The organism is Ruegeria sp. BHSB058, from assembly GCF_059613285.1.
Window position 1 is genome coordinate 1 of the sequence record NZ_JBXWSF010000025.1, and the last position, 46867, is coordinate 46867.

The window sequence follows — 46867 nt, forward strand, 5'->3', positions numbered from 1 at the left end:
CTTGCGGCAGCCGGGCGGAGCCTCGCACCCGACCCACCAGATATGGAGCGACGCCCGGCCATCACAAGAGGCCAGACGGCGCGGATCAGAGAATATTTAAACGTGTCGCGACAGCGTGCTGGTTTGATTTGAGGCCTGAGCGGACCTTCAGACCATTTGGGGCTTCGCTCGTGCAGCTTTATGCGAACCGCACTAACTGGACGTTGGGCCAGCTGTTTTCCCTGCTGGCCTAGTCGATCGACTTGTTCTTCTTTCCTGTGCATTCTGAATAGTGGCTTGAGGCCTTGGGACCTTCGTCGACCTGTCTCTCAGACAAAATACCGCAATCTTGTTAGAGAAACGTAGGGTGACAATTGACGAGTAGTTTGCATAGCTCTTCGAACAACTATTACGAGATTCGAAGAATGCCCTCACTTATTCCTAATATTGAAAATAGAGTCCGAAAACTGCCCAAACCAGCTGATGCTGCTCATGCGCTTCAACCGCTTTTTGAAGCTGTCAGCAACGCACTTTACGCAATTGAAGATCGAGTCGAAGCAGGGTCAAAAGTCGACGGACTGGTCCGGATCGAAATCGAAAATTTATCGAAAGCAGACAAGTTTCGTGTCGAGATCACGGACAATGGCATAGGCCTAGATTTGAGAAGGTACGAAGCATTCCAGACCATTGACACTGACTTCAAACGGGCGAAAGGTGGTAAGGGTGTCGGTCGCTTGTTTTGGCTGGATGCTTTCAAAAACGTCCGCGTTGACAGTGTCTATTGGTCAGAAGGTGCCATCAATCGGCGGTGCTTTAAGTTCGTGCTCAACAATGACGAGCAGATCGTCGAAGAACACCTCGAAAACGGGTACACGGGGCGCTCCGAGATCGGTACCACTATAATCTGCGAAGGTTTGCGCACAGATAGTTACCGTAAGCACTTTCCAAAGCAGAAATCATCATTCCTCAGGTACTTCAGCGCCCACTTCATCGCTGATTTTCTTGTTGGACAAGGCACTGCCGTCCAAGTAACGCTTGATGGAGACGTCACGAATTACCCTTCTGCTATTACCGACTTAGTGATTGGACGCAAACTGGACACTGGGAATTTCGAAGTTGAAGACTTCGGCACATTCTCAGTAAGCGGCTATGCTTGCGAAAAAGAAGCAAGCACCGGCTTAGAAGGCAACCACCAACTTCACCTTCTGGCAAACAATAGGACTGTAGAGTCTCGCAAAATCGACGGACTGATAGGCCTTAGTAGCATCAGCATTGGAGATAGAGACGATTTGTACTTTCATGGGTGCGTCAGAAGCGAATACTTTGACGAACGCGTCAACGAGGGCCGAACAGCATTTAATATTCCGGAAGCCAAACTAAAAGAGATCTCTAGAGCCTGCGTAGAACAAGTGCGCAAAACGGTCTTATCCGACCAGGTCAAAGAATATGAAGCTTGTCGAAGACAAAGCTACGATGACTTCGTTGTAAGGCATCCAATTTATGGGTTTGACGAGCCAGAGGTGCAACTTAACCGCGTACCCATCAATGCTACAACTCCCGAAGAGTTTGCGACTGGGCTAGTGAAATATCAGATTAGGCGAGACGAAGAACGTCAGGTGGCAATGGAAAAAGCCATTCAATTGCTCAAGGAAGACGAAGACGTTCCTAAGAACTTTGAAGAAACATTAGAGCGTGCAGTCAAAGAACTTCAATCTTCAGAACAGCTTGCGTTGGCTCAACACGTCGTCCGTCGAAAACTCGTCCTCGATTTGTTTGACCGTTTGCTGACAAGGGTTCGCGAACGAGATGGGAAAAAAGATGATTTTCATCTGGAAAAAACTCTCCATTCCTTCATCGTGCCGATGCATGTTCGCGGAGATGATCCAACTGAGAAGCGATCACGTTCACATGACTTGTGGATACTGGATGAACGCCTTGCATTCACGCGAGCTTTTTCTTCCGACAAGCGTTTCGATAACCTTCTTGAGAACTCCGAGAACGCTGACCGAGCCGATCTTTTAGTATGGGACTATGCCAGCGGCCTCGGCGTTGGAGACCCACAAAGGGGTGGTGAAAAAGTCGATACGAGCCGTCCGTTAGATAAAGTAATGATTGTTGAATTCAAAAAACCCGGTCGTAAAATCTACGGTGCGGAAGATCAGATTCACTTTCAAATCACCAAGTACATCGATGAGTTGCGTGGTGAAGAGGTCGAAGGATTTGGGAGAGAGCGAATTAGAATAGCGGAAGACTGTGTTTTTTACTGTTACGTCGTAGCTGACATTGTCGGAGACCTTAAGAAGCAGCTGTCTACTTGGCCAAAAACTGCGAATGGACAGGGTAGAATTATGCCCCTACAGGGTGATGTGAACGGCTCAATCGAAGTCGTGCAATGGCAAGATTTGGTGAACAATGCTTGGGCGCGAAATGAGGCTACGCTGAATGCAGCTGGGCTGCGCAGGGGTTGAGGTACTTATTGCTGCAATGGTAGCGAACGGCTGATTTGTAGCCTTTTATCTTGCCCAATAGTTTGCAGGCGCGGCTAAAATCGGCAAGGTCCCGCACTGCAGACCAACATGACGTCAAGACATGACCAAATCTTTCTGGACGGGTTCGTCCGGCCGGAAAATCCACTCCCATTTGCTGCGTTCGGCAGGGCGGGAAGGCGGCGGTGGGGGCGCGATTTGACCGTTCCGGAACTGTACAAAATGGCACCTTGCCCTCTGGGACCGGTACAAATTGGACAATTCATCCGGATTCCGTGCCGTCGGCCTCCTTCATCAGCGCTTCCAGCCCGACCCTGTAGTTCGGATAGATCAGCTCGATCCCCAGCTCATCCTTGATCCGATCATTGTGTACCCGCTTGTTTTCCATATAAAAACTGCGGGCCATCGGGGTCATGTCAGCCTCGTCGAACGGCACGGCGGGCGGCAGCGGCAACCCCTGCAACTCAGCAGCATACCCAATCACATCCTGCGGCGGCACCGGCTCATCATCACACACATTGTAAATCGCACCCGGATTTGGGCGTGCCATCGATGCCGCCAGAACCTGTGCGATATCGTCAACGTGTATACGGCTAAATACTTGTTCAGGCTTGATAATTCGCCGCAACCCACCTTTTCGCAACTTGGAAAATGGTCCCCGCCCCGGCCCATAGATTCCCGCCAGCCGGAAGATGTGCAGAGGCAATCCCGGGATAGCGGACCACTGTTCCTCGGCCATCACCCGCCAGCGCCCGCGCTCGGCGGCCGGTTCCGGTGGCGTGGTTTCATCCACCCATCCACCATCATGATCGCCATAGACCGCCGTTGTCGACAAATAGCCGACCCACTCGAGTTGCCCCGCCCTCGCCACGATCTCATCGCCCAGCGCGGCAAGTACAGGATCACCCGCCGAGGTGGGAGAGGTCGAGATCAGCATGTGAGTCACACCATCAAACGACGGCAAGGAACCCGGCCAAATAGTCGGCTCTGCTCCGGATTTCTGAATTTTATCAACCTGTTCTGTGTTTCGCGTCGTGCCGATAACGCGCCATCCACGGGGGATCAGCAGACGCGACAGCGCCTGAGCAGAATATCCGTGTCCAAAAGAAAGAAGTGTGCCTGTCATGTTACCTTGATGGGCTGCAATGCTGGACGATGCAAGCGCCCGATGGACGCACTTGATTCGAATCTCCCCTTGGGCCTTTCATGGGGCATGAGCAAAAAGACACCCGACCTGCACGCCGCCTATGCGCTGGAAACACCGGAAGACCACAAACGGCTTTATGCCGAATGGGCCGGTGATTATGACGACAGTTTCGCAGCGCTCGAAGATTATCAACTTCACGTCCAAACCGCCCGCGCCTTTGTTGCCGCCGGGGGGCAAGGTCCGGTACTGGATGTGGGAGCGGGAACCGGACTGTGCGGCGCGGTGCTGGCCGGTTTGGGCGTCGGCCCGATCGATGCCACCGACATAAGCCCCGAGATGCTGGCCGAAGCGATGCGCAAGGACATCTATCGCGATGCCATCGAGGCCGATCTGAACCTGGGTATTCCAGTTCCACGGGAAAACTATTCCGGGATCGTTTCCTCGGGTACTTTCACGCACGGCCACCTTGGCCCCGAGGCGCTTCCTGCCCTGCTGCGGGTCGCCCGGCGTGGGGCGCAGTTTGCCTTGTCGATCAATGCAAAGCACTATGAAGCAAAAGGTTTTGCTGACATATTACGCGACTTGCAGAACGGACAGATTGAGAACCTGAAACTCAAAGAAGTCCGTATTTACGGAGATCTGGCAGCCGGACCGAACAAGGACGACACCGCCCTTGTCGCCCTGTTCGAAAAGACCTGAGCCGTCTTATTTCCCTTTCCAGACCGGATCGCGCTTTTCGGCGAATGCGCGGGCGCCTTCGAGATTATCCTCGGACGCATAAAGGATATCGACCGTCGCCAGCTGACGTTTGGTGATCCGATTCATGATATCCTGAAACTTGGAATCCTCCGCCTCGCGAACGATCTCTTTTATCGCGGAATAGACCAGCGGCGGGCCGCTTGCGAGAAGGCGCGCCAACTCCCAAGCGCGATCCATCAACTGATCGGGCGGGACAATCTCGTTCACCATCCCCCAACGTTGTGCCTCGGTCGCGTCAAACCAGCGGCCGGTCAAAAGCAACTCCATCGCGATATGATAAGGAATGCGTTTGGGCAATTTCACGCTGGCGGCGTCGGCCACGGTGCCCGACCTGATTTCGGGCAATGCAAAGGTCGCATGATCCGCTGCCACGATCATATCGGCGCTCAACGCCAGTTCCAGACCGCCACCGCAGGCTATTCCGTTCACTGCCGCGATAACGGGCTTGTTCATGTCGCGCAATTCCTGCAAACCGCCAAAGCCGCCGACGCCATAGTCACCATCGACGGCGTCGCCATCGGCTGCGGCCTTCAGATCCCAACCAGGGCAAAAAAACTTCTCGCCACCACCCGTCAGAATGGCCACGCGCAAATCCGGGTCGTCGCGAAAGTCGCGAAATACCTCACCCATAATCCGGCTTGTCTGCAGGTCGATCGCATTCGCCTTGGGGCGGTCCAGGGTGATTTCAAGGATCGCGCCATCACGCTTGGTTTTAACTGGATTCATGAGCTTGCCTTTCGAATGAGGGCATCCACAGCGACCGCGCTGGTCGCCGTACATATCAACGGATTTATTTCAACTTCACCAACGCTGTCCGCATTGGCAATGACATAGGCTTGCACCGCCTCGACCGCATCAAGCACCGCGTCGAGATCGACACCTGGTCTTCCACGATATCCTGCCAACAGCGGGGCGCAGGCCAAGAGATCAAGTGATTCACGAATGGCCGCGCGGGCGGAGGGGATCAGCATTGAGACGGTGTCGCGCAGGATTTCAGCCAGTATGCCACCTGCCCCAATAGTCAGTACATACCCATGCGCCGGGTCGCGGGTGACGCCCACCAACAACTCGGCAACGCCTCCGGTTGCCATTTCTTCGATCAGAACTTCCGGTGTTCCAACTTTGTCGACAGCATCTGCAATGTTTTTGATCTCCACGCCCAGCAAAACCGCCCCATGTTCGGACTTGTGTGCCAGACCAACGCCCTTGACCGCAAATGGCCCCTTCATGGATCGGATTGCGTTGACGGCTTGATCCGGCCGCACCGTCACGCTGCGAGGTATTTTCAGACCGAAGGCCGCCAACTCTGCCTTGGCTTCCGCCTCGGTCAGAACAACGTCAGCCTCGAGGTTTCTTGGCAACAACACGGCGTCCGCCAAGCTCGGCAAGGGCCGAGTCGCCGCCTCTGCTGCTGCCAAGGCTTCATGCAGGCCGGCAAAGGGAACAACCCCGCCAGCCATGAGGGTTTTTGCAACGGTTTCCGGCATAAGTTCTGGCAAGGTCGCGGCGACAGCGAATGGCTTCCCTTCTTGCGCACAGTTCAGCGCGGCTTGTGTCGCGCATTCCCAATCGGTGGCATCTGTGTGCGGATAGTCAACAATGGCTAATGTTAGAGCCACATCCGGACCGGTCATGCTCATCCACGCCCGGGTCATTGCTGGCGTATCGCGCCAGATATAGGTGTGATAGTCCAGAGGGTTCGCCAAGGCGACCATCGGCCCAAGTGCTGCGCGCAAATCAGCCTTTTGACAATCGGTCAGGGGCGGGAAATGCAAGTTACGCCCAACAGCCATGTCAGCGGTCAGACTGGCCTCGCCACCCGAGCAACTGATTGTGCTGATCCCGTTTCCTTCCAGCCGGCCTGAAACATGGAGCAGCTTCAACGTCTCCAGAAAACTTGGCACGTCGTCCAACCGCGCGATCCCAAGCCGGTCCAGAAAGGCTTGCGCACCGGCATCGCTGCCGGCAAGCGAGGCGGTATGCGACACGGTCGCGGTCTGTGCATGCGAAGACTTGCCCATTTTCAGCGCGACGATCGGTACATCCCGTTCACGCGCGCGGGCGGCCAGGGCTTCCCACTTTCTCAGATCACCAAAGCCTTCGATGTGAACGCCGATTGCGGTGATCCGGGGATCATCCAACAGGGCCATTGCGATCTCGGCCTGATGGGTCTGGGCCTGATTCCCACATGTCAGCATGAAAGCCAATGGCAAGGCGCGCCGCTGCATCGTCATGTTGATAGCGATGTTCGAACTTTGCGTCAGGATGGCAACGCCGCGGTCGACATGCCGCATGCCGTGCTGGTCCGGCCAGATCACGACGCGGTCCAGCGCGTTTATGAAACCATAGCAATTCGGCCCAAGGATCGGCATGTCTCCAGCCGCCGCCACCAACCGCGCCTGCAAGTCCGCTGATCCGGCATCCTCGGCCAGGGCCTCTGTAAAGCCGGAAGCAAAGCAGATCGCTCCGCCGGCGCCGCTTCGCGACAGAACTTCCACGGCCTCGATAGTGGCGTGGCGGTTGATGCCGATAAAAACGGCATCCGGCGCTTCGGGCAAGGCCTCGATGGTCGCGAACACGGGCTCACCGGCGATCTCGGTCGCCTTTGGGTGAACCGGCCAAACCGGGCCGGAGAACCCGAACTTTCGAACTTGCCGAATGATTTCGGCGCACCACACTCCGCCACCAATAACCGCAAGAGAACGATAATGCAGAACGCGTTTCAGAGACTCTAACTTGGTGGTTTCTCGCATTTCTGGAGTGAATTCTGACACGGAGGTCATGCCCCAAGCGCCCTCAACAAGTCACGGCTGATGATATGGCGCTGGATTTCCGATGTGCCGTCCCAGATCCGCTCGACCCGCGCGTCACGCCAAAACCGCTCCAGTGGATAATCGTCCATCAGACCCATACCGCCGTGAATCTGGATTGCGGCATCGGTTACCCGCGCCAGCATCTCGGACGCATAGAGCTTGGCCGAGGCAATCTCGCGGTTGGCAGGAAGTCCCTTGTCCAACCGGTCCGCTGCTGAAAGGGTCAGCAGATCGGCTGCGTCGATCTCGGTGATCATGTCCGCGATCTGGAAAGATACGCCCTGAAACTTGCCGATTTTCTGGCCGAATTGCTCGCGTGTTGCGGCGTAGTCCAAGGCATAGTCAAAGCACCTGCGCGCGCGACCGACCGACATGGTCGCCACCGTGATCCGGGTGGCATAAAGCCAGGTGTTCATCACCTCGAACCCGCCGTCGACATTGCCCAGAACCTGTGCGTCCGGCAGGCGGCAGTCGTCGAAATCAAGGATCATGTTCTTGTATCCCCGATGACTGACCGACTTGTACCCATCACGGATCGTGAATCCGGGCGTTCCGCGATCGACGAGAAAGGCCGTAATCCGCTTCTTGGGGCCTTTGGGTGTCTGGTCTTCTCCGGTCGCGATGAACACGATGAGGAAATCCGCGTGATCGGCACCCGAGATGAAATGCTTGGTGCCGTTGACCACCCAGTCGCCTCCGTCGCGGACGGCCGAGCATTTCATGCCCCGCACATCCGACCCCGCGCCCGGTTCGGTCATCGCCAGTGCATCCATTCGCTCACCGCGCACGGCGGGCATCAGGTAACGTTCAATCTGCTCGCCTTCGCAGGCCATCAGGATATTCTGCGGGCGCCCAAAAAAATGGTTCAGCGCCATTGACCCACGCCCCAACTCTCGTTCGACCAACGCGAACTCAAGATGGTTCAGCCCGGCGCAGCCGACGCTTTCGGGGAAGTTGCAGGCGTAAAATCCAAGTTCGAGCGTCTTGCGCTTTATCTCGTCCGCAATCTCCTTGGGCACTTCGCCGGTGCGCTCTACCAGGTCTTCGTGCGGATAAATCTCGTTCTCCACGAAACTGCGAACAGTTGCGGCAATCATTTCCTGTTCTTCGGACAAGCCGTATTGCATTCTGTGTCTCCGGACTGAGTTGGGTTTATCCTGAACAGGGTTGCAGCGATATTCATGCAGAAGTAGACATCAGTCATGCAAGATTGGATAAAATCAACCTCTGCAATGCAGCAATTCGGCGTGCTGCTGTTCGATGGCTTTTCCAATCATTGCCTTGCCAACACGGTTGAACCGCTGCGTGCCGCCAATACACTGTCGGGGAAGGCATTGTACCGTTGGCAATTCCTGTCGCTCGGCTCCGACCCTGTGACCTCATCCTCTGGCTTGCAGGTGTCACCGCATGACACGCTTGGCAATGCATCCGGCGACATGTTGGTCGTGATGCCGTCCTATGGGTATCTTGGGCACAGTGGGTGGCGCACGCAGGCAAGCCTGCGTTCGGCTTCGACCCGTTTTTCCATGATAGCAGGAATGGACACAGGAAGCTGGCTGCTGGCTGAGGCCGGGTTGCTGGATGGTCATCGCGCCACGATCCATTGGGAGGAGATGACCGGCTTTTCCGAACGCTTTCCCGAAGTCGATGTACATCGGGAAAGGTTCATCATCGATCGGCGCAGGATCACCTGTTCGGGTGCGATGGCCGCGTTCGATTTGGTAATGCACCTGATCGGACAAGACCACGGGCAGGCCCTTGCGCTGGAGGTAGCGCAGCTTTTTATGACGCGGGAGTCTGCGCGATCTCACAGTGGCGGCGCAGGGTCGTCCAGCGCTTTTGTAAACAAAGCTCTAGCGCTGATGCAGGAACACCTGGAAACGCCGCTGCCAATCCCGGTAATTGCCCGCCGCGTCGGACGGACACAAAAGGTGCTCGAAGCAAAGATGCGTGCCGATCTTGGTGCCGGCCCAGCGCAGGTTTATCGCCGCCTGCGCCTGAATTTGGCGCGCAAACTGGTGGTGGAAACCCAACTCTCAATTGGCGAAATTGCTCTGCGGGCAGGGTATGACGATCCTAGCGCCATGACGCGGGCATTCAGGACAGAGTTCGGCACCACTCCACGCGCGTTACGCGGCTAACCGCGCCCTCGATAGGTCGGCACGCCCTGATCCGGGATCCAGACACCTGACAGTTCCGGACCAGATTGGTAGAACACGTCGATCGGAATACCACCCCGCGGATACCAATAGGCACCCACGCGCAGCCATTTGGGTTTCAGCACCTCTTCCAGCCGCTTGCCGATGGTCACGCTGCAATCTTCGTGGAAGGCACCGTGATTGCGAAAGGCGCCGAGAAACAGCTTGAGCGACTTGCTCTCGACCAGCCAATCACCCGGAACATAGTCGATCACGATATGGGCAAAATCGGGTTGGGCCGTCAACGGGCAGAGTGAGGTAAACTCCGGCGCCGTGAACCGCACCGCATAGTCCGTTCCGGCCTGCGGGTTGGGTACTTTTTCCAGCACCGCTTCATCGGGAGATTTGGGCAACTCGGTCTTGCCGCCAAGCTGGGTCAGGTTCGCATAGATGTCTTGATTAGCCATGTTAGAGCCTCATACGCCGCGCCTGTTGCCCCAAATCAGGACATGCAGTTGCGGCAGGATGGTGGGGGCATACCAACGATCCCCCAGGGTTTTTTCGATCAGCCATTCATACCGGTTCATGATACCGCCCATGTCAATGACAGCATCATACGAGTCTGGCGGCGGTGGCGTGTGGTTGCCCGGTTGCAGATAAAGCGGCAGTTGCGGGTAGCGCGCGGCAACCTCGCGCGCCCAGTTGTAGTCAGCGTTATCAAAGACCACGATCTTGAGTACCTTATGCGTTTTCATTGCGGCACAAGCACCGAACACGTCCCAATCCATCACTTCACCGGAGGACGGCGGTTTGGGGCTGAGGATCAATGTTTGCAACTCGTCGAACCAATTCCGCGCGACCGAGCCCTGGGTTTCCATCACAAAGGAATAACCTTTGGACTTGCCCAATGAGATCACGGGCGAAAAGTCTTGTATGGCGGGATTTCCGCCGGAAATAGACACTGTTATTGGCATTTCTCCGGATAACTGTTCGACTTTGGCCATGATTTCTGCCGGTGTCATGGGCAACCATTCAAGGCGGAACCGACTGTCAACAGCATGCAGGCTGTCACACCACGAACAGCGATAATCACAGCCGCCGGCACGCACGAAAACGGTCGGCACACCGATCACGGCCCCCTCACCCTGAATGGTCGGACCGAAAATCTCGGCAATGCGCAGGCGCGTCATGGCCGGTATTCCGCCCATGTCTTTGGCGTCTCGCTGACGCGCACCGCACTGGTTTGTGCCCAGCGTGTCTTGCAGAATTCATAAACCTCTTTCGCCAACCGTTCTGAAGTTACCATGTCATGACCAAACACGTCGTTGAGGTGTCGATGATCCAACTCGTCATCGATCCAGGTTTTGAGCGGCTTCAACTCGCGATAGTCCACCACAAACCCGTTCAAATCCAGTTCGCTGGCGCTCAGTTCCACTTCGACCACGTAATTGTGCCCGTGCAATCGGGCACAGGGATGATCGTCGGGCAAGTCGCACAGCTGGTGCGAGGCCGAGAAATGGAACTCCTTGGTGATACGAAACATCAGGCCACCCCCACAGCCGCTTTCCAGAACTCCGGATCGGCATAAATGGTGGGGTCTTCGACACCTGCAATGTGAAACGCTTCTCGTCGTTCCACACAGGTACCGCAGCGCCCACAATGGGTTTCACCGCCCTTGTAACACGACCATGTGTCAGCGAAGGGAGTGCCATGCTTTGCGCCTTCGGTCACAATAGCCGACTTTGGCACCCGGACAAAGGGTGTATAGAGTCTAACACTGGCATATCCGTCCAGCGCCTTTGCCTGCATTGCCTCGAATGCTTCGGTGAACTCCGGCCGACAGTCGGGATAGATGAAATGATCACCGCCATGAACTGCTGTCGCCACAGCATCCGCCTGTTTGGCGGCGGCAACACCAAAGGCGATGGCCAGCATGATCGCGTTGCGGTTGGGAACTACGGTAACTTTCATTGTCTCTTCGGCATAGTGCCCGTCTGGCACATCCACATCGTCGGTCAGGGCCGAACCGCTGAGATGCCTTCCGATATGGCCCATGTCGATCAGGTCGTGCGGTACACCCAACCGGTGGGCACAACGGGCTGCGAATTCGACCTCTTTCCGGTGGCGCTGGCCATAGTCGAACGAGATCAGTCCGACCAAATCATGCTCGGCGGCCACCTTGTGTGCCAACGAAACCGAATCCAGTCCGCCAGAGCAGATGACAATTGTCTTCACTTTTCAGATCCTTGTTTTGTAGGCCGGGTAGGCTGCGACCGGCGTCCGGACCATCCGGACCGGGTGCGTTTAACAGATGGGCAGTGGGCAGGTAAAGTCCCTGACCCCAATTCAAGGACGATGCGGACGAAGACGACCAAGAAGCCTCCCCGCCCGATAGTGATGTGTAATTCAGGTGTACATCTGCTTTTTGAAAGCCCGGGTTCGGTCGGTCGCGGCTGCGGTTCCGTCGTGATAGGTGCCGAACCATTTGTCGAACGGAATTTCCGAAGTGCCATAGTTGCACTCGAAATACCGGTGATGCAGTTGGTGAAAGAAATCCCCGGCACGCGCGGCTTCTGTATCGTTTGCCTTGATTTTTTCAAAGCCGGAGTGTGACAGGATCGGGCTCACCTGCTGGAAATACACATGATACAACAAATGCAGCGGGTGCGAGGCCACGAGCAGATGGATGAAATAGGTCGTGAAGTAGAGCATGTTTTCGTACCAATGGTTCGAGATACCCGACCACGGCCCAACATTGACATTACGATGATGTACCGCATGCACATGCTTGTACAGTTTCGGATGGTGTTCCAACCGGTGGACCCAATAGAAATGAAGCCCTGACCACATCGGGATAAAGAACATCCACACCACGAACCAGACCGGCGCCTGTTCCCAGGTGATAACAGGTGCCCAGCCATTTGCCATCGCCCAATAGATGATCCACTGATAGACGGTTGCCACGGTCATCGCGCTGCCCAATGTCCACCAGATATTGTCCCATACCTGATTACGAAAGGTGAAAATACCGTTGTTGCGGGTCAGATCACGGCGGTCGAATTTCTTGTGCATTCCCTGGCCCTTGCGCATGTAGAGCCACCAGTGCAATCCACCGGCAACCAGCGTCTGAGGCACCATGTTCAACAGCCAGACACGGAACATCCAGCCAGGCGAAAAGCTCTGCATCGACTCAAGCGATGGCAAGAAAAAGACATAGGCAATGAACGCCACCGTCATGCACAAGGTGAGCGACGTGATCTGCAGCCACGCGCCACTGTACCATTTCAGAACCGCCGCGGGGCGTGGTGGCCAATTGAAAAGGGGGTTGAGGGGAACAGCCGTTTCGGGGCGATAATTCCAGCGGTTGGATTCGGGATCTTGTAACACTTCAGCCATGGTGTGAGCACTCTGCAAAGGGTGAGTCAGTTTGCGTAATCGGAGCCTTCAGCATCCAGAACGGCCTTGATTTCGCGCATATGCGCCTCGGCCTGACCGGGATAATCCTCAAGTTCCTGAGCGGTCTTTTCTGCGATTTCATCGGGCAGAACCCGCAGTTTTTGTCCGGTTTGCAACGCGCGGATATATGTTTCAGCCGCGCGTTCAAAATAATAGAGTCGATTGAAGGTATCAGCCGGGTCCTTGCCGATGACCAGTACGCCGTGATTACCCATGATCATCACGTTCTTTTTTGGGTCCGACAGCATCGAGGCACAACGCGCGCCTTCGCTTTCGAAAGCCAAACCGCCAAATTCTTCGTCAATCACATAGCGATTGTAAAACGTCGCGGTGTTCTGATCGATGGGCGGCAAAGTGCTGTCTGCGAGCGAGGCCAGAACCGTTACAAAAGTGGAATGGACATGCATGACACAGCGCGCGTGCGGACAAAGCCGGTGGATCGAGCCATGCAATCCCCACGCGGTAGGGTCCGGGGCGCCGGGTTTCTTCATTGTGTCCGGATCGTTGGCGTCGAGCAGCAGAAGGTTCGACGCCGTGATGCGCTTGAAATGCATCTGGTTCGGATTCATCAGGAATTGCGTGCCATCCTCGTTCACGGCGAGGCTGAAGTGGTTGGCAACTCCTTCGTGCATATTCAGTCGTTCGGTCCAGCGAAAGGCAGCAGCCAAATCCACGCGATCCTGCCAATGGTCGATGTTGGGACGCAGGTTGGTGACACTCATGGCGATTCTCCTGAGGAATAAGGCAGCGACTTCGGTCATCTGAAAACCTGCATGCGCAGTGTGATTTTGACCAACGAAAAAAAAGCGGCTACTTCATTAGCAAAACTTATGCCAAGGTTATGCAAATGCAGACACGCCTTCCTCCGCTCGGTTGGCTTCGCACGTTCGAGGCAGCGGCGCGCCACTTGTCTTTCACCGGCGCGGCGCGGGACCTGAACATGACGCAAAGCGCTGTCAGCCAGCAGATCAAATCTCTGGAGGGCCATCTAGGCCGACCCTTGTTTCATCGCCGCCCGCGTGCACTGGAACTGACCGAAGCGGGAATCACCTATTTGCCGGTCGTGCGCGACGCGTTTCGGACCTTGCTGAGGGGAACGCAGGCCGTGACCGGAGACCGGAAAAACACCGTTCAGGTTCAATGCAACATCACGTTTGCTGTGAACTGGCTTGGCCCGCGCCTGCCGAAGTTCCGAGCAATGCATCCCGAAGTGCACCTGAGCATCTATACCGAGCTGTGGGAGCCCCGGGAAATGGCCGAAGGCGCGGCGGTTGAGATTCGGTATTCGCTGCGCCCAGCGGATACGGTTCGGACGGAATTGCTGACAACCGATTACTATTTTCCTGTCTGCGCCCCGAGTTTCCCGGTCACGCTGGAAAACCTGCACGACCAGCCGCTTTATGACTGTTCAAACTTATTGGCAAATTGGGCCGCCTGGGCCGAAGATATGGGTCTAAATTGGCAGAATCCTCCGATTACCTATTCCACCACATATATGGTCGGTCTTTCTGTAGCCATGGCTGGGGGAGGGCTGTGCATGGGTCACAAAGTGATCGTTTCGCGCCTTTTGGCCGAGGGTCGGCTGGTGGCGCCATTCAAACACAGCGTACTGATGCCCGAGGCCTATTATCTGCTGTTGTCACCTCAAGCCGAAGAGATGCCTGGAGCAATCTCGTTTGCAAACTGGATACGGTCCGAAATCGCGGCCGAAGAATACAAATGAAGTTCACACGATGTCATGCCTCGTTCGTAGGCATCAGATCTTTTGGACGACTAGGCACCCAAGCATATCCATTTTCGCACAGAATGTACGCCTCGCGCAGACCATGCGGTTTGTCCGTCGCTTCTTGCAATACAGTAACACCGTATTTCATTGCCTTTGCGACCGAAACGTCGGGGTTTGTGTCATATAGGCGGATCTCGATACCAACACCCCTAGGCGGATTTTCTGGAAGGAGGCCTTGGAGGGGATTGGAATGATACGTTGCGTCGGAATGCAGCTGAAACACCTGGTTTCCATACGTAACGATTGCGAAGTCTGCCGTAACTTGATGACATTTCGCCGCAAAAACAGTCTCTAAAAAATGGCATTCAGCCTTCACATCCCGAACGAGAAGGTTCAATCCGATGCCCTTCAGGGACCGGCCGAACGTATCGGCCTCTATCGTTTCATAATCCATGGCGAGAGCTTCCTTGTTCCCGATCAGCCGGTCAAGCAGTGTTTCGTGATCCTTTGGTGACAAACGCATCACAGGGGTTGCGCACGTCCTGACATTCGGGAAAGTTGAGCCATGGAACACACACCTTTCCCAACCTGGCCCGACGTTGCACCTCGGCTCATTGCCGTTGCCGCAGGACGCGAGGCAGCGGATACCGTTGTCCGCGGTGGTATCTGGGTCAACGTGCACAGTCGCGAAGTGCTGTCCGACCATTCGATAGCGATTGCCGAAGGTCGGATTGCCTTTGTCGGACCTGATGCGTCACACTGCATTGGTCCCGATACGCATATTATCGAAGCACAAGGCCGCTACATGATCCCCGGACTTTGCGATGCCCATATGCACATCGAGTCGGGTATGCTGACGCCGGCCGAATTTGCCCGCGCCGTGATCCCGCATGGCACCACGTCGATGTTCACCGACCCGCATGAAATCGCCAATGTGCTGGGGTTGGCCGGTGTACGCATGATGCATGACGAAGCGTTGATGCAGCCGGTCAACATCTTCACTCAGATGCCGTCCTGTGCACCCTCCGCTCCGGGGTTGGAAACCACCGGGTATGAAATCTCGCCAGAAGACGTGACCGAAGCTATGGCCTGGCCCGGTATCATCGGGTTGGGCGAGATGATGAATTTTCCTGGCGTATCGAATGCCGATCCCAAGATGCTGGCCGAGATTGCAGCGACGCAACGGGCAGGAAAAACGGTTGGCGGACACTACGCTTCACCTGATTTAGGGCCTGATTTTGCTGCCTATGTCGCCGGAGGCCCTGCTGACGATCACGAAGGAACCTGCGAAGACGATGCCATTGCCCGCGTACGTCAGGGCATGCGGTCGATGATGCGGCTAGGCTCGGCCTGGTACGATGTGGAAAGCCAGATTACCGCCGTTACGGAAAAGGGTCTTGATCCGCGCAACTTCATCCTGTGCACCGACGATTGCCATTCAGGCACGTTGGTCAATGAAGGCCACATGAACCGCGTCGTCCGCCATGCCATTGCGTGCGGATGCGATCCGTTGGTCGCGCTTCAGATGGCGACGATCAACACAGCAACACATTTCGGGTTGGAGCGCGAGATCGGCTCCATCACCCCAGGACGTCGCGCAGACATTATCCTCAGTTCAGATCTGCGGGATTTACCCATCGATGTGGTCATCGCGCGGGGGCAGGTGGTGGCCGATAATGGTGAGATCAAGGTTGATTGCCCACATTTCGACTGGCCGGACACGGCCCGAAATACGGTGCATCTAGGGCATTTGCTGACCTCTGCCGACTTCGAAATCCATGCTCCCGGCGGCGCAAACCAGGTGCGTGCCAATGTGATCGGCGTGGTGGAAAACCAAGCCCCGACCAAAGCATTGAAAGTTGAACTTCCGGTTGTCGACGGTTTGGTAGGAGGTGATGGCGAGACTTGCCAGATCGCATTGGTCGAACGGCACCGAGCAACCGGAGGAGTCACCAACGCTTTTGTGTCCGGGTTTGGGTACAAAGGCAGGATGGCAATGGCCTCGACCGTGGCGCATGACAGCCATCACATGATTGTCGTCGGCACCGATCGGGAACAGATGGCCCTTGCCGCCAATCGCCTGGCCGAAGTTGGCGGCGGCATCACCATTTTTCGCGATGGCGAAGAACTGGCATTGGTGGAGCTTCCAATTGCCGGCCTGATGTCTGACAGCCCAGCCACCTTGGTTGCGGCCAAGGCTCAGGCCATGGTCGATGCAATGCAGGACTGCGGTTGCAAATTGAATAACGCCTATATGCAGCACTCTTTGCTGGCGCTGGTGGTCATTCCCGAACTTCGAATATCCGACCTTGGGCTGGTCGATGTGCGCACATTTGAAAAGATTGACCTGTTGGAACCGCTTGAATGACAAGAATAGGAATACCCGAATCTCCGGCAACGGAATCCTTTTCCGACCCAAACGCCGCTGTAAGAAGGCTGGAAGAGTTGTACCAGCAAGCTACGCAATATCTGTGCGACCGGTTCTCGGAAACTCTTAAAAACGGGCCACCGTCAGGGCGCTTTCGTGCATTTTACCCCGAAATTCGGATCAAGACTTCATCTTATGCACATATCGACAGCCGTCTGAGTTTTGGTCATGTCGCTGAACCTGGACATCATGCCACGACAGTGACGCGGCCCGACCTGTTCCGATCTTACCTGACGCAGCAGATTGCATTGCTGATCAAGAACCATGACCAGCCCGTGTTCATCGGACCGTCCGACACGCCTATCCCGGTCCATTTCGCGGTGGCCAACAATTCCGATCTAGTCGTTCCGCATCAGGGCGCGGCAGGTTTCACGTTGCGCGATGTCTTTGACGTGCCGGACCTGACGACTACGAATGACGATATCGTCAACGGGACCCATGTTCCCGAAAACGGAACCGGTCCACTGGCGCTGTTTACCGCGCAGCGGATTGATTATTCGTTGGCGCGACTGGAACACTATACCGCCACGAAAGCCGAACACTTTCAAAACCACATTTTGTTCACCAACTACCAGTTCTATGTATCCGAGTTCGAGGCTTATGCGCGCGCGCAGCTGGCCAATCCGCAGAGCGGTTACACGAGTTTTGTTTCCACTGGGAACGTCGAGATACTTGAACCCGAAGCACCGATCGACACCCCGCTGAAGCTGCCGCAAATGCCGACCTATCACCTCAAGCGCGCGGATGGATCGGGCATCACGCTGGTCAATATCGGCGTCGGTCCATCAAATGCAAAGACCGCGACGGATCATATCGCGGTTCTGCGTCCGCATGCGTGGTTGATGGTAGGTCACTGCGCGGGGTTGCGGAACACTCAGGCGCTGGGCGACTTCGTTCTTGCGCATGCCTATCTGCGGGAAGACAAGGTGTTGGACGACGACCTGCCGGTATGGGTTCCGATCCCGCCCCTTGCCGAGATTCAGATTGCGCTGGAAAAAGCTGTGGCCGAAGTCACGGAGCTGGAAGGATATGAGCTTAAGCGTATCATGCGCACCGGAACGGTTGCTTCGGTCGACAACCGGAACTGGGAATTGCGCGACCAGTCCGGACCGGTTCAGCGGCTCAGCCAGTCGCGGGCCATCGCACTGGACATGGAAAGCGCCACCATCGCGGCAAACGGATACAGGTTCCGGGTTCCATACGGCACGTTGCTGTGTGTTTCGGACAAGCCGCTGCACGGCGAACTAAAGCTTCCAGGCATGGCCTCATCCTTCTATAACACTCAGGTAAACCGCCATCTGGCGATCGGAATCCGAGCAATGGAGGCCCTCAGAGGGATGCCATTGGAACGATTGCACAGCCGGAAATTGCGTTCTTTCGACGAAACGGCCTTTTTGTGAAGCAAAAAAGCAACGAAATCCTCATATTTTTGGGGATTCCGACGCTACTATTCGTTGTGTTCCCCCACAATATGCCGTTACAGTTGCGCGGTGAGGCCCTATGGATCGGGCACTGTAAGGAGACCAAGAAATGGCAAAGCCTATGACCAAGACTCAGCTGGTTGCTGCTCTCGCTGAGGAAATGGGAACTGACAAGAAATCCGCAAACTCCGCACTGGAGGCCATCACCGGCCTGATCACGCGCGAAGTTTCCGCCGGCGGTGCGGTCACCCTGCCGGGCGTTGGCAAGATCTATTGCCGTGAGCGCCCTGAGCGTCAGGTTCGCAATCCCGCCACCGGAGAGACCTTTACCAAGGAAGCCGACAAGGTTGTGAAAATGACCATCGCCAAAGCGCTGAAAGACAGCGTGAATGGCTAATTCGTAATACCCACGAATTTGGAAAGGGGTCGCTGATGCGGCCCTTTTTCTTTTGTAACGTCGAAACTGGCGACACTTGGCTGCGACTTGGCGACAGATCTCTTGCGACCCACCAAAAAATGCGAAACAGTCCGACCAGTCACGTTGGGGGGTTTTGTTGGATCTTCGTGCCATTGCCATGGGGCTGGCCTTTGCCTTTATGTGGTCATCGGCCTTTACGTCGGCGCGCATTATCGTCGCGGATGCATCGCCGTTGTTTTCGTTGGCTTTGCGCTTTCTGATTTCTGGGGTGATCGGTATCCTGATTGCAAGAGCGATAGGACAAAACTGGCGCCTCACCCGCTCACAATGGTACGCGACGATTCTGTTTGGAATCTGCCAGAATGCCCTTTATTTGGGTCTGAACTTCTATGCCATGCAGACTGTCGAAGCGTCGTTGGCGGCCATTATTGCTTCAACGATGCCGTTGATCGTCGCTTTGGCCAGTTGGGTCTTGTTCGGTGAAAAACTGCGCCCGCTCGGTGTCTTGGGGCTTTTGGCAGGTTTCGTCGGCGTTGCCCTGATAATGAGCGAAAGGATCAGTGCGGGGATCGACCCGTTTGGTGTAATCCTGTGTGGAATTGGCGCATTGGCATTGGCCTTTGCAACACTGGCGGTGCGAGGGGCCACGTCGGGCGGAAATTTCATGATGGTTGTCGGGTTGCAAATGCTCGTTGGATCGGCAATCCTTTTTGTTGCCGCACCGGTCTTTGAAAGTATTCGGATCAACCCGACTTGGCCTCTGGCGCTGGCCTTTGCCTACACGACGTTCATTCCCGGACTGACAGCCACATTTGTCTGGTTTCTATTGCTCAACCGCATTGGCGCGACCCGTGCGGCCACCTTTCATTTTTTGAATCCGGTTTTCGGTGTCGCCATCGCCTATGCCCTGCTGGGAGAGCGCCTTGGAATACTGGATGCCATCGGCGTTGCCATAACCACAGTTGGCATCCTTGCGGTGCAACTCTCACGGCAACCTTCTTCAAAAAACGCATAGATTGCCAAGGCATCACTTGGCCGACTGTTTCCACTGTCGTGCCACTTGCACGTCTGCGCGAGCAGGTTGAAATATGTCTTTGCTTTCCGCAATCGGCACACCATTTACTGCGAAAGTATAGCCAAAACAGGAGAGGCCATGACCCGGTACAAAAAGGACCACGAGGCCATCGCCGCACTTTCCCGTGAGGAGTTTCACGTCACGCAACGCAGTGGAACAGAACGCCCGGGAACAGGCAAACATCTGTACAACAAAGAACCCGGCATCTACGTCGATATCGTTTCGGGCGAACCTTTGTTTGCGTCGACACACAAATACGAATCCGGTTGCGGCTGGCCGAGTTTCACAAAACCCATCGAACACACCCATGTCGAAGAGTTTGAAGACCGCAGCCTGGGCATGATCCGTATCGAGGTACGTTCAAAACACGGCGAAAGTCATCTCGGGCATGTTTTTCCGGATGGCCCGCGCCAACATGGCGGACTAAGATATTGTATCAATTCGGCCGCACTTCGATTTGTGCATCGTGATGACATGGAAGCCGAAGGTTATGGCGAATATCTGGATCAGGTGGAGGATATCTGATGAGCGAACAACGGGCCGTTCTAGCCGGAGGGTGTTTTTGGGGTATGCAGGATTTGGTCCGGAAACTGCCCGGGGTCAATCGAACCCGGGTCGGCTATACCGGTGGCAACGTACCTAACGCGACCTACCGCAACCACGGAACCCATGCGGAAGGGATCGAGATCTGGTTCGATCCGGCAAAAATCTCATTCCGCCAATTGTTGGAGTTCTTCTTTCAAATTCACGATCCGACAACCGTGAACCGTCAGGGCAACGATATCGGGATGAGCTATCGCTCTGCCATCTATCATGTGGACGAGGATCAAAGGCAAGTCGCGCTGGAAACAATCGCAGATGTGAACGCCAGTGGATTATGGCCAGGCAAGGTCGTGACCGAAGTGGAACCAGTTGGCGATTTTTGGGAAGCCGAACCGGAGCATCAGGACTATCTCGTTCGCCTACCCAACGGTTATACTTGCCACTTTCCACGACCAGATTGGGTGCTGCCAAAGCGGGCTGATGCAGCTGAATAGGCTCTGACAACGGAAAGGCGCGGGTTTTTGCCGTGCCTTTTTCAGCTTGTTGCGACGCGCGGGCGGCCGCTGGCTTCGACCGTCAGCATGCCTTCGACAAAAACCTGTCGCCCTTCGACCTGCACAGATTTGATATCGCGTTCGACAATGACACGGATATCCTCGGCACCGGCAGCCTTGGCCGCACTTTCCGTCTCAGCGCGCAAAACTGCTTCGAGCAACGCCAGAGCTTCGTCCGAGTTTCCGTAATCTTCAGGCCCCTCCTCCAAATGCACCCGGAACCGACCTTCGGACGGGCTAGTCACGGTACCGGCTCGCCGGATCGTTACGCGCCCAACCACAGCACCGATCGCGTTTGCCACGCCCGCATGTTCCGGTAGAATCATATTCGACCGCAGTCTTTTCCCGACCGCAGGATAATAGCTTGGCGCCGATGCACCCAGCCCCACCACATCCACGTTGAGCGCAGCATCCAAAGCCAGCAAACCGCGATGCGCGGAAAGCCCTCGATGCGTCAGAATATGCCTGGCCAGTTGCTCTGGCGGAAGGCCGAAATCCTCTGCTTCTTCGGAGAATGCAGTCTCTAACAGGGTTAAACTTGTCTGCTCGGTCAGTTGATCGATGATTGCCTGTGCAAGTTCCTCGGCGTTCTTTGCCAGCCTTTCACCGGATCCGACTCGCTTTCTGGAATAGAGTTCCAGCGCTTTTTGGGCTGCGTCTGTGTCCCAGGCATCCAGCCGTCCGAGAACGTGACTAGCGTCCGAAGGCGTCACGCCCGAGATCTGAACAATGCCTCGGTCCACCAACCGCGCCAGAGCGCTGTTTTCCATGCGCGTGTGCAGCAACTTTCCCAGCGGCAGAACCTGATCACCCAGCCTTTCCAACAATATCCCTTCTCGCGGGCCAACTCCTTCGGTCGGAACGCCGGGAACAATACGGGCGAAACGGGCATCGTGTTCGCTGACCGATGTTGAACGCAACTGTTCGTCAAGGATGTCGTGTATGGCGTCGCCTTCTTCTGCAGCAATCAGGGACACAGGCAAAACGCGTCGAGGACCAAGGAAAACGCCCCCTGCCAACCCGTCGGTAACAACGTGAACCTGACTGTCTCCGCCCAGACCGTGCGTGCGCATAGCGACGGCCTCAACCATTGTCCGAAATCCGCCAACCCGCGCACCTGCCGGATCGATGGCTGGTTTTCCGTCACGGATCAAGGCCACGTCCGTCGTCGTTCCTCCGATATCCGAGACAATCGCGTTTTCTACTCCGGTCAGCCAACGCGCGCCCACGATCGAGGCTGCGGGGCCGCTCAGAATCGTTTCGATTGGTCGCTCACGGGCTTGTTCGGCACTCATCAAAGCACCGTCCCCCCTAACGACCATCATCGGCGCGGTTACCCCCATTTCGCGCAGCGTATCCTGCGCCCGCCCGATCAGTCGATCAATCATACCGATCAGGCGAGCATTCAAAACGGCCGTTATTGCGCGTTTCGGCCCGTTCAACTTGGCCGAAAGCTGATGAGAACAGGTGACAGGCGCGCCGGTCATCTCGGCAATGATCCGCGCCGCTTCCAGCTCATGGGCCGGATTGCGTGTCGCAAATTGTGCCGCAACCGCGAATCCAGAAATCCCCGTGTTGGTCTCGAGAAAGTCCCGCAAGGCCGCGACATCAAGTGGCTGAATCTGATTGCCCGCGTGACTGTGCCCGCCGGAAATCTCCAGTGCGGGATCGCCTTTCAGCGCATCGCGCAAGCCGTGCTTTTCAAGATCACCGTCGCGGAACCCAACATAGATCAACGCCACCCGCCCGCCTTGGCCTTCGACAAGCGCATTTGTGGCGAGAGTCGTAGAAAGAGACGCTAACGATACCTCGCTTGCGGATATGCCAGCCTGTCCCAGGACCGCCGAAATCGCCTTGCCCACACCAATCGCCAGGTCGACCCGCGTAGTCAACGACTTGGCCGAGGCGACGACCTCTTTCTCGTCCTTGACCAACACGGCATCAGTATATGTTCCGCCGGTATCCACACCCAAAGCTAACGCCATCGGGTCTCTCCTTCTATTCGCTGTTGCGGGGTTTAGCGACTTGGCGTGATGCGTCCAGCCTGTTTGCGTCATTTATGACAACTGTTTCACCGCCCAGCGCGCCGCGTCCGCGACTGCATGGTCGGGATCGGCCGTCAGCGCACGCGCGGTTGGCAACAGTACCGCTGAACCGGAGTTTCCGATGGCGTAAAGCACATTTCGCACAAACCGGTCCCGGCCAATTCGTTTGATTGGAGAACCAGAGAACATCTGTCGAAAGGCCGCGTCGTCCAGAACCGCAAGTGCTTTCAGCCTTGGTGCCTTTAGTTCATCGCGCGCAGAATAGCGTATGTCGCTGGCAGCTACGGCGAACTTGTTCCAAGGGCAGGCGGCAAGGCAGTCGTCACAACCATAGATGCGATTCCCCAGCTTTCCGCGCAATTCTTCATCCACCGGGCCCTTGTGCTCGATCGTGAGATAGGAAATGCAGCGGCGAGCATCCAACTGATAAGGGCTTGGAAAAGCGTTCGTGGGGCAACTGTCCAGACAAGCTCGGCACGACCCGCAGCGATCCTTTTCTGCACCATCTGCAGGCAGATCGAGGGTTGTGAAAATCGACCCTAAAAAGGCCCAATTTCCCCAATCCCGGCTTACCAGATTCGTGTGCTTTCCCTGCCAACCAAGGCCAGCCGCCTGCCCCAGCGCCTTTTCAGGAACCGGTGCGGTATCCACAAAAACTTTCACCTCGCCGCCCGCTTCGGCAATCAACCAGCGCGCCAGCCGTTTCAAGCGCTTCTTGACCAGATCGTGGTAGTCCTTGTTCTGAGCATAGACCGAAATTGCTCCGGATTCCCGCTCCGCAAGTATGGCTGTAGGATCATGTTCGGGTGTGTAGCTTTCCGCCAACATGATCACTGACCGAGCTTCCGGCCACAACGCCGCTGGATTGCCGCGCCACGCCATCCGCTCCGCCATCCAACCCATTTGACCGTGAAAACCAGATGCAACAAATGCGGCCAGTCGCTCAGGTGCCTTCGGCACATCCCAAGGCCGGCAGACGCGACAGGACACAAACCCTTCCTGCAGCGCCATCGCGATCAGCTTTTCCTTCAACTCCTGGCTCATGCTTCTTTCTGGTCCCAAATACCCCGGGGGAGACGCCCGCAGGGCGGCGGGGCAGCGCCCCCGAAACTGCTCAGAAATCAAGATCGGCGTAATGCGAAGGTGGCCTGAATCCGGGCACCTGATCCGCCAGTATCGACCGAAAGGCCGGGCGCGACTTGATCTTGGCATACCAGTCTTTGACCACCTGGCTGCGATTCCAGTCTACGTCGGATATATAGTCCAAAGACGACAGATGGGCAGCCGCGGCAAAATCCGCCAGCGTCATCTGATCCCCCGCCAGCCAGCGTCGGTGATCCAGAAGCCAGGCCATATAGTCGAGGTGGTATTTGATGGCGCGGGCACCATCCTTGACGTTCTTGCTGTCCGGATACCCTTGCCCCGTCACTTTCTTGTTGACCCGCTCGTAAAGCAGCTTCGAGGTTACTTCGTGGTGAAACTTGTCATCAAACCAGCCCACCAGTCGTCGCACCTCGAACCGGGCCTCGGGCGGCTTGGGCATCAATGACGGTTCAGGCCGGGTTTCCTCGATATACTCGCAAATCGCAGCGCTTTCAGCCATGACATGACCATCCAACCGAAGAACCGGAACCTTGCCCGCAGGGTTTCGGCGAAGAAAATCGGGATCTCCTTCCCAATAGCGCTCCTCGACAAGTTCGACTTCGATTTTCTTTTCCGCAAGTGACAATCGAACCTTGCGGCAATACGGAGACAGGGGAACGTGAAACAGGCGCGCCATGTAAATCCAATCGAACGAGTGACGGTGTCCCAGCAATAGCCTTGCTGGCCTTCTGGTTTCAATCCTCGAAGCAATCCGAGCGACCATCTGCGCGGATGGTGGCCGCACCGTCACGGATGGCTGCGGCCCGCCGTCGGACGCGCACAGATGGATCAGTCACCGACCTGCGCCGCGGGGACGGCAGGATTGCAGCAATCCGCGCTGCCTGCGTTTCTGACAACTCGGCTGCCGGAATACCAAAGTACTTCCGCGAGGCGGCCTCTACACCAAAAACGCCCTCTCCCATCTCTGCGACGTTCAAATAAACCTCTAATATACGGCGCTTGCTCCATAACAATTCGACGACAGGCGTGATCGAGGTTTCCATCGCCTTTCGAACCCAACTGCGCCCCTGCCAAAGAAACACGTTCTTGACCACCTGTTGTGAGATGGTTGACGCGCCGCGCTCGCTGCCTTGTTCGATCGCAGCCCTGATCGCGGTTACGTCGAACCCCCAATGCAGGCAGAAATTCGCATCCTCTGCCGCGACTGCCGAGCGGGCCATGACCGGCGCTATTTCATCCATCGCCACCCAATCGCGTTCGATTCTCCCTAAGCGCCGCCATTCTGCCCAGATCGTGTGGGTGACCGGTGGATTGACAATGGAGTAAAGTGCGACAAGCGCCACAATCAAACCAGCCACACCAGCAGCGACCAGGGCTGCAATACGCGTGACCCGACGCAACAGCCCCGTGCGCCCTCCCTGTCGTGAACCAACTTTCTTTTTGCCGCCTGTTTTGCGCGCTGCTTTCTTTGCCATGCCCCAGCTATAAAAGGGCTTGGCCGTCAGAAGAAAGCCCTAAATTGCGACCAATGCAGCCTCATACGCCTTCAGAACAGGGCGGGTGGCCAGAAACGCCTGGGAACTGACGTGATCTAGCTTGGGGAACAGAGCCAGAATCTCTGCCTGCGTTTTTCGGTCCGAGGCCGCCAGGGCATTTCCCGGGAAATAGCTCTCACTGGCCGCGCCATTGGCGAAGATCACTTCGTGTTGGGCGAAAAGCAGATGGATATAGTCCACATTCCCGCCTTCGACCCGAGTAACGGTTGTTCCGTTAACCATTGTATGCGCTGGTACAAGCACTTCCTTGTGACCAAAAAAATATGCGCTACGCCAATCTTTGATCACCATACGATGTTGGGGCGAAACCATCAGAGGACGAGTCAGACCAAGAATACCCGCTTCGAACCGGATCGGTGCAAGGGTTCCCTCGGCCATGACTTGCGTGCGTCCTATCCACAGTATTGGCTGATGGCCGTTGTCCGCCGTGACAACCAAATCGCCGGGCTGAAGGGCTTCGATGGCCTGTTCGCCGGTCGGTGTCATGATCATCGTCCCTGGCGTAAAGCACGCAGGCCCGAGGTCATCCGGGACAATGAGAGGACCTTGCGTTGTTACGAATGTCGAACTTACGAATGTCCCTTCTTGCAAAAGCTGCCCATCGGTGGGTGTGAAAACCCTAAGACCACCTGCAAGATAAAAGGTTGTGCCAGTATAGGTCACTTCGCCCACACCAGGGACATCGATTGTAACTGTATCACCCGGCCAGGATTGGATGACGTCAAAGCCATTGACGGAATCTTCGTTAAAGCGATCCACATCACCATCATCGTTTTGGTCGACAAGATCGTAAAATTGAACCTGCAAAGTCGATCCGACGTTCACAGGATTTGCCGGGTCCAGGATAAAAAACTGGTCTGAATATGTTGTGGCCATCCGCCGTTCCTAACTCGTAATTCTAACAATGCTACCTGAATACACGTCAAGCAGCCCAAATTGGGGTAACAACTGGTCGTTTTTTGGGAATTTCGCAAGATTTTGGCCGCTCTGCAACCGGCATCAATAAAATACCCTTACGCGCTTTTCCAACGCGTAAGGGAACATCATTTTAGTCGGCGGCTACTCGGCTGGAACGGCAGTCCGTTCGACACTCAACGGATAGGCCAGTTTGTCGAGCATCTCTTTTGGACAAACCTGTAGGAAGTTCGATTTTTCAACTTCCCAATGCTGCAGGATGTCCAAGGCCTTCCGGCTGCCGGTCTCCTGTGCATGCCGTTCGACTAGGCCCTTCAGTTGATTTTCCCAATGCTCTGCTTCCACCGGACATGTCACCAAAGTTTCTTTGTTCATCAATACTTTGGACTTACCCTCAGGGTCGTAGAGATACGCCATACCTCCGGTCATCCCGGCTCCGAAATTGGCCCCGATATCACCCAGAATGACTGCGACACCGCCCGTCATGTACTCACATCCGTTGGAACCGCAACCCTCAACAACAACGGTTGCGCCCGAGTTGCGAACTGCAAATCGCTCACCAGCGCGCCCGGCGGCGAAAAGGAAACCATCGGTTGCGCCATACAAAACAGTGTTTCCGATAATGGTGTTTTCATCGGCGTGCAGGGAGCTGATTTGTGGCGGGCGTACAACAATTATCCCACCCGACAGACCCTTTCCAACATAATCATTGGCGTCACCAGAGACTTCCAGCTTGAGACCCGGGGCCGCAAACGCGCCGAGCGACTGCCCAGCCGACCCTTGCAACTTGACGTGCAGGTGGTCCGGTTGGAAGGTGTTCCTCATGCCAAAATTCTGCACGATATGGCTGGATACACGTGTGCCTACAGTTCGATGCGTGTTTTGCACGGCGTAGGACAGTTGCATCTTTTCACCGTCCTTCAGGAATCGCGCCGCATCGCGCACAATTTCGGCGTCCAGCGTATCGGGAACCGAATTGCGCTCCTTGTCGCGGTTATAGACAATGTCATGAGCGCCATCGACTGTGATCAACAGTGGATTGAGATCCAGATCGTCGAGGTGCGCGGAACCCCGGCTGACCTGCGCCAACAGGTCGGCTCGCCCGATGATTTCGTCTACCGAGCGCGCACCAATTGAGGCAAGAATCTCCCTCACTTCCTGCGCATAGAAAGTGATAAGGTTTACCACCTTCTCCGCGCTTCCGTTGAACTTTGCCCGCAGGCTTTCGTCTTGCGTACACACACCAACAGGGCAGGTGTTCGACTGGCACTGTCGCACCATGATACAGCCCATCGCAATCAGCGCGGCGGTACCGATGCCGTATTCCTCGGCCCCCATCATCGCCGCCATAACGATGTCACGCCCAGTGCGCAGGCCACCGTCGGTCCGCAGGGTCACGCGGCCCCGCAGGTTGTTCATCGCCAGAACCTGATGCGCCTCGGTCAGGCCCATCTCCCACGGCAGACCAGCGTATTTGATCGAGGTCGCAGGCGATGCGCCCGTACCGCCATTGTGACCTGAAATAAGGATAATATCCGCTTTGGCCTTGGCCACACCAGCAGCAATCGTACCAACGCCCGAGGACGCCACCAGCTTGACCGTCACCTTGCAACGCGGGTTGATCTGTTTCAGGTCGTAGATCAGCTGCGCCAGATCCTCGATCGAATAGATATCGTGGTGCGGCGGCGGTGAGATCAGCGTCACGCCCTTGGTCGAATGGCGCAGGCGCGCAATCAGGTCGGTGACCTTCATACCCGGCAACTGACCACCTTCGCCGGGTTTTGCACCCTGAGCGACCTTGATCTCAAGCTCTTCACACTGGTTGAGGTATTCCGCGGTCACGCCAAACCGGCCCGAAGCCACCTGTTTGATCTTGGCCGAAGGGTTGTCGCCATTGGGTTCAGGCACGAAATGCGCCGGATCTTCGCCACCTTCGCCACTGTCGGATTTCGCACCGATACGGTTCATCGCCACGTTCAGTGTTTTATGCGCTTCTGGCGACAATGCACCCAGCGACATACCTGGCGTAACAAATCGTTTGCGGATCGAAGTGATCGATTCCACCTCTTCGATTGGCACCGGCTTGCCCAGCGGTTTGAAATCCATCAGATCGCGCAGATGAATTGGCGGATTCGACTGCATCTTGGCCGAATACTGCTTCCAAAGCTCATACGAAGCCTTGTTGCAGGCCATCTGCATCATATGCATCGAGGTCGCTTCCCACGCGTGGGTCTCACCCGATTTCCGCGCCTTGTAGAATCCACCGATGGGCAACACGTCCAGACCGCTGTCCCAACCCTTGGCGTTGATTTCTTCGGCCTTGGCCTGAATCCCCTTGATGCCGATACCCGAGATACGGCTGGTCATGCCTGGGAAGTACTCGGCGCACATTGCACGGCTCAGTCCCACTGCCTCAAAATTCAATCCGCCACGATAGGAAGACACAACCGAAATCCCCATCTTGGCCATGATCTTGAGCAGCCCCTGATCAATAGCCTCGCGATAGCGCGCAATGTTCTCGGTCAGGCTGCCTTCAAGCAGGCCACGCTCGATGCGATCGGAAATCGAATCCTCCGCCAGATAAGCGTTAACAACGGTCGCGCCGCAACCGATGAGCACCGCAAAATAGTGAGGATCGATGCATTCCGCCGAACGTACGTTCAGCGAGCAAAATGTACGCAAGCCCTTGCGAGTCAAATGCGAATGCACGGCACTGGTCGCCAGGATCATCGGCATCGCCACCTTGTCAGTGCCCGAGTGTTGGTCGGTCAACGCCAAATGTCCGGCGCCAGATCGCACCGCTTCTTCGGCCTCGGCCCTGATGCGGGTCAGCGCTGAACTTAATGCACCCGCTCCGGGTTCGAAGGTGCAGTCGATTTCGACTAGCGGGGCATTGAAATGGTCCGCCAACTTGTCCCATTGAGCGTTCCCGACAAAGGGGCTTTCCAGAACGATGATCTCGGTCTGGCTGCTGTCTTCGTCCAAAACGTTCTTCAGGTTGCCGAACCGGGTCTTAAGACTCATCACGCGGTATTCGCGCAGCGAGTCAATCGGCGGGTTGGTGACCTGGCTGAAGTTCTGACGGAAGAAGTGACTAAGCGGGCGGTACAATTTGGACAGAACCGCCGACGGGGTGTCGTCACCCATCGAGGCCAACGCCTCCTTGCCGTCTTCGGCCATCGGCGCAAGGATCTGTTCCAGCTCCTCGACGGTGTAGCCAGCCGCGATCTGGCGCTGGCGCAACTCCTGGCCTTTGAACAGCGCTTGTTCCACGACGCCCTTCAGTTCGTCTTCGAGGTTGTTGATCTTTCCGACCCAATCACCAAATGGCCGTGACGCCGCCAGCAGATCTTTCAACGCCTTGTCGTGATACAGCCGACCCTCGGCCATATCGACTGCGATCATCTGGCCTGGACCCAACGCGCCTTTCTGCACCACCGAAGCTTCGTCAATCGGCACCATCCCCGCTTCGGAACCTGCGATCAGCAAGCCATCGCCGGTGACCACATAGCGCATCGGGCGCAGGCCGTTTCGGTCCAGCCCACCGCAAACCCAGCGGCCATCGGTCATTGCCAGCGCGGCGGGGCCATCCCACGGCTCCATGACCGAGTTGCAATATGAATACATGTCGACCCAGGCCTGTGGCAGTTCAACCGCCTGCTTTGACCAGCTTTCCGGAACCAGCATGGTTTTGGCCATCGGCGCATTGCGGCCCGCCCGCACCATCACCTCGAACACGCAATCCAGCGCCGCCGAATCGGATGCCCCACCCGGGACGATCGGTTTGATATCCTCGGCCAGATCACCAAAGAAAGTACTCGCCATGCGGATCTCATGGCTCTTCATCCAGTTCAGGTTGCCCTTGAGTGTGTTGATCTCACCATTATGGGCCAACATGCGGAACGGCTGTGCCAGCCACCATTGGGGAAAAGTGTTGGTGGAATAGCGCTGGTGATAAATCGCAAAAGCGGATTCGAACCGTTCATCCAACAGATCGGGATAGAACACGGCCACTTGTTCGGCCAGCATCATGCCCTTGTAGATGATCGAGCGACAGCTCAACGATGCGATGTACAGACCCGATATTCCGGCGGCATTTGCAGCCTTCTCGATCCGGCGACGGATCACATAGAGCTCGCGCTCAAAGGTCTCTTCGTCCACCCCTTTTGAGTTCGACAGCAAAATCTGCTCGATCTCGGGTCGGGTCGCGTTGGCTTTTTCCCCAAGACACGACACATCGACGGGCACATGCCGCCAGCCATAGATCGAGTAACCCATCCGCAATACTTCGGTTTCCACGATGGTCCGGCAGCGTTCCTGGGCACCAAAGTCGGTGCGCGGCAGAAACACCTGACCTACAGCGACCAACTCATCCATGCGCGGCTTGTGGCCGGTGCGTTCGATCTGATCATAAAAGAACGGAACAGGGATTTGCACATGGATACCTGCGCCATCGCCAGTCTTGCCATCTGCGTCAACCGCACCTCGGTGCCACACGGCCTTGAGCGCTTTGATCCCGGCCTCTACAACTTTCCTGCTTTTCTTGCCGTCGATGGAAACCACAAGGCCCACACCGCAGGAAGAATGCTCTTCTTCCTCGGAATAGAGACCGTTATCGGCCATCCACTTGCGCTTTGCTTCTTCGGCCCGCACCCAATCGGCATCGTATTTGGTCATTGGCTGTCTCCTTGTTCCGACGGGGCGTACATGGCCATGACCTCTGCTTCTGTCATTTGCCGGCGTTCGCCTTCGAACGCATAACCCTCGGGCTTTTTGTCGATGAAAAGTTCGAGTTTCAGTGTATTGCCGCCAGCGTTATCGAAAAGCCCGGCAGCCATCTGTGTTTGTCCGTGCATTTCTCCGGGTGCTGTTAGGCGATACCACAGGGAAGAGCCGCACTCGTCGCAAAAAGCGCGTTCCGCCCAGTCTGACGACTTGTAGGTCTTTACCGGTCCCAGGGCGGCATACCCTGGCTCGGCTGGAAAGCTCATGTAGGCGCCGCTGCTCCACCGGCGGCACATATCGCAGTGGCAAGCGCCCAGTGTCTCTCGCGCGGGGGTCGCTGTAACCGTCACCGCGCCACACATGCATTGGCCTTGTAACTCGCTCATTCGGTTGATCCCGTTCTAGCTGGCCGTAGTTCAGCTCTATTCCGCAGCAACCGCGGCCTTAATGTTAAAACCCTCGATAATCGCGTTGGCACAGTCGCGACCATCTCGAATGGCCCAGACTACAAGCGAAGCGCCGCGAACGATGTCACCGACGGCGTAGACGCCGTCCATCTCGGTTGCGCCGGTCTGGAACGCAGCCTTGATCGTGCCCCAACGGGTCACGGGCAATTCGGGCTGGCCAAACAGCGTGGGCAGGTCTTCGGGCTCAAACCCCAATGCCTTGATCACCAGATCGGCATCTTCAACATAATCGGCGCCTTCGATCACTTCGGGTGCTTGCCGGCCCGAAGCGTCCGGTTGACCCAACCGCATCTTCTGAACCATTACGCCTGAAACCACATCGTCGCCGGTGAATCCCTTGGGCGCGCTCAGCCACTCAAACACCACGCCTTCTTCTTCAGCGTTTTGAACTTCGCGTTGCGACCCGGGCATGTTGGCGCGGTCGCGGCGATACAGGCATTTGACAGAGGTCGCACCCTGACGGATCGACGTGCGCACGCAATCCATTGCGGTATCACCACCCCCGATGACAACCACCCGCTTGCCATCGGCATTCAGGCGGCCGCTGTCGAAATCTTCGACCGAATCGCCAAAGCTTTTCCGGTTCGACGCCATCAGGAAATCAATCGCCTTTTCAATGCCCTGCAATCCGCTGCCCGGCATGGACAGATCGCGTGATTTATAGACGCCGGTCGCAATGATGATCGCGTCATGCGTTTCTTGGATTTCGGCGAACTTGGCTGCATCAACATCACAGTTCAGCACGAACTGTACCCCACTATCCTCAAGTAGTTTGTTGCGGCGCATCACCACGTTTTTTTCCAGCTTGAAGCCCGGAATGCCATAAGTCAGCAATCCGCCCGCGCGGTCATATCGGTCATAAACAGTCACCTGAATACCTGCCTTGCGCAGCATGTCAGCGGCGGCCATTCCGCCGGGACCCGCGCCGATGATACCGACGCTCTCAGTGCGCTCGACGCCCGGTTTTACCGGCTTGACCCAACCTTTTTCCCAGGCTGTGTCCGTGATGTATTTCTCGACCGAACCGATTGTAACCGTGCCGTGCCCGGATTGTTCGATCACGCAGTTGCCCTCGCACAGCCGATCTTGCGGGCAGATCCGGCCGCAGATTTCTGGGAACGTATTGGTGGCCTGACTGGTTTGATAAGCCTCTTCCAGTCTCCCCATTGCGGTCAAACGCAACCAATCGGGGATGTTGTTGTGAAGCGGGCAGTGGCTTTGGCAATACGGTACGCCGCACTGACTGCAGCGACTGGCCTGCTCCGCTGCTTTCTCGGCGGCATATTCCGCATAAATCTCGTTGAAGTCTTCCTTGCGAAGATCTGCAGCACGCTTTTGAGGCATGTCGCGTTCAATCTGCACAAATTTCAGCATCGGTTGCGTGGCCACGGGTAGACTCCATGATTTGGCTTGGTCGCGCCTGCATACGAAACCCCAATTGAAATTAAAAGTCAATTGTGCTGACCTAATATAGAATTTATTTTTATGCCAGTCAGCTTTTCACAATAGCGTACCCCATTATTAGGTCCGTTTCGGATATAATTGAGTTCTTTCCTTTTGATACAAGACACTTATACCAGTTGGGTCAATGCAGACGAAACAACAGCTGAGCAGCACAAATGAGTCTATTTCACTTGGTTCTGGTGGCGGTCATTCAGGGGATCACCGAGTTTCTGCCGGTTTCTTCGTCAGGGCACCTGATTTTGCTACCGAATCTGACCGGGCTTCAGGATCAGGGGCAGACCATAGATGTCGCCGTGCATGTCGGAACGTTGGGCGCAGTGGTCCTTTATTTTTGGTCTGACGTTAAGGTCGGCCTGGCTGGTCTGCCGCGCGCGCTTACTGGCAACACGGACACGGCAGGCTCAAGGCTTGCAATGGGATTAATCGTAGCGACTATTCCGACCGTTGTTGCCGGCGCGGTCCTGCATTTCACGGGTCTCAGCGGTGCGCTCCGGTCGACGGCGGTTATCGGCTGGACAATGTTGCTTTTTGGTCTGTTGCTTTACTTTGTTGACCAGAAAGGCCCGCAGGAAAAGAATGCCGCTGATTGGGGGCTGCGCGACGCTTTGATCATGGGCCTGTGGCAAACGCTGGCTTTGGTCCCAGGCACGTCCCGATCCGGCATCACCATCACCGGTGCCCGGCAATTGGGCTATGTACGCGCGGAAGGTGCCCGCATTGCAATGCTCATGTCCATTCCAACAATCATTGCTTCGGGGGTTTTGCTGGGGGCAGAGGTCGCAGCCGACGCCAATACTCAATTGGCCAGAGACGGCGCAATTGCTGCTGCGTTTGCCTTCCTTTCGGCGCTGTTGGCGTTGTCCCTGATGATGCGGTTTTTGCGCAGCACTACATTTACCCCATATGTGATTTATCGGGTCCTTTTGGGCACGGTGCTGTTGGCGATTGCCTATGTCTGATCAGACTTCCAGGTTCTTGGCCGAGTTCTGAATGTCGTCGTATTGCCCAGATGGGCGGAACTTCCACAGGTACTCCGGCAACACGGATTCCATCGGAGTCGGCTTTATGTCCAATTCCGCAAACCCGCGCGCGCCCTCGGAAACCACATTGTCGCGCCCCAGGTTCTTGAGCTGCTCGCGCGTCAGAATGTTGTTCGGAAACAGCTGAAAACTCACGAACTTGACGACATCCAGCAATCCGGCCATGATCCGTGCTGCCCAGAAAGGCAGTCCGATAACAATACGACGGCGATGAATTATCTCAAGCATTTGCACCATTAATTCGCGGAAACTTGCGGCTTCTGGACCACCCAACTCATAAACACCCGCTCCAGCCTGACCCAGCACGCCTTTAACCGCAGCATGCGCGACATCGTCGACATAGACCGGCTGAAACCGCGTATCCGCGCCGACCAATGGCAAGAACGGTCCCATCCTGGTCATAGCAGCAAACCGATTGAAGAACTGGTCTTCGGTTCCGAAAACAACCGAAGGACGCAAAACAACGGCATTTGGCATGTGGCGCAGAACGGCCTCTTCGCCTCTGGCCTTAGTTCTGGCGTATTCACTGTCCGAGTCCGCGTCCGCTCCGATGGCCGAAATATGAACCATTCGGGCCACACCCTGTTCGGCAGCGATACGGGCTACTCGTTCTGCGCCATCGATTTGAACCGCCTCGAAGCCGTTCTTTCCCATCTCGTTCAGAACACCAACGCAATTGACCACGGCATCCGCTCCGCTCATCGCCAAGGCAACCGACGCATCGTCCCGGATATTGCACAAAACCGGCTCGACCTGACCGACGGCGCCATAGGGTTTCACAAACATCGCCTCATTCGGGCGGCGGACCGCGACACGCACGCGCCACCCTTCGATTGCCATGCGCCGCGTGATGTAGCGGCCAACAAATCCCGATCCGCCGTAAATCGTGACCAGTTTTGACATAGAAGGGCTCCTGTTGTCTGGATCTTGATCCGATCTACCTTTCCTTCCCACATCAAACAAGGCGCAAAAACGCCGCGCGGCCACCATGACCAGGGTGGTTTCCAGTGTCTCGGAACTGCTTCGACCGATGGTGTCGAAAAAACTTTCAAAATTCGTTTCGAATCCCATTGACGCTGTTCGTCAGTCGGCTTAAACGCCCCCTCACGACACCTGCCCAGGTGGCGGAATTGGTAGACGCGCTAGCTTCAGGTGCTAGTGTCCGTATGGACGTGGAGGTTCGAGTCCTCTCCTGGGCACCATTTCTCTCCCCAATATTACTTATTACGATTTGTTTTCCAACGAAAACACTTACGGCAAATGACTTCCACCACCGAGGTTTGGGTTCTGTCGCAATCTTTGGTTCCACCTGTCAGACCGAGTGTCATTTTGGTACGCATGCTCCACATAACAGGAGCAGACCGAGACAATCTCATTCAAGGGTGCACACTTTCGGAAAGAAGTGATCGTGTACGCTGTTTTATTCGATCTCCGATACGGTGTGTCATATCGGGATCTGGAAGAAATCATGGCCGAACGTGGCGTTGAATGATGGCACACAAAGGGAGAGCAAACTCGATCTACGAGTGGCCCTGAAAATTGGGGCAGGTCACATCGACCAAATAGTCCCATAGGAATGCATGGCTGTTCTAGAGCGGCACACGTCGATCAGTTCAGTGTATTTGAGCAGCCTCATCTGACTGGTCGTATCCGTCCGATAAAGTCGCGTATCAATTTGGCGCGCGGTCTTGATGTTCTCTAAGCAGCCTTCTGAGTTGAATGGCGAACGAGCGGGCATTTTCAGCGCTCAGTCTTAGCGACGATTGTCGGGAGCTTGGCACATCGACTGAGCCGTCGAGGCTACGAGTAATGTAGCTCCAGTTGGGCGCGATGTTATCAAAACACAAAGCATCCCATGTTGCGGAGCCCGGTTCTATGATTTCGCCAAGATCGTCGCAAGCCTGTTCAATCAGATTGCTCCATACGGCTAGCTCTTGGAACAAGCAGCGCTCCCGGGCGAGGTTTGGGTTTGCAGCAATGCCAAGTTGTTCGCCCATGCAGGTGTAGTAAGGCACATCAAAACACTGGTGCTCCGCATGTTGATAATCAAACAAACAAGCGCTTAGCGCTTGCGTTTCTCGCTGACCTGCACTGTCAGCCCATGCAGGGTCCGCCAAGGTTACGCCCATGGTGAGCAAGCAAAGCAGTCTTACTATGCGCGCATACGGCATCGCTTCACATGCCTTGCTTGTACGACCAAGGCATCAATGCATCTGCCCCGTAGGAAAAGATCTGCCCAAATCCTTCGATTCTGTCCTCGATTCCCACGCGGCGCAGGCAACTCCAGAAATGAGCCTGATTGCTTGTCAATACAGGTTTTCCGGTTGCTTGTTCAATCTCTTCGATGACCTCCAGAGAGCGAATACCGCTGCATGACAGAAAAATTACGTCGGCGTCGGGTTGGTCAATCTCACAAGCGAACTTTTTCCAATAGGCCGGTGTCACCCTGCCGAAATCCAGTCCTTTCGCCAAGTTCAACCCCTGAATGTCCAACAGATCAAACCCTTTTCGGACAAGAAAGTCGGCCTCAACTGTGTTGATCTCGTCAAGATAGGGGGTGCCGACTACGATCCGTTTTGCCCCCAATGCTCTGAGGGCATCAACCACACCGGTTACCAAACACATGGGTTGCGCCCATGGCGCGCCTTTGCGGATTTCTGCAAACACCCGTTCCTCGCCATTCACGATAGAACCACTGGTGCAACAATAGCTAACAACGCTTGGCCGGACATCGGGTTGTAGCCGCGCCGCCGCTTCGGCCATGTGGTCAATGTGACGTGCAAGTGTTTCGTTGGTCGTATGATCCTCTGTCTTCAGGCGCGTGATATGAACGCCGACACCTGCCGGGGCCATCGCGAACAGATCGGCTTCGCAGGCCAGATCTGTGGACATGAGGATGAAACCCAGACTGGCGCGATGATGCCTGCCCAAATCCATTTCCGGCGTACGGGCCGCAGATTGGAAAAACGTGCCGGGAGTGTACATGGCTTGTTGTCTCGCTCAGATGATCGGCAGTTTCGATGGTGCGCGGGTTGTCAGCAATTCTGCCCCTGATGCACGGATTACGATGTTTTCTTCGTGCACCATGATTTGCCCATTGCCATAACCAAGCGAAGGTTCCAGCGTCAGCACCATGTTCTCTTCCAAAACGGTTTCGTCAAAGGCCGCGTGCGATGGCCACTCGGTCAGTTGCATCCCCAGACCGTGTCCCAAGCGCCCGACGTCCCCGCCCTGATCGTCCATCTCGCGAATGACCGACTGCATTGCATTGAACAAATCCCGGCAGGTCGCCCCGGGACGCGCAGCATCCATGCCGGCCTCGGTTGCGCGCCACAAGACATCATAGGCCTGGCGCGAGAGTTCGTCTGCCCGTCCAATGGCAAAATTCCTGTCGAAATCGCAGAAGTATCCATCCCAGGTTGAGCCGGTATCCAGCATCAGGATATCGCCTGTCTGCAAAGGCCGTGTTGAAGGCGGCGAAATAACGTCAGCGTACCCGTCCTGATCGGCGCCCCCGACAAGATAGGGAACATCATCGACACCCTGCAACAGCGCCTCGCGCCGGAAGGCGCGAAAGACGTCGTCCAGCGGCATATTTTCCTGTACGATCTCGGGCACCCGAGCGAATGTAGCCGAGGCTAGTTCACAAATATAGCTGAGCTTTTCAATCTCGGCCTCGCTTTTGACTATTCTCAGCTTGCGTATGAGGCTTGTTGCATCGCCGATTTTCAGGCCTGGCAGGCCACCCATCAACCGTTCAAAATCACCGAGAGGCATACGAAGATGTGTTTCGTGACCTTTCATGATGCCAATGGCCGCTTCTGACTTGGCCAACGGGGTCAAAAGGTCGGTCAACAAACTTATACCGTCGTCCCCCGGTGCAGGGGCGCTCCATGTACGGATGTCGTCGATCCACGTCGTTCGCATAAGGGCCGCCCCAATCTCGGGGATGACAGCGATTGGCTTGCCAGTGGCAGGAACGAAAAGGAACCACGGGCGGGTTGGGCTTTGCCAGAACAGGGTATGAAAACCACTGAAATACCGGACCTCAGGCTCGGTCGTGAGCAAAAGACCCTCTAGGCCTTGCCGCCCCATCAAGGCCTGCGCCTTGTTTGTCCGGATGGCAAACTCGTCGGAATCAAATCCACGCTTGGGTTGGTCACGCATCTTCGGTTTCCGCCATGATGGCTTGGAAGATCGCTGGGTCCGTTACTCCTTCGGACCCGATCAAAAGGACAGTCGAGCTGGCATCCAGACCAAGTTCACTCGACAGTGCAGAACTTTGGCGCGCGGCGATCAACGCGGCCAGCCCCGCCACGGCGCTTTCCCCCGCTTCGATTGCCGGGTCTTCACAAGGCGGGCGCGCCAAAAGACGAACTGTCGGCGCCACAATGCTGTCCGGGATCGTAATGAAATCCGACGCTTCTTCGGCAAGGATTTCCCATGCCATTTCAGAAGGCTCACCGCAAGACAAACCAGCCATAATGGTTTCTTCCGCGATTTGCACTGCTTTCGGCACCCCCGCGCGTGCACTTTCGAAAAGGCAAGCGGCCAGTTCTGGTTCGACAATGACGACGCGAGGCGAATGCTCGCCCCAGTACTGCCTCAGGCTGGCGGCGACCGAGGCCGCCAGGCCACCAACCCCACCTTGCAGAAATACATGTGTTGGCGGTGCCTCCAGAGCTTCGCAAAGCTCGCGCATCATGACGCCGTACCCAGCCATGACATCACGTGGAGGTTCGGAATATCCAGGCCAGGACGTGTCCGAGACCACGAACCAGCCGTTTTCCTCTGCTTCTTTTCGGGCCAGATCGACCGACGCGTCATAGTCACCGTCGATCCGGATCACCTGAGCACCGAAATCGCGCATCGCCTGCGCTCTGCCCTCGCTTACCTCGGCGTGGATATAGATACGACAAGGTGCGCCGAACCGCTGGCAGCCCCAGGCAAGAGAGCGGCCATGATTGCCGTCGGTAGCCGAAACCAAAGTGATAGCGGCGCAGTCATCTTTGAACTGCCCATTTCTTATGTCACCCAGAGTAACGTTGGTTCCTTTCAGCCGGGCCAGTTCCCGCTGAAGGACACGCATCGCGGCATAAGACCCGCCGAGAGCCTTGAAACTGCCCAATCCAAACCTCGGTCCTTCGTCTTTATAGTGAATGGAACCAACACCAATCTTTGCCGCCAGCCCCTTGAGCGAAATCAATGGTGTTGCCCGATACCCATCCCACTGCGTGATTTCGTCGACCGCGCGCGCAAAATCCTGCTTGGAAATGACACGCAATCCGGCATCACCCTGTCTACGCGCCGTAGAATGGTAGCCCAGTTCAGCTGTCAGAAACTCTCTCATCATCGTTCAGTCTTTCTGTCTTGCAGGCAACCGGTGTCGTACCAATTCCGCCCAAAAGCGCGCTCCGATTGGTAGCAACGCATCGTTGAAGTCATAGTCATCAGAATGAAGCGGTTGACCATTGGGGCCACTCTCACCATTTCCCAACAGCATGAAGCAACCGGGCACAGCAGAGGCGAAGTGCGCAAAGTCCTCGGAAAAGCTCATTGGTGTTCTATCTGGAATCGTTTCCATCCCAAGTTTTTGCGCCACTTGCACCACAGCGTTTGTAGGTTCGGGCGCGTTGAAAGTTTCAACGAAATCGGTGTCAAAGGACATTTCGACGGAAACACTATGCGCTGCTGCGATCCCTTCGACAATTTGGCGCATGAAACCCGCGATTGCTTTGCGATCCTCTGGAGCTCGGGTTCGCACATCGCCCTTCAGAACTGCGTTGCCGGGCAGGACATTGCGCTGACCATCGGTTATGAACTCGGTCACGGAAACGACCGCGCCCGCCCCGGGCGCCATTTTACGTGAGACGATGGTCTGCATCGCCTGCACTATCTCGACGCCGACCACAATTGCATCCACACCCACCTGCGGCATCGACGCGTGGCCGCCCTGACCTCGGATCTTGATTTCAAACAGGCTTTCGCTGCTGCAGATTAAACCGGAACGGGTAGACAATTGGCCAACAGGAGCACCCGGTAGATTGTGGATTGCATAGATCTCTTCGATGGGGAAGCGTTCTAAAACCCCTTCTGCGATCATTTTTTTTGCGCCAAGGCCATGTTCTTCGTTCGGTTGGAACAGAAAGACCACAGTGCCGTCAAATTCGGCGTCGCCTGCCAGTAGCTCGGCCGCCCCAAGAAGCATCGCCATATGACCATCATGACCGCATGCGTGCATCACGCCTTCTGTCAGGGAAGGGTAACTATGGGTCGACCGTTCGGTGATCGGCAGGGCATCCATATCGGCGCGCAAACCTATGGCGCGATTGCCGGTTCCACTTTTTAGAACGCCTACTACGCCGGAGCCGGGATGCACCTCGATCCCCAGTTTCTTCAAATGATCCGCGACAAATGCTTTGGTTTTGGTTTCGTGAAAACCAAGCTCAGGGTGCCGATGCAAATGACGCCGGACTACCTTAGACCGCTGATGAAAATCCGACATATAGCCCTCCTTGCGAGCTACAAATTAGTCGCATTACTAGGGTTTTGGGCGTTGAAAATCCTCAGGACCGTACGAAATTTATTGCCTTTTTATTGTTATTGTACTTTTTTAGTAAGAATGGATGACAAGGACCTCAGCATCTTAAAGTTGGTTCAGGCCGACGCTAGGTTGACCGCCGAAGCAATCAGTCAAGACGTCGGTCTTTCGCCCCCGGCAGTGCAGAAACGCCTGAAACGATTGAGAGATTCCGGCGTTATCGAACGTGATATCGCCGTACTTTCACCTGCAAAGGTCGGCCGCGAATTGACTGTTATCGTCGACGTGATACTGGAGAGAGAAAGTCGCGCGCATCTGGATGCGTTCAAGCGAAAGATGCGGAATACGCCGTTGGTACAACAATGTTATTACACAACTGGGGAAGCCGACTTCATACTCATCCTGGCCGTCAAGGACATCAAGGAATACGAAGTGTTCACTCAGGAGCACTTCTTTGATGAATCTAATATCAGCCGCTTCAAGACGTCTGTCGTCATGGACAGGGTCAAGGTCTCGCTTGACGTTCTTTGAGTTGGGAAAAAGCCAGAAACGAAAGAAGCTGGCATCCCAAAATGCCAGCTTCTTCAGAGTGAGTGGTTCGGCGCTTTGCCGGACCGGGGAAATTCTATTGATAACATTAGGCTAAAGCCCACCTTTCTGATATTAGGGGTTTCCCGTAGGATCGGGATTTTTTGCATTTCCTAAACGCGAAAATGCGTGCAAAAAAGGCCGGTCCAAAGACCGGCCCATGAAATATTCGATTTGAGAGTGGTTAGTTCGATGCTGCGTTCAGCTTTTCGTTTTGCTCACGCAGGCTGTCCGAAATGATCGCGTACCACTCTCCGGACTCGCGCATTTCGTTCAGACCCTTGTTCATCATGGCAATATACTCACGCGCGAACGGGTTAGTGCGATGAGCAAGGAAGCTCATCGACGACAAAGTGGATACATACGGGTTCTCAACGATGTCAGCCGAGGTCAAACCCATGTCGCTCATCGTCGATGCGAACAGATCAACTTCAAAGGCTGCTACATCTGCTGTACCAGTCAATACGGCATCAAGGCAGTCGCGAGCCGAATTGGGCTGAATCACGGTCGTGTTTTCGCGGTTCAGTCCCTGTTCTTCCAACACCACCATACTCCAACCAGCCATACGGCATATGGTTGCTCCTTTTAAGTCTGCAAAGTCTGTTGCACTTGCGTACTGGCTTTCTGGTAAAGTATAGAAGCCGCCGACGATGTCATATACTGGAACAGAAGCGACAAATTGCGTACAACGTGCTTCCGTTTCCGCAGACCACTCATATGAGCGGTTGGTGCAATCCGGTACGGTCCACGCGATTGAAATATCAAATGCACCGAGCGGTAAGAGGGTGTCCAGATGCGCGCTCCAGTCATCCACGAAGCTGACTGAATAGTCGCGGCTATTGCCAGCACGCTGAAGGCTGGTCGTTGCCAGACGGGTCATGATGCCACCTCCGCTCAAGGCTTCAGTCGTGAATGGTTCCCATCCGTTGCCCGCCACCATCTTGATCGGCGGCGCGTAGACATTCGAGCGCTTGACGCTTGCTGCACGCTTTTCTTCTGCCGCGATCAACTCCTGTGCGCTCTGGCCATTGGGCAGACTGCCGTCCTCACAAGGCAAGGCCAGCACCAGACCTGATTTCAGGTCGCCAGGGTTGTCGATCGCGTTCCGGTTAGCGTTAAAGATCGGCTGATAGTTAGAAGTTCCATATGCCGCGATCGAGATCGTAGCCAGAGTGTCGCCATCCGCAACCGTGTAGTTGCTACACGCTTCTTGAGCACTGGCCGCCCCAGCAGCAAGTGTGATTGTGGCAACCGCTGTAAGCGCAACGTGTTTGAGATTTACTGCGAACATTTTCTTCCTCCGAGTTGTTCCAAAATCAGGCCTCAGCCGTTTTCCATTTGATAACGCAGGGCAGTCGACACGATATCGCGCCACTCACCCGATTGCTGCATAATCGCCAACCCTTCATTCAGGGTATCAAGAATTGCCCCGCCGTCAGGATTGTCCACATGTGTCATCACGTTCAACGATTTGATCGCCGCCAAGTTCGGATTTTCGATGACTTGGTGTTCATATCCTAGTCGCGCGATTGCCTCCTCGGCCAAGTGGGCTTCAATTGCGACTAGATCCGCTCGACCACCCATTACGGCATGAAAGCATTCGTCCGGCGAGACCGGCCGATACAACGTGATCACCGGCTCATAGAGACCGACGGCATCCATATGGGACAGTGACCAACCTTCCGGGCGACAAATCGTGGTGCCCGCGAAATCGGCATAGGTTCGCGTGGTTTCGAGCCCAGATCCTTCCTGAGCAAAGAACGTGTCCACAACTTCGTAGAACGGGTTGGAGAAGTTGTAAGTCTCACAACGCACACGGTCTTTTTCAGACAATGCCTCGGCCTCTTCGCAGTTTGGACGGGACCAAGGGAAAGTTGCATCAAATGCCAAAGTCGGCATCAGCAGATCCAGGTGCGAGCTCCAATCATTGACAAACTGAATCTTGTACCCCTGTTCCGGCGCCGCGCGCAAAAATGCGGTTTCCACCAGTTTGGTATACAAGCCACGATTCGGCAGGTTTTCATCGGTAAACGGCGCGTAGTCGCCGCCGGTAATCAACAGCAACTGACGGTCGCGGATCGCAGGGCGCTCATCCGAAGATGCATTTCTAATCAATGCGGCCCCTTCGGAACGAGCAGCTTCAATTTCGCGCTTCGCGGCCGCCTTGGCTTCTTTCACAGCCTTTTCGCTTGCCTTCTTCGCCTCCGCCTTGGCTGCAGTAACACGAGCTTCGGCCTCGGCTATGGCCTTTTCCGCGCGGCTTTCCGCAGCACGAACCAGTTCCGCCGCCATTTCCGCCGCCAACCGTTCTGCTTCCGTTTCTGGTTCTGCGGGCTGTTGCGCTGCCTGGGCGGAAACGCAAGGAATTCTTAAAACGGCGCCAACTTGAATTATGTTCGGATTGTTCCCGATCTCTTCCCGGTTAGCATCATAGATGTCCCGGTAGTCGTAGGTGCCGAAAGCCCGCATGGAGATCTCGCGCAGGCTGTCGCCGCGCTGAACGGAATAGACCGAGCAGGCCTCTTGTGCAGCGGCGGACCCCGCTGCGGCGGATAACGCAAGGCTGGATGCAATCAGATACTTTTTCATGGTCCCTGTATTCATTTCTGTGCTCTGTTGGTTTCAGACGTTTACGGGTTTCACCACTGCAATCGATATATTGTCCTGATCAGGATCACCTAGCGCGCGCAAAGCCTGCAAGAGCGTATCGGCAATCTCCTGAGAAGGAGCGTCACTCTGAGAAATCAAAATGTTGCGGATGGCGTTGTTTTCGAGAAACTGTAATCCGTCACTGGCCGCTATGAGGATATCCCCTTTCATCAGTTCGACGGGCCTTTCAGGGCAATCTACCTTTGGAATCGGGGCCCCCATAATCACGGAAGTCAACTGGTTCCGATCCGGATGAGCACGCGCCTCTTCCTTGGTCATCAAGCCGTCTTCGACCTTGGAATCGATAATTGGCGCTAACGAATGGTCTTCGTTAATTTGCAACAGGCTGCCATCCCGGAAAAGAAACAACGGGCTATCCCCAATCGAGATCCAGAACAAGCGGCTGTCAAGCATGAGCGCGCCCAAGAGGGTTGAACCCATGACAAAGGAGTTGTCATGCTCTTCCACATGCCCCGATACCGCAGCATTGGCTTGCATCGCCGCCATTGGCAATGCGTCCAGCAACATCGATTCAGTTGTTTTATCGTGTTCAAGATGCCCGTCTAGAACATCCCGCCATGCCGAAATCACAAGCTCGGACGCGACATCGCCTGCGTCATGTCCACCCATCCCGTCAGCAACAACGACGTAAGCGGCATTCATTGTATCGAAGAAACGAGCGGCAATCGCGTCTTCTTGCGTTTCGCGCTGCCCTTTGTCCGTCAACAAAGCGATGTCATATACTGGAGACACCAGCATTCGTCAGTTGTCCCGCCAATCGAAATCGTCGCCGCAGAACGCAACGAAACGTATACTGGTTTCGCTGATCCTGATCGTATCACCACTGGACAGTGGTACGGTGCTCAGCACTGGGCCACCATTGAGCCGGACGAGATTCGCCTTGCCACCATGTCCCAAATAGCATTTGCGGTCTTCCGGATCATAGGCAATCACGGCGTGATTGCTACGCGAAATACCATGATCGCCGAAATCCAGTTGAATCGCTTGATCATCGTTCCGTCCAATCTGCATCAAACCTTCAGTTAGTGCGATGCTGGTTCCCCGCCCGGGTCCCGTAGTGATCACCAGCCATCCGACCGGGAACTCTGCCTGCTTGGAAGGAGTTACCTCGACAGGTCTGGCCTCCATCAAATCCTGCACATGTGTATCAGGGCGCTCGAAACCCAGGAACGTCGTCTTGACCCGCTCGCGCCGATTCTGAGTGGATTCAGGGGCGGCTTGGGCCGCTTGCAACTCTTCCTCGATCTGTGTCGCAGATGCTTCGTTCTCGACGGCTGCTTCTTGCTCAGCTACCGGCGCCCGAGAGGCAGTTTCAGATTGTCCAGATTCTTCAATCGTCAAAGGTGCCTCTTCTGCCGGAGTCAGCCGGAGTGTAACAACCTGCTCTTCGGTCTCATCCTCTTCAGGTTGAAATGTGAATTCATCGGATTCTGGGATCTCATTGGACGATTCAACAAGCTCTTCTGTGTCATGGTTGCCGTGCTCAACGTCCGCGTCCGCTTCGAATTCCGGCATTTTTTCTTCGGGTATCAGCTCCTCAGTCTCTTCGTAAGGCTCCTCGCGTGTTGTGTTTCCAGCAAGCGCCCGACGCAGCGCGTTCAAGTCTGCTATCGGCTCTGGTGTTTCGGTATCCTCCGTCGCACTTTCAATGCTTTCTTTCGACTTGCCGGCACCTTCGAGAAGCCGACTCAGGGGGCTTTTGTATTTGAACATGGCGACGACCTTCCGCATTTCTGACATCAGAACCGAAGTTCCATTTGGGTTTCACATTCCACCTGAGCCCAAGACCCAAGCAGCCAAGTTTTTCTAACTAATTCAACTTATTACTATCTGCATCAGGGCCAAGTTCGATCGAGAAGCGCACAACCAATCCCACGAAAACGCTCTGGCAGAACAGATTCACACTGACCGATCACTCTCTGGCGAGTTGCATCACAACCTCTTTTTCAGCTCCGTCTCTGAGAACGATCAGACGAGCTTCGAACTGATCATCCGCCACGAGAAGCTCCAGGGCATTATCCAGACTCTCCAAATCGCCGATAACCTCACCGGTGATCGCTTCGCGAACGATCACGTCGCTTACCTTCAAATCTGGCGCCGCCTCGGCGCTCTCTGCGGTAACGATTGTCTGCCACCCTTCATTTCCGTCGGCTCGCACCACAAGGCCCAAACCATTGGCCAAGCCGAGCACACGCAGCGCGGGCAGGGCAAGCAGCCCATTGTTGGCCCGCGTCCTGCCCAATTCACGATAGCGGGCGACGACTCGAATATATCCGTCAGAATCCACATTGAGATCGTCGAGAACTTGAGAGGCAAACGAGCGACCATCGGGGATCTGTTCTCCATTGATCGTGAAAATGACTGTGCCCTGTGTGACCCAGTCACCAATGACCGTCATGTCGGTGCTTGGATCAAGTCCAGTAACGGCGATGACATTTCCATTCGAAGCCCGGCGAATACTGGTCTCGAACGGGATTTCCACGTCCCAATGTGAGAAGGCGACTTGGTTGTCCAACAAATTGGTCTGCTCCGACACAGACCCAGGCGGTGACGCGGCTGTCTCGGGTTGCGTTGTTTCTTCCGCACGCTCGGGTTCGACGACCGGCGTTCTCGCCGAGATAATCTCGTCAGCATTTGCGGCCTCTGTTGCCGTCGCTTCGGAGGCCAATTGGTCGGCGGTCGCTTCTTCGGAAACTGATGCTTCGGCCAACTCGGCTTCATCAACCGCTGCCGCCGGTGGAGTATTTGGTTCAATAACTTCGTCTTGTACCGGTGCAACAATAGAAGTTTCGGCGTTTTCAGGTTCCGG

41 protein-coding genes, 1 tRNA gene and 1 pseudogene are annotated in these 46867 nt (G+C 55.7%); 13 read left to right on the plus strand and 30 right to left on the minus strand.

All coding sequences use genetic code 11. The features are described from left to right. Positions 1-404: 404 nt before the first annotated feature. Positions 405-2447 carry an ATP-binding protein gene (locus tag AC2FNB_RS08645; protein WP_496745706.1) on the plus strand — a complete coding sequence of 681 codons (2043 nt, stop codon included), beginning with the start codon at positions 405-407 and terminating at the stop codon, positions 2445-2447. A 280-nt stretch (positions 2448-2727) separates the two neighbouring features. Here AC2FNB_RS08645 and AC2FNB_RS08650 read toward each other — a convergent pair whose 3' ends face one another. Continuing rightward, positions 2728-3591, minus strand: a complete 864-nt coding sequence (locus tag AC2FNB_RS08650) for an SDR family oxidoreductase (RefSeq protein ID WP_496745708.1) — start codon at positions 3589-3591, stop codon at positions 2728-2730. Positions 3592-3678: 87 nt separating this feature from the next. Here AC2FNB_RS08650 and AC2FNB_RS08655 point away from each other — a divergent pair, with 87 nt between their 5' ends. After that, positions 3679-4311 carry a class I SAM-dependent DNA methyltransferase gene (locus AC2FNB_RS08655; RefSeq protein ID WP_496745710.1) on the plus strand — a complete coding sequence of 211 codons (633 nt, stop codon included), beginning with the start codon at positions 3679-3681 and terminating at the stop codon, positions 4309-4311. Positions 4312-4317: 6 nt separating this feature from the next. Here the strand turns inward: AC2FNB_RS08655 and AC2FNB_RS08660 are convergent, their stop codons facing one another. Genes AC2FNB_RS08660 through AC2FNB_RS08670 form a run of 3 tightly spaced genes read right to left on the minus strand, consistent with a single transcriptional unit; the run spans position 4318 to position 8311 of the window. Then, positions 4318-5097 (minus strand): carnitinyl-CoA dehydratase, encoded by a 780-nt coding sequence (locus tag AC2FNB_RS08660; RefSeq protein WP_480749039.1) that lies wholly within the window; start codon positions 5095-5097, stop codon positions 4318-4320. Further along, entirely contained in the window at positions 5094-7154 is a 2061-nt protein-coding gene (locus AC2FNB_RS08665) for an acetate--CoA ligase family protein (RefSeq protein WP_496745712.1), read from the minus strand. Before AC2FNB_RS08665 ends, AC2FNB_RS08660 begins: the two co-directional genes overlap by 4 nt. Continuing rightward, entirely contained in the window at positions 7151-8311 is a 1161-nt protein-coding gene (locus AC2FNB_RS08670) for an acyl-CoA dehydrogenase family protein (protein ID WP_480749041.1), read from the minus strand. The genes AC2FNB_RS08665 and AC2FNB_RS08670 overlap by 4 nt, the downstream gene beginning before the upstream one ends. Positions 8312-8386: 75 nt before the next feature. Here AC2FNB_RS08670 and AC2FNB_RS08675 point away from each other — a divergent pair, with 75 nt between their 5' ends. Further along, positions 8387-9325 (plus strand): GlxA family transcriptional regulator, encoded by a 939-nt coding sequence (locus AC2FNB_RS08675; protein WP_496745714.1) that lies wholly within the window; start codon positions 8387-8389, stop codon positions 9323-9325. Here AC2FNB_RS08675 and queF read toward each other — a convergent pair. The 6 genes from queF to AC2FNB_RS08705 all read right to left on the minus strand — a co-directional run bounded on the left by queF (position 9322) and on the right by AC2FNB_RS08705 (position 13500). Next, the gene (gene queF / locus AC2FNB_RS08680) at positions 9322-9789 is read right to left on the minus strand and encodes a preQ(1) synthase (RefSeq protein ID WP_480749043.1); all 468 of its coding nucleotides are present in this window, start codon (positions 9787-9789) and stop codon (positions 9322-9324) included. The two genes, AC2FNB_RS08675 and queF, sit on opposite strands and share 4 nt — an antisense overlap. Positions 9790-9798: 9 nt before the next feature. Then, positions 9799-10512, minus strand: a complete 714-nt coding sequence (queE, locus tag AC2FNB_RS08685; RefSeq protein ID WP_496745717.1) for a 7-carboxy-7-deazaguanine synthase QueE — start codon at positions 10510-10512, stop codon at positions 9799-9801. Beyond that, positions 10509-10865 (minus strand): 6-carboxytetrahydropterin synthase QueD, encoded by a 357-nt coding sequence (gene queD, locus AC2FNB_RS08690; RefSeq protein ID WP_496745719.1) that lies wholly within the window; start codon positions 10863-10865, stop codon positions 10509-10511. Before queD ends, queE begins: the two co-directional genes overlap by 4 nt. Then, positions 10865-11557, minus strand: a complete 693-nt coding sequence (gene queC / locus AC2FNB_RS08695) for a 7-cyano-7-deazaguanine synthase QueC (protein WP_496745721.1) — start codon at positions 11555-11557, stop codon at positions 10865-10867. The genes queD and queC overlap by 1 nt, the downstream gene beginning before the upstream one ends. A 171-nt stretch (positions 11558-11728) precedes the next feature. After that, positions 11729-12718: a sterol desaturase family protein gene (locus tag AC2FNB_RS08700; RefSeq protein ID WP_480749047.1), complete on the minus strand. Its 990-nt coding sequence runs from the start codon at positions 12716-12718 to the stop codon at positions 11729-11731. Between the two features lie 26 nt (positions 12719-12744). Further along, complete coding sequence (locus AC2FNB_RS08705; RefSeq protein ID WP_480749048.1) at positions 12745-13500, minus strand: class II aldolase and adducin N-terminal domain-containing protein; 756 nt, start codon at positions 13498-13500, stop codon at positions 12745-12747. Between the two features lie 125 nt (positions 13501-13625). On the opposite strand from AC2FNB_RS08705, the gene AC2FNB_RS08710 reads away from it, so the two are divergent. After that, on the plus strand, positions 13626-14501 hold the full coding sequence (locus tag AC2FNB_RS08710; protein WP_480749049.1) for a LysR family transcriptional regulator: 876 nt from the start codon (positions 13626-13628) through the stop codon (positions 14499-14501). 13 nt (positions 14502-14514) lie between these two features. On the opposite strand, the gene AC2FNB_RS08715 is transcribed toward AC2FNB_RS08710, so the two are convergent. After that, on the minus strand, positions 14515-14958 hold the full coding sequence (locus AC2FNB_RS08715) for a VOC family protein (RefSeq protein ID WP_480749050.1): 444 nt from the start codon (positions 14956-14958) through the stop codon (positions 14515-14517). Positions 14959-15069: 111 nt separating this feature from the next. On the opposite strand from AC2FNB_RS08715, the gene ade reads away from it, so the two are divergent. The 6 genes from ade (at position 15070) to msrA (ending at position 20883) form a co-directional block, all read left to right on the plus strand. Further along, positions 15070-16872 (plus strand): adenine deaminase, encoded by a 1803-nt coding sequence (gene ade, locus AC2FNB_RS08720; RefSeq protein ID WP_496745724.1) that lies wholly within the window; start codon positions 15070-15072, stop codon positions 16870-16872. Next, a complete protein-coding gene (locus AC2FNB_RS08725) occupies positions 16869-18332 on the plus strand; it encodes an AMP nucleosidase (RefSeq protein WP_496745726.1) in 1464 nt (487 codons plus the stop codon). The genes ade and AC2FNB_RS08725 overlap by 4 nt, the downstream gene beginning before the upstream one ends. 130 nt (positions 18333-18462) lie before the next feature. Next, complete coding sequence (locus AC2FNB_RS08730) at positions 18463-18750, plus strand: HU family DNA-binding protein (RefSeq protein WP_117871130.1); 288 nt, start codon at positions 18463-18465, stop codon at positions 18748-18750. Between the two features lie 157 nt (positions 18751-18907). Then, positions 18908-19786, plus strand: coding sequence for a DMT family transporter (locus AC2FNB_RS08735; RefSeq protein ID WP_496745728.1), 879 nt, complete (start codon positions 18908-18910; stop codon positions 19784-19786). Positions 19787-19924: 138 nt separating this feature from the next. Beyond that, positions 19925-20371: a peptide-methionine (R)-S-oxide reductase MsrB gene (gene msrB, locus AC2FNB_RS08740; protein WP_480749054.1), complete on the plus strand. Its 447-nt coding sequence runs from the start codon at positions 19925-19927 to the stop codon at positions 20369-20371. Then, positions 20371-20883 carry a peptide-methionine (S)-S-oxide reductase MsrA gene (gene msrA / locus AC2FNB_RS08745; RefSeq protein ID WP_480749055.1) on the plus strand — a complete coding sequence of 171 codons (513 nt, stop codon included), beginning with the start codon at positions 20371-20373 and terminating at the stop codon, positions 20881-20883. The genes msrB and msrA overlap by 1 nt, the downstream gene beginning before the upstream one ends. A 41-nt stretch (positions 20884-20924) precedes the next feature. On the opposite strand, the gene AC2FNB_RS08750 is transcribed toward msrA, so the two are convergent. The 8 genes from AC2FNB_RS08750 to AC2FNB_RS08785 all read right to left on the minus strand — a co-directional run bounded on the left by AC2FNB_RS08750 (position 20925) and on the right by AC2FNB_RS08785 (position 33144). Beyond that, positions 20925-22928, minus strand: coding sequence for a hydantoinase/oxoprolinase N-terminal domain-containing protein (locus AC2FNB_RS08750; protein WP_496745731.1), 2004 nt, complete (start codon positions 22926-22928; stop codon positions 20925-20927). 72 nt (positions 22929-23000) lie between these two features. After that, positions 23001-24032 carry a tRNA epoxyqueuosine(34) reductase QueG gene (gene queG / locus AC2FNB_RS08755; protein ID WP_480749057.1) on the minus strand — a complete coding sequence of 344 codons (1032 nt, stop codon included), beginning with the start codon at positions 24030-24032 and terminating at the stop codon, positions 23001-23003. 70 nt (positions 24033-24102) lie between these two features. Next, positions 24103-24768 (minus strand): FtsZ-binding protein FzlA, encoded by a 666-nt coding sequence (fzlA, locus tag AC2FNB_RS08760; protein WP_480749058.1) that lies wholly within the window; start codon positions 24766-24768, stop codon positions 24103-24105. A 58-nt stretch (positions 24769-24826) separates the two neighbouring features. After that, positions 24827-25567: a monofunctional biosynthetic peptidoglycan transglycosylase gene (gene mtgA / locus AC2FNB_RS08765; RefSeq protein ID WP_480749060.1), complete on the minus strand. Its 741-nt coding sequence runs from the start codon at positions 25565-25567 to the stop codon at positions 24827-24829. Between the two features lie 39 nt (positions 25568-25606). Further along, positions 25607-26524 carry a Hint domain-containing protein gene (locus tag AC2FNB_RS08770; RefSeq protein WP_496745734.1) on the minus strand — a complete coding sequence of 306 codons (918 nt, stop codon included), beginning with the start codon at positions 26522-26524 and terminating at the stop codon, positions 25607-25609. Positions 26525-26707: 183 nt separating this feature from the next. Next, positions 26708-31240, minus strand: a complete 4533-nt coding sequence (gltB, locus tag AC2FNB_RS08775) for a glutamate synthase large subunit (RefSeq protein WP_496745736.1) — start codon at positions 31238-31240, stop codon at positions 26708-26710. Then, positions 31237-31674, minus strand: coding sequence for a GFA family protein (locus tag AC2FNB_RS08780; RefSeq protein ID WP_496745738.1), 438 nt, complete (start codon positions 31672-31674; stop codon positions 31237-31239). Before AC2FNB_RS08780 ends, gltB begins: the two co-directional genes overlap by 4 nt. 36 nt (positions 31675-31710) lie before the next feature. Further along, on the minus strand, positions 31711-33144 hold the full coding sequence (locus AC2FNB_RS08785) for an NAD(P)-dependent oxidoreductase (protein WP_496745740.1): 1434 nt from the start codon (positions 33142-33144) through the stop codon (positions 31711-31713). 230 nt (positions 33145-33374) lie between these two features. On the opposite strand from AC2FNB_RS08785, the gene AC2FNB_RS08790 reads away from it, so the two are divergent. Further along, complete coding sequence (locus AC2FNB_RS08790) at positions 33375-34178, plus strand: undecaprenyl-diphosphate phosphatase (protein WP_480749065.1); 804 nt, start codon at positions 33375-33377, stop codon at positions 34176-34178. Here the strand turns inward: AC2FNB_RS08790 and AC2FNB_RS08795 are convergent, their stop codons facing one another. Continuing rightward, a complete protein-coding gene (locus AC2FNB_RS08795; protein ID WP_496745742.1) occupies positions 34179-35162 on the minus strand; it encodes a complex I NDUFA9 subunit family protein in 984 nt (327 codons plus the stop codon). It abuts the gene before it with no gap. A 212-nt stretch (positions 35163-35374) separates the two neighbouring features. Between AC2FNB_RS08795 and AC2FNB_RS08800 the strand changes: the two genes are divergently transcribed. After that, positions 35375-35461 (plus strand) — tRNA-Leu (locus tag AC2FNB_RS08800). A 468-nt stretch (positions 35462-35929) separates the two neighbouring features. On the opposite strand, the gene AC2FNB_RS08805 is transcribed toward AC2FNB_RS08800, so the two are convergent. The 5 genes from AC2FNB_RS08805 to AC2FNB_RS08825 are packed head-to-tail and all read right to left on the minus strand — an operon-like array spanning position 35930 to position 40764. Next, positions 35930-36376, minus strand: a complete 447-nt coding sequence (locus tag AC2FNB_RS08805; protein ID WP_496745744.1) for a hypothetical protein — start codon at positions 36374-36376, stop codon at positions 35930-35932. A gap of 58 nt (positions 36377-36434) precedes the next feature. Continuing rightward, positions 36435-37244: a maleate cis-trans isomerase family protein gene (locus tag AC2FNB_RS08810; protein WP_496745746.1), complete on the minus strand. Its 810-nt coding sequence runs from the start codon at positions 37242-37244 to the stop codon at positions 36435-36437. A 15-nt stretch (positions 37245-37259) separates the two neighbouring features. Continuing rightward, a complete protein-coding gene (locus tag AC2FNB_RS08815; RefSeq protein WP_496745748.1) occupies positions 37260-38426 on the minus strand; it encodes a M24 family metallopeptidase in 1167 nt (388 codons plus the stop codon). Beyond that, positions 38419-39612, minus strand: coding sequence for a diaminopropionate ammonia-lyase (locus AC2FNB_RS08820; protein WP_496745750.1), 1194 nt, complete (start codon positions 39610-39612; stop codon positions 38419-38421). The genes AC2FNB_RS08815 and AC2FNB_RS08820 overlap by 8 nt, the downstream gene beginning before the upstream one ends. Before the next feature lie 3 nt (positions 39613-39615). Next, positions 39616-40764, minus strand: a complete 1149-nt coding sequence (locus AC2FNB_RS08825) for an amidohydrolase (protein WP_496745752.1) — start codon at positions 40762-40764, stop codon at positions 39616-39618. A gap of 117 nt (positions 40765-40881) precedes the next feature. Between AC2FNB_RS08825 and AC2FNB_RS08830 the strand changes: the two genes are divergently transcribed. Next, a complete protein-coding gene (locus tag AC2FNB_RS08830; RefSeq protein ID WP_480751692.1) occupies positions 40882-41331 on the plus strand; it encodes an Lrp/AsnC family transcriptional regulator in 450 nt (149 codons plus the stop codon). A gap of 241 nt (positions 41332-41572) precedes the next feature. Here the strand turns inward: AC2FNB_RS08830 and AC2FNB_RS08835 are convergent, their stop codons facing one another. The 5 genes and pseudogenes from AC2FNB_RS08835 to AC2FNB_RS08855 form a co-directional block, all read right to left on the minus strand. Then, a complete protein-coding gene (locus AC2FNB_RS08835) occupies positions 41573-42679 on the minus strand; it encodes a peptidoglycan-binding protein LysM (protein ID WP_480751690.1) in 1107 nt (368 codons plus the stop codon). 32 nt (positions 42680-42711) lie between these two features. After that, entirely contained in the window at positions 42712-43977 is a 1266-nt protein-coding gene (locus AC2FNB_RS08840) for a LysM peptidoglycan-binding domain-containing protein (RefSeq protein ID WP_480751689.1), read from the minus strand. Between the two features lie 33 nt (positions 43978-44010). Then, a complete protein-coding gene (locus AC2FNB_RS08845) occupies positions 44011-44796 on the minus strand; it encodes a PP2C family protein-serine/threonine phosphatase (protein WP_480751688.1) in 786 nt (261 codons plus the stop codon). A gap of 3 nt (positions 44797-44799) precedes the next feature. Next, complete coding sequence (locus AC2FNB_RS08850) at positions 44800-45771, minus strand: FHA domain-containing protein (RefSeq protein ID WP_496745755.1); 972 nt, start codon at positions 45769-45771, stop codon at positions 44800-44802. A gap of 199 nt (positions 45772-45970) precedes the next feature. Then, a pseudogene (locus tag AC2FNB_RS08855) lies at positions 45971-46867 on the minus strand (serine/threonine protein kinase); the annotation flags it as partial.

Excerpts from the sequence above, each read along its gene's own strand:
- AC2FNB_RS08750 (WP_496745731.1), bottom strand. The coding sequence starts at position 22,928 with ATGGCGTTAGCTTTGGGTGTGGATACCGGCGGAACATATACTGATGCC.
- mtgA (WP_480749060.1), bottom strand. The coding sequence starts at position 25,567 with ATGGCAAAGAAAGCAGCGCGCAAAACAGGCGGCAAAAAGAAAGTTGGT.
- AC2FNB_RS08665 (WP_496745712.1), bottom strand. The coding sequence starts at position 7,154 with ATGACCTCCGTGTCAGAATTCACTCCAGAAATGCGAGAAACCACCAAG.
- AC2FNB_RS08795 (WP_496745742.1), bottom strand. The coding sequence starts at position 35,162 with ATGTCAAAACTGGTCACGATTTACGGCGGATCGGGATTTGTTGGCCGC.
- queG (WP_480749057.1), bottom strand. The coding sequence starts at position 24,032 with ATGAGCCAGGAGTTGAAGGAAAAGCTGATCGCGATGGCGCTGCAGGAA.
- queD (WP_496745719.1), bottom strand. The coding sequence starts at position 10,865 with ATGTTTCGTATCACCAAGGAGTTCCATTTCTCGGCCTCGCACCAGCTG.
- AC2FNB_RS08730 (WP_117871130.1), top strand. The coding sequence starts at position 18,463 with ATGGCAAAGCCTATGACCAAGACTCAGCTGGTTGCTGCTCTCGCTGAG.
- AC2FNB_RS08770 (WP_496745734.1), bottom strand. The coding sequence starts at position 26,524 with ATGGCCACAACATATTCAGACCAGTTTTTTATCCTGGACCCGGCAAAT.
- AC2FNB_RS08710 (WP_480749049.1), top strand. The coding sequence starts at position 13,626 with ATGCAGACACGCCTTCCTCCGCTCGGTTGGCTTCGCACGTTCGAGGCA.
- AC2FNB_RS08780 (WP_496745738.1), bottom strand. The coding sequence starts at position 31,674 with ATGAGCGAGTTACAAGGCCAATGCATGTGTGGCGCGGTGACGGTTACA.
- gltB (WP_496745736.1), bottom strand. The coding sequence starts at position 31,240 with ATGACCAAATACGATGCCGATTGGGTGCGGGCCGAAGAAGCAAAGCGC.
- AC2FNB_RS08825 (WP_496745752.1), bottom strand. The coding sequence starts at position 40,764 with ATGTCGGATTTTCATCAGCGGTCTAAGGTAGTCCGGCGTCATTTGCAT.
- AC2FNB_RS08840 (WP_480751689.1), bottom strand. The coding sequence starts at position 43,977 with ATGAAAAAGTATCTGATTGCATCCAGCCTTGCGTTATCCGCCGCAGCG.
- AC2FNB_RS08845 (WP_480751688.1), bottom strand. The coding sequence starts at position 44,796 with ATGCTGGTGTCTCCAGTATATGACATCGCTTTGTTGACGGACAAAGGG.
- AC2FNB_RS08705 (WP_480749048.1), bottom strand. The coding sequence starts at position 13,500 with ATGAGTGTCACCAACCTGCGTCCCAACATCGACCATTGGCAGGATCGC.
- queE (WP_496745717.1), bottom strand. The coding sequence starts at position 10,512 with ATGACGCGCCTGCGCATTGCCGAGATTTTCGGTCCGACCATTCAGGGT.
- AC2FNB_RS08815 (WP_496745748.1), bottom strand. The coding sequence starts at position 38,426 with ATGCGTGACCAACCCAAGCGTGGATTTGATTCCGACGAGTTTGCCATC.
- msrA (WP_480749055.1), top strand. The coding sequence starts at position 20,371 with ATGAGCGAACAACGGGCCGTTCTAGCCGGAGGGTGTTTTTGGGGTATG.
- fzlA (WP_480749058.1), bottom strand. The coding sequence starts at position 24,768 with ATGGCGCGCCTGTTTCACGTTCCCCTGTCTCCGTATTGCCGCAAGGTT.
- AC2FNB_RS08700 (WP_480749047.1), bottom strand. The coding sequence starts at position 12,718 with ATGGCTGAAGTGTTACAAGATCCCGAATCCAACCGCTGGAATTATCGC.
- AC2FNB_RS08670 (WP_480749041.1), bottom strand. The coding sequence starts at position 8,311 with ATGCAATACGGCTTGTCCGAAGAACAGGAAATGATTGCCGCAACTGTT.
- AC2FNB_RS08675 (WP_496745714.1), top strand. The coding sequence starts at position 8,387 with ATGCAAGATTGGATAAAATCAACCTCTGCAATGCAGCAATTCGGCGTG.
- AC2FNB_RS08835 (WP_480751690.1), bottom strand. The coding sequence starts at position 42,679 with ATGTTCGCAGTAAATCTCAAACACGTTGCGCTTACAGCGGTTGCCACA.
- AC2FNB_RS08820 (WP_496745750.1), bottom strand. The coding sequence starts at position 39,612 with ATGATGAGAGAGTTTCTGACAGCTGAACTGGGCTACCATTCTACGGCG.
- AC2FNB_RS08645 (WP_496745706.1), top strand. The coding sequence starts at position 405 with ATGCCCTCACTTATTCCTAATATTGAAAATAGAGTCCGAAAACTGCCC.
- AC2FNB_RS08790 (WP_480749065.1), top strand. The coding sequence starts at position 33,375 with ATGAGTCTATTTCACTTGGTTCTGGTGGCGGTCATTCAGGGGATCACC.
- AC2FNB_RS08660 (WP_480749039.1), bottom strand. The coding sequence starts at position 5,097 with ATGAATCCAGTTAAAACCAAGCGTGATGGCGCGATCCTTGAAATCACC.
- AC2FNB_RS08830 (WP_480751692.1), top strand. The coding sequence starts at position 40,882 with ATGGATGACAAGGACCTCAGCATCTTAAAGTTGGTTCAGGCCGACGCT.
- AC2FNB_RS08850 (WP_496745755.1), bottom strand. The coding sequence starts at position 45,771 with ATGTTCAAATACAAAAGCCCCCTGAGTCGGCTTCTCGAAGGTGCCGGC.
- AC2FNB_RS08810 (WP_496745746.1), bottom strand. The coding sequence starts at position 37,244 with ATGTACACTCCCGGCACGTTTTTCCAATCTGCGGCCCGTACGCCGGAA.
- AC2FNB_RS08715 (WP_480749050.1), bottom strand. The coding sequence starts at position 14,958 with ATGGATTATGAAACGATAGAGGCCGATACGTTCGGCCGGTCCCTGAAG.
- ade (WP_496745724.1), top strand. The coding sequence starts at position 15,070 with ATGGAACACACACCTTTCCCAACCTGGCCCGACGTTGCACCTCGGCTC.
- AC2FNB_RS08650 (WP_496745708.1), bottom strand. The coding sequence starts at position 3,591 with ATGACAGGCACACTTCTTTCTTTTGGACACGGATATTCTGCTCAGGCG.
- msrB (WP_480749054.1), top strand. The coding sequence starts at position 19,925 with ATGACCCGGTACAAAAAGGACCACGAGGCCATCGCCGCACTTTCCCGT.
- AC2FNB_RS08655 (WP_496745710.1), top strand. The coding sequence starts at position 3,679 with ATGAGCAAAAAGACACCCGACCTGCACGCCGCCTATGCGCTGGAAACA.
- queF (WP_480749043.1), bottom strand. The coding sequence starts at position 9,789 with ATGGCTAATCAAGACATCTATGCGAACCTGACCCAGCTTGGCGGCAAG.
- AC2FNB_RS08725 (WP_496745726.1), top strand. The coding sequence starts at position 16,869 with ATGACAAGAATAGGAATACCCGAATCTCCGGCAACGGAATCCTTTTCC.